General features: G+C 48.0%; 26 protein-coding genes and 2 pseudogenes. 11 read left to right on the forward strand and 17 right to left on the reverse strand.

The annotated features are described in order from the left end of the window. The first annotated feature begins 688 nt into the window (after positions 1–688). A complete protein-coding gene (locus IXB50_RS00970) occupies positions 689–7,825 on the forward strand; it encodes a SpvB/TcaC N-terminal domain-containing protein (protein ID WP_215607069.1) in 7,137 nt (2,378 codons plus the stop codon). A 170-nt stretch (positions 7,826–7,995) separates the two neighbouring features. Here the strand turns inward: IXB50_RS00970 and IXB50_RS00975 are convergent. Further along, positions 7,996–8,238 (reverse strand): annotated as a pseudogene (locus IXB50_RS00975) (transposase); the annotation flags it as partial. A gap of 51 nt (positions 8,239–8,289) precedes the next feature. Beyond that, a complete protein-coding gene (locus tag IXB50_RS00980) occupies positions 8,290–8,493 on the reverse strand; it encodes a hypothetical protein (RefSeq protein ID WP_215607071.1) in 204 nt (67 codons plus the stop codon). A gap of 122 nt (positions 8,494–8,615) precedes the next feature. Here IXB50_RS00980 and IXB50_RS00985 point away from each other — a divergent pair, with 122 nt between their 5' ends. Beyond that, on the forward strand, positions 8,616–9,119 hold the full coding sequence (locus IXB50_RS00985; protein ID WP_215607072.1) for a hypothetical protein: 504 nt from the start codon (positions 8,616–8,618) through the stop codon (positions 9,117–9,119). Positions 9,120–9,151: 32 nt separating this feature from the next. Here the strand turns inward: IXB50_RS00985 and IXB50_RS22930 are convergent. Then, positions 9,152–9,460, reverse strand: a pseudogene (locus tag IXB50_RS22930) (transposase); the annotation flags it as partial. 536 nt (positions 9,461–9,996) lie between these two features. Between IXB50_RS22930 and IXB50_RS00995 the strand changes: the two are divergent. Beyond that, on the forward strand, positions 9,997–18,921 hold the full coding sequence (locus IXB50_RS00995) for a Tc toxin subunit A-related protein (RefSeq protein ID WP_215607074.1): 8,925 nt from the start codon (positions 9,997–9,999) through the stop codon (positions 18,919–18,921). Here the strand turns inward: IXB50_RS00995 and IXB50_RS01000 are convergent. From IXB50_RS01000 to IXB50_RS01045, 10 genes are all read right to left on the reverse strand, one after another. Next, positions 18,918–24,689, reverse strand: coding sequence for an alpha-2-macroglobulin family protein (locus IXB50_RS01000; protein WP_215607165.1), 5,772 nt, complete (start codon positions 24,687–24,689; stop codon positions 18,918–18,920). The genes IXB50_RS00995 and IXB50_RS01000 overlap by 4 nt on opposite strands. A gap of 178 nt (positions 24,690–24,867) precedes the next feature. Next, entirely contained in the window at positions 24,868–25,221 is a 354-nt protein-coding gene (locus tag IXB50_RS01005; RefSeq protein WP_215607075.1) for a HepT-like ribonuclease domain-containing protein, read from the reverse strand. Continuing rightward, positions 25,218–25,517 carry a nucleotidyltransferase family protein gene (locus IXB50_RS01010; RefSeq protein ID WP_215607076.1) on the reverse strand — a complete coding sequence of 100 codons (300 nt, stop codon included), beginning with the start codon at positions 25,515–25,517 and terminating at the stop codon, positions 25,218–25,220. The genes IXB50_RS01005 and IXB50_RS01010 overlap by 4 nt, the downstream gene beginning before the upstream one ends. Beyond that, entirely contained in the window at positions 25,514–26,776 is a 1,263-nt protein-coding gene (locus IXB50_RS01015) for a restriction endonuclease subunit S (RefSeq protein WP_215607077.1), read from the reverse strand. Before IXB50_RS01015 ends, IXB50_RS01010 begins: the two co-directional genes overlap by 4 nt. After that, positions 26,757–27,152, reverse strand: a complete 396-nt coding sequence (locus tag IXB50_RS01020) for a type II toxin-antitoxin system VapC family toxin (protein WP_215607078.1) — start codon at positions 27,150–27,152, stop codon at positions 26,757–26,759. Before IXB50_RS01020 ends, IXB50_RS01015 begins: the two co-directional genes overlap by 20 nt. After that, positions 27,152–27,403, reverse strand: coding sequence for a hypothetical protein (locus IXB50_RS01025; protein WP_215607079.1), 252 nt, complete (start codon positions 27,401–27,403; stop codon positions 27,152–27,154). Before IXB50_RS01025 ends, IXB50_RS01020 begins: the two co-directional genes overlap by 1 nt. Before the next feature lie 26 nt (positions 27,404–27,429). Further along, positions 27,430–27,702, reverse strand: a complete 273-nt coding sequence (locus tag IXB50_RS01030) for a hypothetical protein (protein WP_215607080.1) — start codon at positions 27,700–27,702, stop codon at positions 27,430–27,432. A 195-nt stretch (positions 27,703–27,897) separates the two neighbouring features. After that, the gene (locus IXB50_RS01035; protein WP_215607081.1) at positions 27,898–28,035 is read right to left on the reverse strand and encodes a hypothetical protein; all 138 of its coding nucleotides are present in this window, start codon (positions 28,033–28,035) and stop codon (positions 27,898–27,900) included. A gap of 226 nt (positions 28,036–28,261) precedes the next feature. Further along, the gene (pbpC, locus tag IXB50_RS01040; protein WP_215607082.1) at positions 28,262–30,646 is read right to left on the reverse strand and encodes a penicillin-binding protein 1C; all 2,385 of its coding nucleotides are present in this window, start codon (positions 30,644–30,646) and stop codon (positions 28,262–28,264) included. Between the two features lie 119 nt (positions 30,647–30,765). Further along, on the reverse strand, positions 30,766–33,594 hold the full coding sequence (locus IXB50_RS01045; protein WP_215607083.1) for a CHASE2 domain-containing protein: 2,829 nt from the start codon (positions 33,592–33,594) through the stop codon (positions 30,766–30,768). A gap of 341 nt (positions 33,595–33,935) precedes the next feature. On the opposite strand from IXB50_RS01045, the gene IXB50_RS01050 reads away from it, so the two are divergent. Together IXB50_RS01050 and IXB50_RS01055 are read left to right on the forward strand one after the other, a co-directional pair. Then, a complete protein-coding gene (locus IXB50_RS01050) occupies positions 33,936–34,670 on the forward strand; it encodes a DUF928 domain-containing protein (RefSeq protein WP_215607084.1) in 735 nt (244 codons plus the stop codon). 225 nt (positions 34,671–34,895) lie between these two features. Continuing rightward, complete coding sequence (locus tag IXB50_RS01055) at positions 34,896–36,356, forward strand: AAA-like domain-containing protein (protein WP_215607085.1); 1,461 nt, start codon at positions 34,896–34,898, stop codon at positions 36,354–36,356. An 11-nt stretch (positions 36,357–36,367) separates the two neighbouring features. On the opposite strand, the gene IXB50_RS01060 is transcribed toward IXB50_RS01055, so the two are convergent. Further along, positions 36,368–37,219, reverse strand: a complete 852-nt coding sequence (locus IXB50_RS01060; RefSeq protein WP_215607086.1) for a diguanylate cyclase — start codon at positions 37,217–37,219, stop codon at positions 36,368–36,370. Between the two features lie 604 nt (positions 37,220–37,823). On the opposite strand from IXB50_RS01060, the gene IXB50_RS01065 reads away from it, so the two are divergent. Continuing rightward, positions 37,824–40,406 carry a beta strand repeat-containing protein gene (locus tag IXB50_RS01065; protein WP_215607087.1) on the forward strand — a complete coding sequence of 861 codons (2,583 nt, stop codon included), beginning with the start codon at positions 37,824–37,826 and terminating at the stop codon, positions 40,404–40,406. A gap of 72 nt (positions 40,407–40,478) precedes the next feature. After that, complete coding sequence (locus IXB50_RS22365) at positions 40,479–40,679, forward strand: DUF4915 domain-containing protein (RefSeq protein WP_215607088.1); 201 nt, start codon at positions 40,479–40,481, stop codon at positions 40,677–40,679. A 337-nt stretch (positions 40,680–41,016) separates the two neighbouring features. Here IXB50_RS22365 and IXB50_RS01075 read toward each other — a convergent pair whose 3' ends face one another. After that, on the reverse strand, positions 41,017–41,922 hold the full coding sequence (locus IXB50_RS01075) for a diguanylate cyclase (protein ID WP_215607089.1): 906 nt from the start codon (positions 41,920–41,922) through the stop codon (positions 41,017–41,019). 1,000 nt (positions 41,923–42,922) lie between these two features. Between IXB50_RS01075 and IXB50_RS01080 the strand changes: the two genes are divergently transcribed. From IXB50_RS01080 to IXB50_RS01095, 4 genes are all read left to right on the forward strand, one after another. Then, positions 42,923–47,287, forward strand: coding sequence for a two-partner secretion domain-containing protein (locus tag IXB50_RS01080; RefSeq protein WP_215607090.1), 4,365 nt, complete (start codon positions 42,923–42,925; stop codon positions 47,285–47,287). Positions 47,288–47,309: 22 nt separating this feature from the next. Beyond that, on the forward strand, positions 47,310–49,925 hold the full coding sequence (locus IXB50_RS22370; protein WP_215607091.1) for a CHAT domain-containing protein: 2,616 nt from the start codon (positions 47,310–47,312) through the stop codon (positions 49,923–49,925). A gap of 165 nt (positions 49,926–50,090) precedes the next feature. Next, positions 50,091–51,623, forward strand: coding sequence for a phytoene desaturase family protein (locus IXB50_RS01090; RefSeq protein ID WP_215607092.1), 1,533 nt, complete (start codon positions 50,091–50,093; stop codon positions 51,621–51,623). Positions 51,624–51,747: 124 nt separating this feature from the next. After that, positions 51,748–52,959: an FAD-dependent oxidoreductase gene (locus tag IXB50_RS01095; RefSeq protein ID WP_215607093.1), complete on the forward strand. Its 1,212-nt coding sequence runs from the start codon at positions 51,748–51,750 to the stop codon at positions 52,957–52,959. Positions 52,960–53,033: 74 nt separating this feature from the next. Here the strand turns inward: IXB50_RS01095 and IXB50_RS01100 are convergent, their stop codons facing one another. Next, positions 53,034–53,672 (reverse strand): cob(I)yrinic acid a,c-diamide adenosyltransferase, encoded by a 639-nt coding sequence (locus tag IXB50_RS01100; protein WP_215607094.1) that lies wholly within the window; start codon positions 53,670–53,672, stop codon positions 53,034–53,036. After that, entirely contained in the window at positions 53,669–57,604 is a 3,936-nt protein-coding gene (gene cobN / locus IXB50_RS01105) for a cobaltochelatase subunit CobN (RefSeq protein ID WP_215607095.1), read from the reverse strand. Before cobN ends, IXB50_RS01100 begins: the two co-directional genes overlap by 4 nt. Positions 57,605–57,671: the final 67 nt, after the last annotated feature.

Genomic DNA, 57,671 nt, shown 5'->3' on the forward strand with positions numbered 1-57,671 from the left:
CAACGCTTTGATGAGTTGTTTCCTTCAGTACCTAAAAGCTCTTTGAAACACCCATCCCACAACACTTAATTACGCCCAGATAGATTGACTCAGTATAATCGTCCCTCAAATTTCGGGCTCAAGCTGTTTAAGATCCTTATTGTCTTCTGAAAAACAACTACTACATTATCATTCATTCTTGGGGCAAAAAAACTCACCACAAAGCACAACCGTCTAAGGCTGAATCGCCATGGCTAACCAAACGTACCCAAAAGGAATGCCAAGCTGTCGATGGGTTTTGTAGATAACTTCAGCATTGGAAAAGACGATCCTTCTCTGATAGAGGCTGATAATACCCTTGCATCTGCTCATGGGCACGGGCTTGTTGGTGGCATAAGTAGTCTTACAGCTAAAGCGACTATCCATGGCTGACTGTATTTCCGCTTGGGATCCACTAATCGAGAAGGGTGATCAGGTCATGCTCTGACTATTTGCGGTTATACCCTGACTCATTGCTCGCAAAGAAAGTTAGTCTTGTCACCATTCGATCATTGAACCGGTGTAGAACAGGAACACGGTTTGCGAATTGATGCATCCGTTAATCAAGATTTATGATCACATTATTCCTCCTTTGCTGGAAGAGGCATAAAATCCAAAGATTACTCGAATACAAGTATTCTTACTTGTTATCTTCGTGGATGGAGTACTTATGAACAATGATCGTCGGATCGAGACTCCTCAACTGTCTTTACCTAAGGGTGGGGGAGCGATTCAGGGAATTGGAGAAACGTTCCAGTCCACGGAGTTTACAGGTGCGGCGACCCTGTCTATCCCTATTCCAACCACGCCCTGTCGGGGAAGTGAGCCCCAATTAAGTGTTGGCTATAGTTCTGGCTCGGGCAATGGCATATTTGGCTTGGGGTTTGATCTGACGATTCCTAATATTGCCCGTAAGACGTCAAAGGCCATTCCTAAATATAACGATACAGATCGTAATACAGATATCTTCTTGTTTTCTAATGCAGAGGACTTAGTGCCCGTTGTTGCTGGAAAACCTCCTGAAAGTGGCGATCCTGACTATACGGTAATAGCTTATCGGCCACGGGTAGAAGGATTATTTGCCAAAATTGAACGTTGGACACACAAGACGACAAAGGAGACTCACTGGCGGGTGGTGAGTGCAGAGAATGTTATCAGTTTGTTTGGCAAAACAAACCAGGCACGGATTTATAATCCCGAGCAGCCCAATCAGGTATTCCAATGGTTATTGGAAGAAGTCTTTGACGCTACAGGGAATTGTGTCGTTTATCAATATAAGGCAGAAGATACTACAAATGTTCCTGATGTTCTTTTTGAAAAGAACCGGGTGCAAACGGCTAATAAGTATATTGAGCGGATTAAATATGGCAATGACGCTCCTTTAGTAGAGGGACAAGATCTTCAAGCTACTAAGTGGTATTTTGAAGTGGTGTTTGACTACGGTGAGTATGAGATTAGTTCAGCCTCTCTAAAGGCTAAGCAGACCTATATTCCGGCTAATCCCTATACTCCAATTAATCCGTGGAAAAATCGTCAAGATCCTTTTTCGACCTACCATGCTGGGTTTGAGATGCGTACCCATCGGTTATGTCGAAATATCTTGATGTTTCATCGGTTTGAGGAGGAGTTAGGTGAAACTCCAATTCTTGTGCATGCCACCCGCTTTCACTATGATCAGCAACCAAACCTGACACAACTAAAGACTGCAGAATCCGTTGGCTATCGGTATCACCCCAAAAAGAATGGCCAAGCAGCTGAGTATGAAGCCAAGGGACTGCCGCCGATAGAATTTGGATATACGACGTTTACGCCTAAGAAGTATACGTTTGAAGCAATTACCCAGGATGCCGAGCAACCGCTGCCGGGTTTGAATTTACCGCCCAATTATCAGTCGATCGATCTCTATGGGGAGGGGATTCCAGGGGTGCTCTATAGTGATGGAGCAACGACGCTGTATTGGGAACCTCAGGGAACCAGTAATGGCGCTGATGTCGGTGTCCGATATGCCCAGCCTAAACAGCTTGAGAGTTTTCCCATCGAGCGTCAGGTGCAAGCGTCTAACCGGATGTTGATGGATCTAGCAGGGGATGGCCGTACTGCCTTGGTGGTTAGCGACCCTGGGGCCAGTGGTTATTATCACTATGATCCTGATCAGGATACCTGGCAGGGATTTCAGCCTTTTTCCCAGTTTCCCACTGACTTTAGCAATCTTCGCAACCAGATGGTGGATGTGACGGGGGACGGGTTGATGGATATTCTCCTGGTCGACCGTGATCGTCTACAGGTTTACCCGTCTGAGGGGGAGCGCGGATTTGCCTTGCCGCTACTACGGCAGCGGGAGCATGAACTGCCTATGGCTAAGTCTGGGGATGTGGAAGAGGTGCTGCAGTTTGCGGATCTGTTTGGCACCGGGAAGCAGCATCTGGTGAGGATTACCAATGGGGCAGTGGAATGCTGGCCCAATCTAGGCTATGGCAAGTTTGGGAACAAGGTGCAGTTGGGCGATGCCCCTCGATTTGAGGGGAGACTGGATGCGTCTCGACTATTTTTGGTGGATATTGATGGATCGGGAACGGCGGATATTGCCTATGTGAGTAGAGATCGCATCCAGATTTGGTTTAACCACAGCGGTAATGCCTTTAGTGACCCGTTGACGATTGCTTTGCCCAGTCGGTGGGATAACTTACAGCAAATTAACTTTGCCGACATTTTAGGCAATGGGACGACGGGGGTGGTATTTAGTGAAAACCATGTAGAGCCGCGCCATTGGTATTACGACTTTTGCGGTAAGAAAAAGCCTTATTTGTTGAATACAATCAACAACAATCTTGGAGCGATCACCAACATCACCTATGCCAGCTCAACTCGGTTTTATCTGCAAGATAAGCGACAGGGAACGCCCTGGGTGACCAAGCTGCCTTTCCCGGTGCAGGTGGTGGAAAAGGTGGAGGCGATTGATCAGATTTCCCAGACGCGATTGGTGAGTCTCTACAGCTATCACCATGGCTATTACGATCGGGCTGAGCATGAGTTTCGGGGCTTTGGTCGGGTGGAACGGCAGGACGCGGAGACCATTTCTGATCAGGCTAAATCTACCGATGTGTCACCCATTTTGACTAAGACCTGGTATCACACGGGGGCATGGCAGCAAGAGGCGTCTTTATTTGAGCAGTACGAGCAAGAGTATTTTAAGGGCGACGCACGGGCGGCTCAGGTGTTTAAGCCGGTATTTGAGTGGGGAGACCATACTCCTAACGATACAGAGGTGCGGCAGGCCCATATGGCGTTGAAGGCTACCGTGTTGCGATCGGAGGTATATGGGCTGGATAAGTCAGCGTTAAAGAAAAATCCCTATAGCGTCAGTGAAGCGGGGTTTAAGATTAAGTGCTTGCGATCGCAAGGCAACAATCAAGATGCGGTTTTCTACGTTTGGGAACGGGAAAACCTGGCCTATGCCTATGAGCGCAATCCTGAGGATCCACGCATTGCCCACACCATTACGGTCAAAATTGATGATTATGGCAATGTGGAACAGAGCTGCGCCATTGCCTATGGGCGGCGAGCAGCTGATGCCCTACCAGAACAAAAGAGTTTGAAGGTGACCTATACCGAAAATCGGTTTGTCCATCTGGATCAAAATAATGGGGTTAGGCTGTTGGGGGTGCCGGTAGAAAGTCAGACCTATGAGCTAACGGGATTAGGGTTAGATGCTGGCAAGGAGTATTTTGACTCTGAAAGAATTGCTGAAAAAATTAGTGCTGCCAAGCGGACTCGACTGAGCTGGGAACGTCACTTTTATTGGAATCAATCCTTAGATCAGATTTTGGGTTCAGGGCAGGTGGGGCCTCAGGGGTTATTGGCCCGCAGCGAAGGGGCTGTGGTGGAAAAACAGAAAATTGAGTCGGTGTTTTCTGAGGTGTTGAATACATCGGAGTTAGAGACCTATCTGAGGGATCAAGGGAAGTACCAGTTTGATCAGGGGTATTGGTGGAACCCTGGACTGACCCAGACCTATGGAGGGCAAGATCACTTTTATTTGCCGACTCACACCACCGATCCATTTGGGCATATCAGCCAGGTTGAATACGATAACCACAAGCTGTTGGTGAAAAAGGTTACCGATGCCATTGGCAACGAAATGACTGTAGAGACAATTGATTATCAAACCCTGCAGCCGCAAAAAATAACGGATCTAAACAACAATGTTTCAGCGGTCAGATTTGATCCGCTAGGGATGGTGATGCTGACGTCTCTCTATGGGACGGAAAATGGTAAACGAGTTGGGTTTTCTGAGGTAAGTGATGCTCCTCTACCTGCCTTTAAGATGGCAGATGCCATCAGCAATCCTCAAACTTATCTGCAGGGAACCGGCAGTTATTTTTACTACGATCTATTTGCCTGGAAGGATAACCAGCAGCCGGTTTATGCGGTTAATCTGATAGCTGAAAATTACAATGCTGATACCCGAGTGCAGACCCAGATTACCTACAGTGATGGGTTTGGGCGGGAAGTGCAAACGAAAATGCGGGTGGATGCGGGTAAGGTGTTTTCTGTTAAGGCGGATGGCAGTTTAGAAGAGAAAGAGACAAGCACTCGGTGGTTGAGTTCTGGCCATAAGCTATATAACAACAAGGGCAAGCCGATTCGTGAGTATGAGCCCTACTATATTGATACCCATGGGTATGTGGACCATCCGAGTCTGAATCGGTATGGGGTGTCGTCGGAGCTGCATTATGATCCGCTGGATCGCCCGATTCGGATGGATACGCCTAAGGGCTTTTTTACAAAGGTGGAGTTTACGCCCTGGGAAGAGCAGCACTATGACGAGAACGATACGGTAAAGGACTCCCCTTATTACAAAAAGAATCACAATAACAAGGATTTGCCAGCAGCGGAACGGCAGGCTCTGGAAAAAGCGGCACAGTTTTACGATACGCCTGAGATTAAGGTGTTGGATAATTTGGGGCAGACGGTGCGGGAGATCCAGCTGCGGTCGGATCAGCGACGGTTAGAAACTCGGTATGGGTTAGATATTGTGGGCAATCAGCTGTCCAGTGTTGATCCGCGTTTGGCAGCCCAGGGGTCGGACCTGAAAAATTTTCAGATGGAATATGACCTGATGCAGACGGAGCTGCGGACGGTGAGTGCGGATGGGGGTACCCAGTGGAGTCTGAACAATGTGATGGGGAATCCGATCTATGGTTGTGATGCTCGTGGGTTTGTGGTGACGACAGAGTATGATGCGCTGCACCGTCCGGTGGCTGTGGGGGTTAAGGGGGGTGATGGAGAGCAAGCCTTGGATAATTGGGTGGAGCGGATGGTTTATGGGGATAGTGTGGAGGATGCTGAGGCGAAGAATTTACGGGGGCAGCTTTATCAGCACTATGACTCGGCGGGTCGGGTGCAGGTGGATGCCTATAGTTTGGATGGACAGCCTCTGACAACTCAACGCCAACTGCGGGATGAGTATAAGCTGGAGGCGAATTGGAATGGAGAGACTCAATCCGATGAGGAGCTGCTGCAGGATGAGATTTACGTATCAACAGCTCGCTATGATGCGCTGGGACGAGTGATTGAAGAGAGGGATGCGGATGAGAATGTGCATCGTCCGGTGTATGACTTGACGGGGTCGCTGGTGCAGCTGCAGATAACCCACAGTGAAGAGACAGAGCCAACCAGCTATGTGAACCGTATTGAGTATGATGCGAAGGGGCAGCGGACGCAGATTGAGTATGGCAATGGGGTAACGACTACCTATGAGTATGAACGAGAAACGTTCTATCTGAAACGGATTTTGACCCAGCGACCGGATCAGTCTCTGTTGCAGGATTTGAATTATGTTTATGATCCGGTGGGCAATATTACTCAGATTGGGGATAAGGCTTGGGATACGGTGTTTAATAACAACCAGAAGGTGGATCCGGTTTCGACCTATAGCTATGATGCGCTGTATCGCTTGGAGGAGGCGACGGGGCGACAACATATGGCATTAGGGCAGAGACAGCGTAGTCCCTTGCCTGATGAGGACTTTGTGCCGTTGCAGAGTTTGAATAATGGGCAGGCGGTGGAGAATTATATTCGTCGTTATTCCTATGATGATGGAGGGAATTTATATCGGATCCGGCATGAGAGCAATCATGGGAATCATACCCAGCGTTTGACGGTTTCTGATCGGTCGAATCGGGCGGTGGAGAGTGATTTGTTGACGGCGACTCAGCCTCAACCGATGGCAGCGGCGGTGGAGATTGACCGCTTTTTTGACGCCAATGGGAATCAAACGCGGACGAAGGGGATGGGGCCGATCCGCTGGAATTATCGGGACAATATTGCCAGTGTGACCATCGTTGACCGGAAAGAGAATGGGCTGAATGATGTGGAGTTTTATGTGTATGACAGCAGCGGCGACCGGGTGCGGAAGGTGATGGAGCGCTATGGCAGTGGGGGGACGGTGGCCCACGTGGAAGAGGTGGTTTATTTAGGTGGGGTGGAGATTCGTCGAACGCGGCGAGATGAAACACTGACGGAGGAACGTCGGTGTTTGCGGGTGATGGATGATGAGCGGTGCATTGCGGTGCGCAACCGTTGGACGGAGGGTGAACCACCTGCGGGAGTGAAGCGGATCCAGGTGAGGTATCAGTTGGAGAATCATCTGGGGTCGGCGGCGATGGAAGTGGATGATGCGGGGCAGTTGATTAGTTATGAGGAGTATTTTCCCTATGGGGGGACGGCGTTTGTGGCGGGGCGGAATGCGGCTGAGGTGAAGTTAAAGCATTATCGTTATTCGGGGAAGGAGCGGGATGGGAGTACGGGGTTGTATTACTATGGGGCGCGGTATTATGCGCCGTGGTTGGGGCGGTGGATGAGTTGTGATCCGGCGGGGACGGTGGATGGGTTGAATTTGTATGGGTTTGTGGGAGGGAATCCAATTACCAACAATGATGCCGACGGACGGATGTTCAGTAAAATAGTCAAGAAAGTAGGAAAATACGCCAACAACGTCTTCAACTTCAACAACTTCAACACCCAAAAACGTTTCAAAACCTACAAAATATTAAGATACAATATCGAATTTAAGGGTCGTCAGATCCCAGGACACGAGCAGACCCTGTTTACCGGAAAGAGTTACCAATCAATTCTTGCGAATTTTAATCGAAAAGAAAAAAATGAATCGAATCCCAACGAAAAGAAGAAAATAATAGGAATAAAGGAGGCGTTCGAGAAAAACAAGGGATTGGTCGGAATCAGTCCAGTGGAAAAGCAGACAAAGGAGATGAAAAAATTACTACAACAAGGGCAAAGTCCAAATAACAACGACAACGGGAAGTTGTACAACTTCAGGACCTATAAAGGTGAGAAAGCAACAGTGGGTCGCTATACCAGCCTCGGGACCATGGACGACAGCAAGAGTAAGAACGGCAAACAAATCGGCAAGCGCACGGCGGACAGAAAACCGGTGGACGAGGTCCTCGTCCAGGACACGGAATTAACATACGAACAAGCGGCAAGAACAGTTAATTACTTCACTGATAGTTTTAATAGAGTGAAGATCGGCCCTAGTGGCGACTACGCGTTGCTCACCAAGGAGCCCTTTACTATAAGACCAGATAAGGAGAATCATTGCTGTACATTCAGTAAGGGAATAGACGAGATTCGAGCGGGCAAATCTATTCCGGGGGCTCAGCTGATGCCGAATGACAAGAAGAAAATTTTCGAAAACAACAATATAGAACACCGCACAGCAACCGATCAGGATATAAGAGACCTGTCAAAAAATGGAATAAACATTAATCTTAAGAAGAAAGTGTAAACGTGACAACTTGTTTTGAAGATTGATGAAGCCAGGTAGGGTGCGTGACTCTCTCTTGTTCAACTGAACAGGTATAGAGGTAGGGTGCGTGACAACGCACCACTTCCAAGAGCTAACGCACCACTCCAAAACCCTTTGATAAGGTGCGTTACGCTTCGCTACACAGCACCCTACATCTTATCCCAAATATCGTGAGGAATTATTGGACTCTCCTCTTGACACCAATTCGGTGGATAAATTCCCTCCGCAATAAACCGATGCAAACTCGGATACTTCCAATTCTGCGGTTTCTCACACAAACCATGACGTACCGGATTGTAATGAATATAATCACAATGCGTTGCAAAATCTCGCTCATCGCGAATCCAATGTTCCCAATACCGACGTTGCCAAAGATTACGTTCTCCTCGCTCCATGGCATCTCAGTACCCTAAGCTTTATTTCAAGCATCATGAGAAATTACCTTACATTAAGCTAGCCGCAATAATTGTCACCACACATCTATCATGTTTCTCAGAAGCCAATGATTCATAATCCTCAACTAGAGTGAGATAGTGCTCAGCAATGGGTTCATCTGAAAAGCAAGCAATAAAACCAACGCTATTATCTGTAATAGCTCCACCAAGACCGATAGCAACTTCTCTTGCTTCTTGTAGTTCAGTCATCATACTCTCTTGAAAATGAAAATAACATCATTCCTTTATGCTCTCATTGTCCTACGATTTAGACCAATATAAGGAACAAGGTTTATACTTGTTATTATCGTTGATGGTTAAGGCTGGAATTGCTTATGGCTGCATTGTCAGATAATCCCAAAGATTTACAACGATATATCTTGCAAGATCAGCAGCCTGTTGTCTGTAATGACGAAGCCACCTGGCGCACATTTATGAATGACGGCAATAATTTACTAGTTGCCAATGACCCAGCCGGTAACTTTCAAGTTATTACCGTATTTTTAGGCTTCAATTACGGCAACACCGAGAAACCCAAATTTTTCCAAACTACCTGCCTAGGAGCAGATAGCGAAAAACATCCCCATTACACAGCAACCTGGGAAAAAGCTACATTACGCCATCGATGCTCTATCAAATGCGGCGAAATCTTAACTGACTTTGAAGCAGAACGAGCAGCAGGGATTGATCGATCTTGGGAATTCATCGATTGCACTATCGTTCCAGGAGAGATGCAATTTATTCTTAAATCAGAAGCCGATGCGCTAAAAGCAATGCCTCAAGACAAAAAACACTGGAAGCGTCGAGGCAGAATGATCGTGTTTTGCTTTGATGTTTAACCCAGCAAGCGTACTGTTCTGAACTCTAGTTGTCAAGCGGCTGGCATAAGTTTATCAGGGTCAAAGGGTTTTCTAGATTTAAGTACCCCACATATGACTCTGATAAGCTTATGCATCAATGCTCCCACCACTTGCATCTTGCATTTGCCTGCGGCCAATAAGCGTTCACGAAAGGTCTGAGCCTGAGGACACCGTTGCAATAAAACCAAAGCCGGAAAGTAAAGCGCTTTTCTCAATCAGCGATTACCGATTTTACACAAGCGAGTTTTACCCTTGACGGACGTTCCCGATTCATGTTCTTGAGGTGTGAGTCCCGCAAACGCAGCCAGTTGACGAGTTGTAATCTCTTTGCTATTCAAGAATTTAGCAGACTTTAAAGAGTAATGTTACAAGCATTTAAGTAGGTTAGCCTAATCGTTTATAAGATAGAAGATCAGATGTTTGGCTTCCTCGTATAAGCCCCCAAACCCCCAATACTGGGGGCTTTGAGTCTAGTCTCCCCCAGTATTGGGGGACGGGAGGGGGCCTCGGTATCTGAAGCATAATTGGGACAACCTACTTACATTAACCTTCAGAGGAGATATCTAGAGGCTCTCAAGGGAAATAACAGATAGTAATTAAACACTATTGATCCCCTGATCACCCTTTACTCATTTCTTAACTCCTTACGCTAAAAAAATTAACACCTAAAGCGATTTCATATCCTCAAAAATCGCTAAACTTATACGTAATTTCAACCAAATACTACGTTTACAAAAACTGTTAGTTTGATTTTCGTAAATTAGCTTTATTAGCAACCATTTTACAGCATATAACTGTTGTCCCTTAATGTAGCTTCTTTGTTTGCTGCACCAGCAACACTCAGGATAATCTTCCCATGACAGATCTCACCGCCATCAAAAATGATAGCCTTTTGACCACATTCTTTGATGCAAGTCATAACCCAGATTTTGACTTAGTCAACTTTGACTTTTTCGATAAAGCCGCTGAGGACGCTTTAAAGTGGAGTGGGATAGAAGATAAGAAAAAGGTTCTGGAACGCCTCAAAGGCTACCATAGACTATTAAACCTTGGTCTTACTGGGCAAGAAGCAAAAACGTTATTAGATCCTGAACCACCACAAGCATCTGATGACGCTTCATCTCCCGACCCTGCCGCAGATGCCTTCATGGTACCATCAACTCCAGGTCCAGAACTAGATGCTGCTTTATCAGCAGAACGTCAACCAACAAAGGTTAAAAAACTTGATTCAGCCGTCGCCATCGCCTCACTCCCTGAAGAAAAATTTATCCAAGCATCTGGTCTCGACCCGGCAAAAGCCAAAGTAGTCCATCAGAATGCCAGCAAAACTGTTGCTGGCGAGATGGTGCTATTCGCTAATATTATGGAGGTTGCTTCCCCTCGGTATGAAACTGCTCAGTTTGATAATTCAGAGTCACTGCGCAACTCATTTAAATCGCTGCCCAGCTATCAAAACCTATTTGGCAGCCAAAACTTTCTCCAATGCGATCCGTGCCAGTCGATTTTTAGTCCCGCTGCCTATTTTGTCGATTTAATGCGGTTGTGCGATCAAAAGATCACACAAAAGAATCAAAAAAGTATTCCCGATGGGTTACGACTGGATCAGCGACGACCAGATTTATTCAACAAACTTCAGCTAACCTGTGACGAGACTAAAAATACTGTCCCGTACACCCAAATTATCAATGAAGTCTTAGAAGAAAAGCTTAAAAACGACCTTGGCCAAGATGTCTTTAAATATCTTGCTACGGCAGATTATCCGCGAAACTTGCCTTTTAACTTAAACCTCGAAACAATTCGGACTTACCTGGGACATTTAAACACTAATCTTGCTGAGATTTACCAAATATGCACTCCCCAAGACTCTCACAATATAGCTTGGGCACGAGAATTTTTGGGCCTTTCTCCAGAGCAATATACGTTAATAACAACGTCACAGACCAATCCTGATAGCTTAAAGAAGCGCTACGGCATAGAGACTAATAATGCTCCAGGGGATGATTTATGGGGATTAGTCGAAAAAGACACCTTCCTAAAGCAAATAAAGCTTTCATGGCAGGAATTAAATGATTTATTTTCTCAAAACCTATCGTCAGAAGAATCAAACGATGAAAACAAAAAAGGAGAAATTCAACGTGGTTTGGCTCACCGATTTTATATCAATCGGAAGCTTCTAGATAATCAGTATTTGCATATAGCCTATGATGACCAGAAAAAGACAACTGTACTTCAAAATCTACGTTTAGATGAACTTGATCGTATCGATCGCTTCGTGCGCCTCGCTCAAAAACTAAATTGGTCATTTGCTGATTTAGATTGGGTACTGACATCCATGGGGACTAATGGCAAAAATGCTCAAGGTGCCCAAAAGGATATCGATGAGGCGACTATTATCACCATTACCAAAATCAAACAACTGCAAGCTCAAACTAAGCTGCCTTTAGATGTACTGTGCAGTTTTTGGCATGACATTAAAACCATTGGTAAAGGGGATAATAAAAATAAACCACAAGATCTATTCAATCGTGTATTTAATAATCCCTTTATAAGTCCTGGTGCAGAGTCACTTAATTTAGAGGCTCCGCAATCATGGAAATGGGAAATCGATAAAATTACGGATGAGGAACAGCAACAGAAATCTAGACTAATTAGACAACGCCTCCTTGGAGCTTTAAAGCTAAGGGATGAAGACTTAACTAAACTTGCCAAGCAAGTTTGGGGCGACTCAGAAAGCCTATCTAGTCAGGAGCAAACAGAGCAAACTCCAGGACTCATATTAAACCTTTCTAACTTATCCAAACTTTTCCGATCTGCTCTTATACTTCAATTACTCCAAATTAATATCGATGAGTATCAACTGCTGTTGAAAAGCTTAAACAAGCTCCCTCAACGTCAAGATAAACTCAAAATTGATCAGTTGCAAATTGATCAATTAATTGAAGTTATTGATATTGTTACATGGCTCAAAGGTTCTGGCTTGAACATTTATGAGCTTGATTATATTCTTTATGGAACAGAGCATCCTTCTGTTGAAGCGCTTTTGCCAGAAGAGAAGCTGACTACCTCGATGCAGTCCTTGTGGCCAACAGCATGGCAACTTTCTCCAGAAGAGTATAAGTTGATCACAACAGAAGATCCTAAAAGAGAAAGTTTAAATAAGCGCTTCCAGGTTCAAATAGGCAATGAAGGTGATGACACCTTTGGTGGATTAACGAATAAGCAAGTATTTCTCGATAAAATCGCTCTTTCTGAATCGAAACTAAAAGAATTACTTTCCAATCAAAGATTTTATATTAACCAACCCTTACCGGATAAAACATTTGTCAGCCTAGACGAAGACGTAATCAACAACCTCAACTTAAGGACATTAGATCGCATTGACCGTTTTTTGCGTCTTGCCCGTGCAACAGGTTGGTCTTTTGCTGATTTAGATCGAGTGCTAACAATCCTCTCTGAGAAGTATAGCGACAGAGAGGCGATGGAAAAAGCCATCCAAATCAAGCAATCTCAGACACCACTTGATCAAAAATTGCAGGGAGATGTATTAATCAAACTCCTTGGAAAAATTAGCCAGGAATTCAATGTAAAACTCGCTCATCATTTTGGTATTGAGCCAGAACTATTTGCAATTTTGGCTCAGATAGGTGCAAACGCTATAGAGGAGAAGGACTACATTCAACTTCTCTTGACTCAAGTAGACACTGAAAAAGAAGACTGGCAGAAAATTACTGCCTGTTTGAAATCCATATCGAGATGGCATTTGCTAGTTAAAAAGCTGTCACTAACTGAAACAACGCTCAGGAGTATTTTTACTTGCCCCAAAGCCTACAATATTGATTCTTCGTACACGCTCAACATTCAAAATATCCAGACTATTTACAAATGCAAAAATAACTTGTTAAAAGTCTTCAGAGGTTCTGAAGAAAACCTCTTTAAGTTTTTTAATGAAGGCCCTTCTCCGTTCCGATACTGGCCCTTAGATGAGGGAGAAGGACATCAAGAAGTCCTCGAACAAACAAATAAAAGTAGCAATAGATTAGATGGAAATTTCACCTGGAAAAAATCTACAGATTTCCCTGGAAGTACCCTTAGAAACGTATTGATTTTTCATAACCAAAGTACTTCCATAAAGATTGGCTTGGCTTCATCTCTAAAGTTAATTGAGAGTGACTTTACTGTAGAAGCTTGGGTCAATCCACAATATATTAATCGATACTCTCATAGTAATCCACTATACACACAAAGTATTCTCGGTGTAATATCAACAGGCATGGGGGATGAATCAAACGCATTACTGTCTCTAGGAATTAGTGGCAACAAAGTTCAACTAACATTTAATGGTGGCCATCTTAATGGCATTGGGTTAATTGGAAAGAAAGAACTTGAAAATAATAAGTGGTACCACGTTGTATGGCGATATGATGCTTCTACTGAAGAGCAAGCCATATTTATTAATGGAGTTATAGATGCTGTAAGAACAGAAGCTAAACCTTTACAGGAGTATGGTCAAGAGGTTTACATTGGTTTTAGTCATGCTCAAGGATGGAATCATTTTGATGGTTATATCACTGATCTTCGTATTTGGAATAAGGCGCTTAGCAACAACCAAATCTCAGAACTTTTCAAATATCCAACAATCTCTAGCCGACTTGCACAAGCTACAGGTTGGCCATTAGATAAAATTGACCATGCAGTAGTCAAAAATAAAACTGATGCTCTCTACAAGTCCGTTGAAGGATTGTTGAAGATCGGGCGCTGTATCATACTTTCCGACACTCTCGGTTGTAGTGTAGATTTTCTAGGTGTCTTGTGCGATCTAGTAAAAAATAGCTCAGCAGCGGAGAATTGGGAAACCTATAAGCAGGTAGCTAATGCAGTTATTTCCCTCACAAAAGCCAAGCACAACGACGAAGAATGGACAAAAGTATTCAAAAAACTCAATGGTACTCTCGAAGAGCGCAAAACTAAAATTCTCACCGGTTTTGCATTGCATAAACTTGGCTTTGATAATCTTCGCAAACTGTCAGAGTACCTGTTGCTCGATGTAGAAATGACCAGCTGTGCCTTTAATTCACGCATTCAGCTTGGTATTCTATCACTACAAACCTACCTGCAGCGCTGTCGTATGGGCGTAGAAACAGGCATCATCGATGTCGATATTCCTGAGGTGTGGTGGGAGTGGATCCCCAACTATCGTAAGTGGGAAGCCAACCGTAAGGTATTTTTATATCCCGAAAACTATATCGATCCCAGCCTCCGGAAAGATGCCTCTCCTCAGTTTAAAGAACTACAAGACGAGCTATTACAATCAGATATTACAGCAGATACAGTCGAAACAGCCTATCGACATTACTTCGATAAGTTAACCGAGATATCTAACCTAAAAATAGTTGATGCTTGCCGTTCCTCAGTTAAAACACCTAAGAGCAAGGAGATGATCGACACTCTATTCCTTTTTGGAAAAACAGTTGCCCAACCCCATACCTATTACTATCGGCATTGTGAGCGTCCTACATCCAAGAAGCCTTCATGGAGCTATTGGGAGAAAATAGAGCTGCCAATTGACTCAGACTATATTTCATCAGTCTATGCTTTTAATCGCTTATTCATTTTTTGGGTAGAAATCGATGATTCTCGGCAAGAAACGAAAACAAAAAAAGGAAAGTCTTTTGAGAATAAAGAACAAGCAGCACAGAAGAGTAACTTCGCGACTCTATCTGTGAAGTATTCGTTTCTTAACGCTAGTCAAAATTGGGTTTCACCTCAAATCCTAGTTGAGGGTGTGCCATTCAGGTTCTTTAAATTCGATAAAATTGAGATACCTTATAGCTTTTGGCAAAAAATTCACCCTGCAGCGATGAAGAATGAAAATTCTGAGGTTATAGCATTACTATTTGGTGACTTAAAATCTGTACCAAAACATAAACTCCAATATCGTGAAATAGCTGAAAAGATTGTTGGGCCAATGTATGCACTCAAACAATTGACTAAGGGTGATTCTAAATCTGACTTGTACTACCCTGTGATCAATAAAAATCTAAAAATAGGTGAAGCTAAGATAAATGATGTTTTTAAGTTGAGGCCTGGTTTCGAGTACTTTTCTGGTTCGTTAACTAATTTTGCCAGATTTTACTTGGTGGCTATTACACCAGCTTTAACAGCCTTTGGCAATGAAAATATTCAAGAATATACACTCATTAATAGCAAATCCCTAGATTTGATTGTAAATAGCTCCCAACAAGACTTTTACCTTTTGCAAGATAATGAACACATTACAATTAAACGTTTATCCACTAGCTTGCCTCAATTATTTAGTCAAACTTTGTTAACTCATGGTATAGACGGTTTAATTTCTCTCGCTTCGCAGCAAATTTCCGAGCCGAATTTTCCGTTTGTGCCGGATCATCAAAGTCAAGATTTTGATGATGCTTACGGTGCTTACTTCTGGGAAATCTTCTTCCATATTCCTTTTTTAATTGCTTCCAACTTAAATTCTCACCAACGCTACAACGAAGCACGTCAGTGGTATCAATACATTTTCAATCCAACTCAACTTCAACTCCCTAAAGCAATCAGTTCTTGGTCATTGGATGAAAAAGAGAAAGAAGGAGCAACTATTTATGATAAGGAAAGAAAGCTCGATGGTACTTTGCATGGAGAAGCTCAGTGGGAAAATGTTGGAGACTTTCCAGGTGCTGCTTCCAAGTCGGTTTTAAAGTTCAATGGAGCCAATACCCGCATAGAGCTTGCCAATGCACGATCTTTGAGTCTGTATGATAGCGACTTCACCGTAGAAGTCTGGATAAAATTTACACAACCTATTACCGATAAAGATTATTCAATTCTCGGGATGGTTGGGACTCAATCTCTAAATAATAGAGTATTCCACTTGATTATCAGAAATAACAAACTATTTATGAGTTTTTATGGAAATGATTGTCAAGGAAATACCGCGATTCAAACAGATAAATGGTATCAAACAGTATGGCGCTATACAAAATTAACTCAAGAACAAGCCATTTTTATTGATGGTCGGTTAGATGCATCTTCTTCAGGACGACAACCCTTCAAAGGAACTGAAACAGTAAGTCTTGGTGCCTACGCATGGGGAACCGATGGAGCTACCTGGTTTGAAGGTCATATGACTAATGTTCGCATTTGGAATGTGCCTCTTAGCAACGAGCAGATCCTTCAAAGTTTTGAAGATGTGACAGTGACAACTCCATCAGATCGTTTCTGGCGATTCTTGCCATTCCGGGGTCAATCTACCCAAAAACTCAAGCAGCTTCTAACTAACGACGCAGCCATCCAAGCTTATAAAGAAAACCCCTTTGACCCCCATGCCATTGCAAGCCTGCGAATTGGCGCTTACCAAAAAGCCGTGGTAATGAAATATATCGACAACCTGCTCGACTGGGGAGATGCATTATTTACAAAAGATACATGGGAAGACATTTCCCAAGCTACAACGCTTTACCTTCTTGCCTACGAACTACTCGGTGCCAAGCCCAGAAATCTAGGCGATCCACCTGAACAAAAGACTAAAACCTTTGCAGATCTGCGGGATCGGGATCTTACAACACCTACTTCTGAATTTCTTCTCAATCTAGAGGACAGCCGCAAAGAGTACCAAGAATTTATCAAACAGTTTGGTACTGATGGACCTTTTAATGCTCTAGATACTTATTTCTGTATTAGTGAGAACCAAGAGTTTGCTCAATACTGGGATCGGGTTGAAGATCGCCTCTTTAAGATCCGTCACTGCCAAAATATCAAAGGCATCGAACGTCAATTGGCTCTATTCTCTCCACCCATTGATCCTAGACAGTTGGTACAACAATCTGCTGCGGGAGCTAATATACTCTCTCTCTCAATGGCAGATGTCATACCGCACTATCGCTTTTCCTACCTGCTAGAACGTTCTAAAAGCATGGCATCCACCGTCATTCAACTCGGCTCCACCCTATTAAGCACCCTAGAAAAAAAGGATGCAGAAAAACTTGCCTTACTGAGAGCCACTCAAGAGCATACATTGCTGCAATTAGTTACCAAAACTAAGGAAAAACAAATCGAAGAAGCTAAAGTTAATTTAGAGTCTCTGAACAAGAGCTTGTCATCAGCAAGCGATCGCCAACGTCACTACCAAACTTTAATCGATAACAAAATTAATATTTGGGAAGTTGCTTCTTTAGCGCTCTCGGCTGATGCCTTGCGGTATCAATTAGGGGCTAACGTGCTTCGAATCCCCGCAATTGCTGCATATGTGACACCTACTATATTTGGCGCTTCTACTGGGGGTATGCAACCTGGTAGTGCAATTAGCACATCAGCTAGTGTGATGGATAGTATTGCTGGCTCAATCAATCAAGGCTCTTCTATGGCTTCAATCCTTGCCCAATATCAACGCCGCCAAGAAGACTGGGAACTCCAACAAAAAATGGCAGACTGGGAACTTCAGCAGCTTGCAGAGCAAATCAAAGCTGCCCAAGTACGAATCGAGATCGCCAAAGCCGAACTCGACGTTCACCATAAGAGCATCCAACATTCCCAACAAGTCGAACAATTCCTCAAAGACAAATACACCAACAAAGAACTCTATCAATGGATGGTCGGTCGCTTATCCAGTCTCTATTTCCAAACCTACAAAGTCGCCCTGGAAATGGCCAATGCCGCCCAAAAAGCCTATCAGTACGAACTCCGCACAGACAACACCTACATTCAACCCACCCACTGGGACAGCCAGAAAAAAGGCCTCCTAGCCGGTGAAAGCCTGATGCTAGGCCTGAACCAATTAGAAAAAGCCTATTTAGACAGCAACGAACGCACGTTAGAAATCGAGAAAACCATTTCCCTACGTCAACTCAACCCACTCGCGTTCCTCAAACTGATCCAGGAAGGCAATTGCAACTTTAATTTTGACGAAAAACTCTTTGCCCTCGATTTCCCCAGCCACTACTGCCGCCAAATCAAAACCATCTCCGTGTCCATTCCTGCAGTGGTCGGCCCCTACCAAAACATTAACGCCACCCTCACCCAAACCGGTGACAAAGTATTGATCAAACCTGATCCTAAAGCACTACAGTGGTTGTTGACTGGGGATGGAGAAGAACCCGATACAGGAACAATACGCCAAAGCTGGCGACAACACCAACAAATTGCCATTTCCAAAGGAACCAACGATAGTGGTCTATTTGTCCTAAATTTTCAAGACGAACGTTACCTTCCCTTCGAGGGCACAGGCACCATTTCCAGTTGGAAACTTGACCTACCAAAAGCCAGTAATGCCATCGACTTTAACAGCATTACCGATGTTATCATCACCCTCAGCTATACCGCCCTGGAAGGTGGCTCCACAATTAAAGAAACTGTTTCCAAACACTTTGGACCATTTACTGGACAATTCGCCCTGGACTTGAAACAAGAGCTACATCAAGCTGCGAAGGACACTAACGAACTATCTTTTCCTGTATCGCCTAACCTATTCCGTCACGGACTGCAAAAACTCAAGGTTTCTCAGGTTCATTTACTATGGACCACCTCTGAAAATTCTTCTGCCCCTGTCACTCTGGAGATTCCTGGATATCAGAAAGCGGAGATAACTCCTCCAAACGAAGCTAAAGGTGTTTATATGCTCACGTTTGAGCCAAAACCAGCTCAGGGAGGAAGTACCGATAAGCTAACCCAGCCGTGGAAGCTTTCGTCATCAAATCTACAAGACACGATAGAGCTGGCAATGATAGTCACCTATGAAGGCACTATTAATTGGGGAAACCAGATCTAAGCTGCTGACTGTACCTCTAATGTTGCAGTTACCGCCCGACCAAATTCTTCGGGGGTGTACTCCAGCTGCACCTCTGAACCAGGCCAGAGGAATGTGCCAGGGGTGACAGAGCGGACCAAGTAGTGGAGGGTGTAGACGCCTGTATCTAGATAGTCTGCGTAGGCGAGGATGCGATCGCGACCCAGCTGCTGATAGCCAATCTCCCAACTATCCTGCTGTGGCTGGAAGTAGGCCGTACTCGTCTGAAATGACGTGTCAATCGGTTCTAATCCTGCAGGCAGAGGATCCGTAATCACCACATGGTTCACCGGATGATCACTAATGATTTCCAGACCCACATCAAACACTTGTCCCACGTCCAAGGAGAGATTCTTTTTCATAGGACTCAACCCCATCTGATAGAGCACCTCGGACTCATTGGCGGGACGCACGGTGCGGGTCACCCGCAGGCCCTGTAAACGACCAGGGGGATTCCCCTTGAGGCGATAGCGATAGGCCGTGAGGTAGTGCAGTTCTCCTTCACCAGTCTTGGTTAATATCAAATCAGACTTACCATTGGGCAGCTCTGCCATCGGCACAGACAACTCTGCACTCGGTTGCTGATACCCTTGAAACTGTTGTTGAATCAGGGACTCTCCAGCCAGCTGCACCGTAGCCTCAAAATTAGGCGGTTCCGGCAGCCGTTGGGCATAGGTTACCAAAGCGCTGAGGGCCTGGGCATTGTTGTAAGGAAATCCCCAGCTGTCATCTTGCCGTAGTGCCAACAACCCATCGACAATGCGGTCCAATAGCTCAGGACTGCCCTTGCGAGCAATAAACAGATTTAACACCTCCGCCTGGGCCGTCACCGGAGAATGACACCAGCCCCAACCACTAGGCAGGTTCACTGTGGCACTGCGGGCCGTTTCATACACAGATTCTTGAATCTGTTCTGCTAAGACATCAGCTTCATCCTGCCAATTCTCCAGGCGGGACAAATAGCGCGCCAACTTGATCTGTCCCACCCAGTCAAACTGTTGCCGCTGGTCATACAGGTACGACAGAAAATCCTGCCGCACATCACCCAGATCGGCCAGGGCCAACAATGTTTCTAACCGAATCTGGCTCTTGCACTGAGATGACGTACACCAGTCCACCTGTCCTGGATTTTTCAGTAGCTCCGAGAGATATTTCTGGAGCTGACTGGTCAAGGCTCCATCCACTGAGAATCCAGCCGCTTTAGCCTGAGCCAGGGATCTCGCCGCGTAGGGAGTGACAAAAGGATCCGAGGTATCTTTGCCGGGCCAACTGGCAAAGCCACCATCCGGACGCTGGAGTAGTTTGATGCGTTGCATTGCCTGATTAGCTTGTGCCTTAGCATCAAACCCATCCAGCACCTGGCCATAGGTCTGGCTGAGAATTTGTAGATTGGCAGCAATGCTCAATTGGCTAGCCACCGTGGAGAGATTGGGGAGCGACTCGATCCATTCCATCTGTTGAACCGGTGCTTTGATATCCGTCAGCAGGGTACTGGAAAGAGACACCTCTAAACCGCCCATATCTGGCACCACAGTTTTGTCAACATTGAGGGGAATCGTGACCGAGTCTGTCGTTACCCCAGCCTCCACCACCTGTTCTGTAATCGTCAGTGGTTTGACTGGCAGTGGCAGCTGGAAACCATCACTGTGATCCCCTAACTGAGTCTGAAACTGGATCTGGGCGTCCCCTGCCGTTGTCACCGCCATGGGGAAACGATAGGCTTGGGTGCCTTTTTTACCGCGTTCTTCCAGGGTGGTGCTAGACTCTCCATCTGCAAAGCTCAGACCGCTAGCCGCATCTCCTTGAATCTTGAGCTGGCCCTGTTGGTCGGTGGTGTTGGTCACCGATAAACCCGCCATCATGCGATCGCCAGGACGAGCAAACTGAGGCAAAATCGGCGCAGTAATCAGGGGCTGAGTGGCTACAAATGTAGCATCGCCATTACCAAAGTGCAGATTGCCATCAGTGGCCACCACCATCACTCGCCAGGTGGTGAGATTATCCGGCAGGGTAAAGCTCACCTGCGCCTGGCCCTGATCGTCTGTCAGTATCGAACCGTTGTAGTAAGCCAGCGCCTGAAAGTCTTTACGAATGCGGGTATTCTCCCCCCCGGCGGAGAAACCACCGCCGTAGCCCCAGCCTTTCTCCAGGGGAGAACTCAGTGGTCTGATCACCACATCCGAGCGATTATCGGCAAAGCGGGTGGAAATAGCCTGTTCAGCATAGACAGTCTCCACCAAATCCGGCGGGCGATGACCACTCAGCTGCAGCACCGCCTCGTCTACCACCATCACCGTAAACTGTCCGGCAACCGGCTGGCCTTTGTCATCTTTCAAGGTGAGATTTAGGGTTTGTTCAGCAGCAGGCAGAATCTCTGATTGGGTTGGTGAGATTTCTGGCTTGAGATAGCGATCTGCCAGATCTACCTGAAAGGGAGCAAACCCAATACTGGTTAGATCCTCAAGATTGTTCAATTCAACTGTTTCCAGCGACTCCCCCTGACGGACAAGAACGACTTCTACGGCGGCATTAGGCAGCATGGCTGGAGTAACGGTGAACTGTACCTGGGGAGCCCCGCCGCTGACGGGCACCACCTCTTCATAGAGAGTATTTTGACGAACGACGGCAAAGTACAACTCCCCTGATTCATAGGGAGATTGGATCATGGCCGTAGCGGTTTCTCCAGGGGTATAGCTGTCCTTGTCCAGCTGCACTGCCAATCGATTATTGTTATAGCGACTGCCCCAGTAGACGGGGTTAGCCCCTGCCACCCAAATGCGAGTATCCGTAGCAGAATTCTCATCACCATTGGTAAAAGTGGCTCGAATCCGGTAGGACCCCGCTTCCTGAGCCATCAGCTGAACTGTTGTGGCCGCGTCTCCAGAACGCACCGACACCTCATCTACCAGCTCATATTCCACCTGGTAATTGGGACTAATACTGCCCTCGATTAACTGAGTAACACTGCTATAGGTCATCCGCTCCAGCAACAGCTGCACCGACTGACCCGCCTGGGCTTGTCCCATGGCATCAGTCACAATTACGTCCACATCAAAGGCCTGGTCAGCATCAGCGATAAAATCAGTCTGCAGACCAATGAGATATTTCCCTGGCAGCACGGTCACGTCTTTGGTATCGGCCACCGATAGATTGGAGACATCCACCACCTCAGCATCTAATCGGTAGGTCATAGGATAGGGCAGGTCACCAGCAATATCTACTGATAGCTCACTTTGTCCCTGGTCATTCAAAGTTGCGCTCGTCTGTAACACATCACTGGAAACAATGGGACGTTCCTCTGGCCAGTACCACCGCCGACCAAAGGAGAAGTCTTCCCAACCCTCTGGCAGGAATGTTGTCGGCTGACGAGTCACATAGTAGTTGATCTCGCTACCCTGCACCGGAGCTCCAAACAGATAGTTACTATCTACGTTGGCAGAGACACTCTCCCCTGCTATTGCGGTTTCTTGATCAAGACTTAAATCCACCTGGAAGTTAGGTGGTTTAAATTCGGCTACTCGTAACTTGCCTAACAGCTCCACTCCATTTTTAGCCGTAGCCACCACCGAATAGTAGCCCAGGGGCTGATCGACACCGATATCCCATTTCACCGAAAAAGTACCAAAGTCATTGGTGGTCTGAGTACCCAGGTCAATTTCATCCCCCTCAGGTCCCCTTAACTTAATGCTGTAGGGACTGTTTTTATCCTGGCGCAGACTGCCCTGTTGCAAATAATAAGCATTGCCCGTCAGCCAGGCACTCTCTCCTGGTTGATAGAGAAAACGGTCTGAAAAGACCGTGCCGCGAGAGATGGGTTGACTCCCCTCCCAGCCTGCATAAATGCCATAGCGGGAACTGCCTGTGTAGGGGGTGGTCCGGGCAAAGGCCCAGTCTTTGTTTTCACGGGCAATGACCAGCAGTTCTGGGGGGTCGTCAAACGTCTCAGCCCCGTTCATACAGGTTTTGAGGGCCTGGGCATTTAATTTGAGGGTGCCACTGTTGTCAGTTTTGCCTGTGGCACAGGGCTGTGGATTGCCCGTAGGGGGATTACCGTCATAGGTATAGGAGCGATAGATAGTGATGGCAGACTGCTGGGCGGCTGAGCCATCGGCTAGATGATGGACCCGCACCTGGCCTGAATCAGGGAACCATTGGGCAAAGACACCCAGGTTAGTGAGCTGCACTAGGCCATAGTAACTGGGTTCATACCAGCTCTGGGTGCCATTGCTGTCGTAGGTGCTGGTGCGGGCGGTCACACCATAGGCCAACATACCGGTATTGCCACCCAGCTGTTCCCGCAAAGGTACCGGAATATCCGCAAACGTATTTTTCTCAGCTGCCACAGCAAACGAGGACCAGGTACCACGGTCTGGCAACAAATTCGTTTTGTTATCGCGGGGATAGGCAGAATCCGTTTTAACTAAATCCGTTGGCTGAACCACTTTGTAGGCGGCTTTATAGGCTCCGTCTGGCAGGTTCACCGCCGATAGGTTGAGCTGTAGATCCTGACTGGCAGGAAAAATGTTGAGCCCCGTAGGAGCCCAGAGATCACCGGTCAGATCGCTAGGGGTATAGTTCACCGTCACCGGGCTGCCCAGGGTTTGACCAAAACGGTCTTCTAAATCGGCTCCAATGGTGATGGTGTAATTGGTGTTGGGCTCCACCGACCAGGGATTGAGGCTCACCCAGTTATCATTGTCGTAGGCTCTAACTAAGCGAGTGTCTGCTTTAACAGGAGGATCGATCGTAATTTGTTCAGCAGCGGTTTCAGCCAATAATCCATTATTAAACTTGAGCTGGCCCAAACCATTGGTAAATCGACCCGTCGCTCCCCCTGCCTGGCCTGCTCCTGCCATCTCCAATGAGTCAAAGGAGAGGGGACTGTAGGTGGTAATCAGACTATCGACACTGTTGACCGTCGGCAGATTCCCACCAGCAGGCTGTAATCCAGGTGCGATGGCAAGAAAGTATTGAGTCGCTTTTTCAAGCGGACGCTTTGGGGTGACATGATATTGCCAGGGGCGGGCTGAGGCATCAAACTGCTCATGGGGATAGAGATGATCGTCTTCGTATGCAGCTTCCACCACCCGCACAGGGATGGAATTCTCTTGATCGTCAGTGGAGAGGTTTAGATGTTTGTTAAGAGAATCTAGATCTAGTCGAACATTGGAGTTAAATTCTAGGACGGGTTCTAGGTCAATCGGATTATCAGCTGAGCCGCGCCGGCCATCAACGCCAGGAAGATTAGTGATTTTAATCGGTTCTGTGGTGAAGGTCCAGGCAAAGTCTTGGTCTAGCCTATGACCAGAGAGATCTTTGAGACCGGCTTTGAGGGTAACCCGTACCCGAGTGGCTTTGGGAATGGCGCGATCGGCCTGGAAGCCGACCATGCGGGGGGTGAGAAAGCGAAATTGGCCGGGGATGGGGGGAAAGACTTCGAATTTTTCTAGAGTGGCTTTGCGATCTGGACTCTCCAAACTCTCCACCGCCACCAACGGCTCCGCAAACCGAATCCGGATCTGGGCCAGCGTTTCGGCCTGGCCTATAGGACTAAACTGCTCAATCCAGTCAGGCAGTTCCGGCTCGGTTACTTCTGCGACTGCTGGCAATGGCTCGGGGGCTGGGGGTAGTGTGTTTTGATCCTGTGTACGTAGGGTATTAGGACGATTACAGGTAGCCAGCACCAATGTTAGGACAAGGCCGATCAATCCATAGATGAACAGCTTTCGTAACTTTCGCATTTCCAACATTAAGCCCACCACTGGCCACACTTCCTTTGTGATATCCAATGGGATTAAGCAAATTGCGGAAATGCCTACAATTCTTAATTGGTTTAGAGATGATACTGGCAGTGCTGTTCATATAATGCGTTCGATGAAATCTATTGCAAACTCGAAAAAATAAGAAAGTATGAATGTCTGGGCTAGCCTAATCTTCATTTTCTAGCTGCGCTAGCATAGCTTGGATAACAGGTTGCAGCTGTGGTAAGTCTTGTTGGGCCGTATTCCATAGGATTTCAAGCTTGACGCCAAAGTATACATGGATAAGCTTGTCGCGCATTCCTGCAAAGCCTCGCCATGGGATATCTGGGTATTGCTCAGTCAGGGATGGCGGAATTTGTTTGATGGCTTCGCCAATGACTTCCAGAGCACGGATCAGGGCAAAGATGGTTTTCTCGTCAGATTGAAAATCATCAAAGGTCATACCGTTGATAAATCGTTCAGCGGCGGCAATATGATTCAAAATATCTTGTAAGTAATCGCGAATGTCCCGCTGAGTCATAGGTAAATTACCTCTTCTAAGATCTTTTTGCCAATATGTGGTTTCAATGCATCTTTCATGACCAGATCAACTTTTTGACCCAGGCTATCGCTTAGCTGATTTTCAAGGGTACAGAAGGTGACCAGGCCAAAGGACACCTCTGGAGCAAATTCGACCAGGATGTCGATGTCGCTATTTTCGGTTTGTTCGCCGCGCACGTAGGAACCAAAGAGACCAAGCTGGGTGACTTGGTAGTCTTGCTGGAGTTTGGGTTTGAGGTCTCGGAGTTTGATTTTCAGGGTTTCTAGGGTGTTCATGGTGGGGTGGGGGATGTATGTAAATTTGAGATTGAATTGAAAGTTCTATACTTGACAATTGCCTGATTAATGTTCCATTCAGAGAAGATGGCAGAGACTAAAGAGACTTTGCCTAAAGGAGGACCGACTATATTCATTAGAACATCACCAGGTAGCACCTGAGAGCGTTTCAGAAAGCCATGGTGTCTGCTGTCATTAACAAACGTAGGATTGATGAAGAAGTCCAGGCTGCCGACATGGGTTAAGTTATAGACTTTGATGAAAGGGATATCGCCAGTATCTTCAAATAACTCTCCTTTTTTGGGTGTTGTACCCTTTGTAATAAAATCTGAAATACCTTCTGCACGAATATAAGGCCAATCATTTGGAACAGTTGGTAGTTCGTTTAGCTCATCATCACTAATTGGCTTTAATTCCTTGAACTTTTTCTGCTTAGTGGGTTTATTTCCTACCTTCTCATTAGCCTCCCAAACATCAACTTCTACTTGCCAAACTTCCAATGCTTTCTGATAGTGCTGTTCTCGCTCGGCTTTAATTTGGGCCAACAGCGTTTCTGCCGATTCCAGCTTGCCCTGCTGTTCCTCGCGCCACTGGGCCGTGAGCTTGCCCTCAAACGCCCATTTCAGAACCGCCTGACGGTAGATCTTGAGCTGCTGCTGGGTAGTTTTGAGGCTTTTGATTCCCTCATCCAGCTCAGAAAAAAGCTCCTCGATTTTGTCTACGATACGTTGTTGTTCAGCAAGGGGAGGTAACAGGAAATTGAGATCTGAAAGTTGCTTCTTGGTAACCCCATTGATAGTAGTTCCACGACTTTTATATTTAAATTCTCTGACAGCTAATGACAAATAATACAAGGCATACTTGTTGTAGATTGCCTTCCCATTCGTTTTATCAACCAATCCTTGAGAATCTTGACTAAAACAAATTTTTTTATTGGTTAAAGTTAGCTTGCCTAGTCCAACGCGCGTAACAACAACAACAATAGTGCCAGAAGGAACTAGATTCGTGGTCGAGTTGTCGATTGCATCTGCTGTAATAAACTTTCTCGGTGCAATTCGATCTAAGTTCTGAATGTCTGCACTTGTAATCCATGGAAAACTACCATTCCAATATTCTTTTAGCTTTGTAGAAGGTGTTCCTCCACCAATAAGAGTATAAAGAGAGCCTACAGTCTCACAAGACCATCCTTCTGGAAGATTTCGATTTCTTTGGCTTATCTCGATGTTGGTTTTGGGATGTTTAGCAGTACCAATCTTCAATCGATAAACCTCCCACTCTGGAAAACTCCTTCACATTATGTGTGATAAGCGTCGCATCCTGAGCCATCGCCACCCCAGTAATTAAAGTATCGATAGGTCCAATAGGCTGCCCCATACTTTCTAACCGCGCCCGAATCTGACTAGCCACTTTAGCCGCTTTCTGATCAAATGGAAGAATTATAGATTGACTCGTCAAACTTTCGAGTAACTGTTTCCGACGAGTCGGATTTTGAGACTTTGCAATACCTACATACAGCTCATACAACACAAGCGTTGAAATGCCAACTTCACCCGACGAGACAGATTGCATCCGCTCGCCTATCCGTCCCATTCCTTTAAATAAATAGATCAGCGTGTTTGTATCTAAGACGTACATCAAAACTGTTCCCGTACAACATCCTGACCCATATTTGCCCTGAGTTCTTCAGCTGTAGGGAAATCTGGCCAAGCACCAGCGCATTCTTCTACAACAGCTTGCCATTCTGCTTGTGCATCTAGATGCTCTTGGGTTTTGCTTTTTTGAGTCGCCTGCCAATCTAGAAAATTGACAAATTCTAGAATTATCTGTAGCTGAGAAACTGACAGCCGTCTGAGCTTATCAACAATGGTTTCAATCAACGCATCCATAAACGTTTTACCTCCCTATAGAAAGCCTAACCGCCAACCTCGGTTATTGCATTTATTTTTGCTAGTTTCTTGCTAGCAAAGGCAGCACTCGAATTAGGCAAATGGGCAAATCGCCCCTTGGCAGACCGACTCAGTGTCAACCGCTGTTCACGAGCCAATCTATGCGCATCATCATTTGCGAGCTGCTCTGACCGTGCTTGCTGCCAATCTAGAAACGTGACAAATTCCAAAATCGTTTGCAATCTAGCACTAGATAACCGCTTAAGCTTGTCAAGAATAGTTTCAATCAACGCTTCCATAGACTGCTCTCTCCGTTATTACGCTGCCGTCGTTTCAAAAGCTACGTACATCCCCCTAATATTTCACATGGACATGGGGCGGAGCATGATCGTTATAGTTCATTAAAACAATCAGTAACCCTTTGCTAAACGGATGAAAACCTGGTCTTTGTGTCATCTTACGCAACCAATGCCTCATTCATCTCTACCAAGATCCTATCTATAATTTACCGTATCGATCACCTGCTCATGCACTTTCCGCACATTTTCCAGGTAGTCGATCACCTCCGTCGTAAACGCACTGGCTGCCTCCCGGATCCGCGACCGCTGGGCCGCCTGCATCTGCGAATCCAATACCTTATCACTCAGTTACCTTATCACTCAGTTCTAGACCCGTACGGGCTCTAGCCTCAATTTCATCCGAATCATAGGTGTTGTACAGCTCGTTCCTGAAAGGTTTCAGGGCGATGGAAGGAAAATACGGGGCGCGATCTCGGCTTCAGTGGGTTGGATGCTCGCCATCGACATTGGTGCAACATCTGAGTATTAGATGTCCTGCAGCCATAATGATAATTGTTGTTCACTGACTCTCTCGGAGAGAAAATCCGGATCGAACAGATTGTTCTTCTGCCAGGGTGACCTCAAACTGCACCTGGGCTTGCTGGTTACCGCTACGGGCATCTAAACGCCACTGCCCTGGCTGCATCGGCCAAAATAAAGAAGATTTATCGGCAGCCAGGGGCTGACCATTCAGCCGCCATTTAACCGATAGGGGTGGCTGGGAATCTCTTTCAGCCACCCGAAATTCCAGACGCTGGTCTTGATCATCTGGGTACAGCAAAAATCGACTTCCCGGCTTAGGAGAGACAATCGTTAACCCTGTGCTAGCTACTTGCATATCAGTCTGGCTTGCTGCTGTGGCATTCTGTTCATAAGCCGCCAAATCTTCCAAAGCAAAGTATTCTTGCACAACAGCGTCACAGTCAGAGGTGGGCCTTTGTCCCGTTAGGGCACAGATAGGTCGTTTTACCATGCCAGCGGGTGGAGTAAACCGATCTGGCTCCTGGGTCTCATGCAAATGCACCATAATCCGATGCCAGAGGGGAGCTGCCCCCGTAACGCCTGAAACATCCTGCATGGGGGTGCCATCAAAGTTACCGACCCAGGTGGCGACGGTGTAGTCAGAGGTGAACCCGACGGTCCAGGTATCGCGAAAATCTGAAGAAGTGCCGGTTTTAACAGCGGCAGGAAACGGCAGGTTGAGGACGGAGTCTACACCGAAGGCAGAGGCGCGGGCGTGGGGGTCGGCAAGGATGTCGGTGATCAGGGACCAGGTGGGTGAAGGGGAGAAAGGGAGTAGGGGAGTAGGGGAAAGGGAACTGTAGGGGCTGGCCTTGTGCCTGCCCTTTGCAGAGGCATTAGGCTCACCTGATAATGTCCAAGCAAAAGAAGTGTCTCCCAAGGAGCCTGATTTAACAGGAGACAAAGAAATCCTAGAATCACCCTGATGAGCTAGGGTTAAATATGCCTGCGCCAATTCCCATAAGGTGACTTCGCCACTGCCTAGAGCCAGACCTAAACCATAATGGTCAGGAGATTTATCCAAGTGACTAAAACCCAGCTGGTGTAAGTATTCTAGAAAGTCATCAACCCCCACTTTCTCCAAAATACGTACGGCAGGAACATTAAGAGAATTTCCCAAAGCTGTTCGCACCCGCACAGGTCCCTGAAAGGTCTCACTAAAGTCTGTGGGACTATAGAGCTGAGCCCCCGGAATCCCATAGTGGGTGGGTACATCTGCCAGGATGGTGTTGGGCTGAATCACATCCTGTTCTAATGCCAGCTGGTAGAGAAAGGGTTTGAGGGTGGAGCCTGGCTGGCGCAGGGCTTGAACGCCATCGTTCTGGCCGGTTTGTTGCGTAGAGAAATAACTGGGCGAGCCCACATAGGCCAACACCTCGCTGGTGGCATTATCAACCACAAGAGCAGCTGCATGACGAACATTTTTGGCAGCTAAGCCTTGAATAGCTTGTTGAACCTGGGCGGTGACAAAACGCTGAAGGGAGATATCGAGGCTGGTTTGAATCTGGGCAGCATGTTCTGGGGGGAGCTGGTCGGCTAGCCAAAAAAGAAAGTGGGGGGCTACCAGAACGTCTTGATCGATGGGTTGAAGTGCAATGGGTTGATCATAGATGCGCTCAGACTGATTCTGGGTGAGCGCCCCAGCTGCCACCATGCGATTGAGCACATACTGTTGTCGTTGTTTGAGGTCATCCCAATTGGTGTAGGGGTTGAGGGCACTGGGGGCATTGGGCAGAGCGGCTAGTAGACTAGCCTGGGCCACGGTAAGGTCAGCGGCAGGCACACCAAAGTAGACACGGGCAGCCGCTTCAACGCCGTAGATGTTGCCCCCCATGGGCAGTCGATTAACGTAGGCGGTCAGGATTTCATCCTTGGTCATGCCTGCGGCCAGTCGCCAGGCGGACCAGATTTGTTGTGCCTTACCGACAAATGTGCGGGGCACGGGATCGACCATGCGGGCCAACTGCATGGTCACGGTGGATGCGCCACTGACAATGCGACGGGTACGCATAGCCTGTAGACTGGCGCGAGCTAGGGCCTGTAAATCAACCGGACCGTGTTGATAAAACCGTCGGTCTTCAGCGGCGAGAATGGCCTGGCGAAAGTGAGGAGAGACCTGGGATAGGGGGACAACGGCGGTGTGTTCTTGGTCGCGGGAGAGGAGGGTGCCGAGGGGGAGGTGGTTGCGATCGCGAAATTCCACTGCCTGATCCACCTGAGCTAAATCTACCCCATGCACAGGGACCCAATCAGGTATGCCTCGCACAATCACTCCCAACAGCAGTCCAACCAGCAGCAGAAATAAGCCAGTTTTCACCCGCCAACCCCGTCGCCATAACCAACGATAGCCTTTTATCAATAAGCGCTGAAGAGATTTCAGCATAGCGATTTTCAGACAAGTCCCAGCAGCAACATGGATCCCTTTAGCTCGATACTGCGCCAAACTCCCCAAAATCCGCAGCGGTAATCCATGACTCTTAATAAATGGGCATTGAACAGCAGCTACGGTGAGGGGCAATTATCTCCAGCTAATGGGTGAGCCTGCTGCCCAAGTTTCACATTAGCCTGATCCAGACATTGTTCAATCAGGGCTAATCGGGCCGGTTCTTGTCCTTCGACCTGCTTTAAATAGGCAATGGCAATTTCTCCAACCAATGGGTTGTCTCGCACCGTATCCATCAGGATAGTTACGGTTTGACGGAGCTGTAACATTTCCATATGTTTAGCGGTGGCCACCGGCAGGATGATGGCAGCTCCGACTAGGGTGAATAAGGGGGGAACCAGGGGAATCCACCAACCATGGGCAAAGGCAACTATGGCAAGGCCTAACAAACTTCCAGTTGCGATCGCAACCCCAAAAATCTGACCAACCATCGAGCGAATTTTCCAGGTTATCGTTGCCCCGATACCGGCCCAAACGGCAATCCAGAGCCATTCTCCCGATTGGGGCCACACCTGCAATAACGGTCGCCCATCTAAGGTGGCACTGAGGAGCTGGCTGATCACATTGGCATGGACAACAATGCCAGGCATGGGGCGAGAACTACCGATGATGCGATTACTGTAGGGTGACGGAAACAAATCATTGACACTCTCTGCCGTAAAGCCAATTAGCACGATGCGATCGCGAATCACCTCAGGGTCAACCTGCCCTGCCAATACATCAGCCAACGACACCTGTTGAAAGCCTGTTATCGGCCCATGGTAGTTGAGCAACATCTGATACCCCCCGTCCTCTGCCCCCACATAAAAGCCACTGGTATTAGGCTCAAAGGGTTTGATGGTCGCTTGGCCCAATTGAGTCCAACCATGGGCCAAATCCTCTGGGGTAATGCCTTCAGTGGCCAGATAATTGAGCGCCAATTGCAACGCAAAACTAAGGTGGAGTGACGTACCATCGGTGGATTTAATCGACAGGGTGGCCCGACGAATCGTCCCATCGCCATCCACCACCTGATCGCCAAATCCCATTTGGCCTTGCTTTGCCAACACCGGTAACACTGCAATAGTAGGCTCAATCACCTGCTCAACACCGATCAGATGGGGGGAGCGTGACAATTCCTGTACCAATGCCCCATGGCCAGGTTCAACAGGAACATCGCGATAGATATCTAAACCGATGCCCCTCGGTTGATAGCGATTGAGCATTTGCAGACAATCGGCCAAGACTTGTCCCGAGAGGGGATAGCTCCCAGCCACCTGGATATCAGGTTCATCCACCGTGATAATCGTAATTCTAGAATCAAGTCCTGGGGATGGCAGCCGTTGGACAATCTGGTCAAAGGCCAGCCACTCCAAGCCCTGCAATATCCCCGTAAGCCGCAGCACCAGCACCCCACCCGTAACCCCAGCCGCAATCCCACCAATCCACCTTCGCCCCAATTTGACATGGCGCACCTGCTTCCTAGCCGTTTGACGAGCTTCCGCAAAGACCTGGGTAGCCGTTTGCAGCGAACTTACCATCCGTTCGGCAAATGCTCGCTCTTGTCTCTCTGTCGCTAATTCCTGGGCAGTCGATTGATTGTCTAAGGCTTGACTCGCCCCCAAAAAGCGATAATCTAAGTCGCTTAACTGTTTATCCTGAGCCCAAGCCAGGGCTTCCTTTAAAGCGAATCCTGTTAGCAAGTGGTCAGACTGTTGTTGTGAAACACACCAGACATTCAACTGTTGAGCATAGGGACGGAGCTGTTCTAAATGATCATTCACCCACTGGACATTAAACACAGCTCGATAGATCCGATTCTTGCTTTGGAGAACCTCATCTTGATTGATCACTAAACCTGACAGTAACAACTCAATATGCTCAGGGCTATAGTCTAATTTGATCACATCATTGGCTAAAATCCTCTGATAAATTCCCAATAACCGACCTGTCATTTGAGCATTAGACAAAATTCGCTTTGAAATTGTCAGCAAATGTTCTGGAGTATCTTTAGATTCCCAATTTCCAATAATATCAGCATAGATTAATCCTTCTATAAAATCAGCAATAGGCTGGGTTAAAGAAACTTTTTGTGTAGGTGCAGAGTCTTCTAATAAAAGATTTTGCGGCAAACGCTCCCCCACAATTTTGCAAAGTTTTTGGGTTAAAAGAGGTTGTCCCCCCGTCCAACTTAAAATCTCTTTAAGAATATCAAAGGCCAGCGCATAGGGTAGCTTTAACCCCCGCATCAATGGTTCTGTCTGATGAATAGTAAACCCCTGAAGTGGAATAGCCTGCCCAATATTAAAAGGGGTACGTTGAGGATCTTGAATTAGATTAGCCGGGTTAGCGACACCAAATAGGGCAAAGGCAATCCGATGATAATTAGGATCGATCGATCGCTGGTTATAACAAAACCGAATTAACGCAAAAAAGTCATCACTAGAGAAGCTCAGACTAAGAACCGTATCAATCTCATCCACCAAAATAACAATGGAACGATCTGGAATATAGACCCGTAAAATATCTCGAATAAAGAGCGTAATTCTCTGCGCTAGCGGCAAATCAGCATGGTCTTTCCACCATAATTTGAAATTAACTTTTCCTAAAAGATTAAGATCCAGGCAAATCTGCACAAAGATGCCTTTATACCATTGTTCAGGCGTTGATGCGATCCCACCAATCCCGGTGAGATCAAGGGCCACACATTGAGTACCCTGTTGCTCCAAACGATATTTGGTCCGGACCAACAACGATGACTTACCCATCTGCCGAGAATTCAGGACATAGCAAAAATCTCCAACGGTTAATGCCTCGTAGAGCAATGCATCGGCTGGCCGCTCAACATAATAAGGCGAATCAACCGATAAACTACCGCCAACTGGATATCGATGGGAGGCTGGGAGCATGGGTAGGTACGTTGCAAACGTCAGACCGTATCAATGTAGATAGTGTAGATGACAACATGTTGATAGGAGGTTTAGCCCCCTTCTCCATGAAGATCGAATAAAAATATCAGCTTTTATCACTTTTTATCAGTTTTTATCTATCGTCAGATGTGGTTTATTTGCCTATGATGGGATGACCTGAGGACATCAAGCTATCTATGCTGCCCGCTGATTTAATGCTCTATTGAACCGGGGACTGGTATGAGATAACGGTATTGGTTGTGTAATTGCCCGTATTAGCAACGGTTGATCTAGTGTTATTTTCTAAACATAGTATTTTTATCATCACTCTACTCGCATCAATGGGGGGCATCCAAACCATTGTCATGGACACAGCCCATGCCAGTAAAGCAGTGAGTCCATCAATAGCACAGACTCCCCCTAGCCCTAGCTTTAACTTTTCTCAAAATTTTGACCCCCCAGGCGATGGGCGGCCTGATACTAGCCGGGGCTCAGGGGCACGGACTGGATCATGCACGACAACAGTAGCAGAGTCGACTGCAGAGCTAACGTCGGATCCGGACACCCCAGCTTCAAATCACCGCAGAATTCGGCCTGTAATGCCATCTGGGAACTTCGGATTAACATGGCAAGACCATCCAACAGTCTTTATCAATTTTGATGGGATAGTCGCCCCTTTCGTAGTGCTGCGATTTGAAGATCAAGCTGGAGATTATAGTGAACGGGTGACAGTGTCGATTGATCCAGAACATTCCATTCAAGGATTTTCACTACCCAACGATCGGCCGCCTTTAGCCATCGGTAAAAATTATAAGTGGACTCTATTAGTCGCCTGTGATGGCCAGGTAAATCCCAACCACCCTATTTTTAGCGGTTGGGTGCAACGGGTGGCCACAACCGAAACAACAACATTAATACAGCAACAATCTGTCCCTGAACAGATTTCCTGGTACACCAGCCAAGGATATTGGTACGAAGCAGTTGTCACACTCCATCAAGCGTTACAGACTAACCCGACAGATAGAGCATCAAAGACGCTATGGACCCAACTATTAGAGTTTGTAGATCAAGAGTAGCCTTATAAAAATTGATACCGTTGCAAACTTAAGAGATCTACTCGTAATTTAAGAAATTCGGGTGGCTCATACCAAAGCGTCCTGAGCCATTAGTAACCCCCAATGGATACTCACCTAATCCAGGGTAGACACAGTAGTGGTTAATAAATTATTACTGTCCTACTATGGGCTTAATTTAAGGCGTATTGTGATCTATTTTTAGGTTACACCCATGTCAGCGTAACTATGTTTGAGGAGACAGATGCACAATCCATCGATTTGGGCCAAGCTCTAAAGCTGACGGATGATGTGATCAAACACCACACTGGTCAGCACTTGAGTTCAGTTCAGGTACTGGTGTTCCAAGAAGCATGGACAGGCAGTCGTAAAACCTATAAACAATTAGCCCAGGAAACTCAGTATTCCCTCAGCTATTTACAACAGGGGGTAGGGCCAAAGCTATGGCGAATCTTATCGCAGATTACTGGGGAAAAAGTGACCAAAGGGACGGTCAAAACAATCCTATGTCGATATTTTGCTGATCAAGCCCAACAGCTTGCGGCCAGATCCCTCGCCAGCCCAACATCAAACCAGCCCAGGGGCTTAGTCCATGTAGCTGCCAATGAGCCTGGGTTTACTAACATTGATGTTGCCAGTGGTGAGTCTCCAGCTACTGACAATAATTTGGCCTTTCCAGAAGGCAGTGTTCCCCTGGGTTCCCCCCTGTATATCGAGCGCGGGCAAAACGATCGTCGTTGCCAGCAGGAAATCACAATCCCGAGCGCTTTGATTCGGATTAAAGCGCCCCGGCAAATGGGCAAATCATCTCTGCTGACCCGGATTTTGAGCCATGCTCAAACATCCAATTACAAAACGGTGGTGTTGAATTTTCAGCAGGCTGAAGCCGCCGTTTTATCTGATATTAATCGATTGTTGCGTTGGATCTGTGCCAATCTAGCAACGCAATTGGGATTATCCCCTCAGCTTGATCACTATTGGGACGAAGACTTAGGTAGTAAAATGAGCTGCAACCTGTTTCTCCAGTCCCATATTATTAATCAATGTGAGACTCCTCTAGTCATTGCGTTTGAAGAAGTCAATGAATTATTGGAATATCCCCAGGTTGCTCAAGAATTTTTGACGTTGTTGCGATTTTGGCATGAGCGCAGCAAATTGGATCAACAGTGGCGATTGCTCAGATTAATTATGGTCCATTCTACCGAGATTTATGTCTCTTTAGATGTTAACCAATCACCGTTGAATGTGGGCTTAAGCATTGATTTACAACCCTTTAATCCTGAGCAAGTAAGCCTGCTAGCTCAGCACCATGGCCTCACATTATCCAGCACTGAAATTGATGAGCTGAGACAGCTGGTGGGCGGACATCCTTACCTGACGCGGCTCACCCTGTACCATTTGGTTAAGCAAAATGTCTCATTCAGTGAAATTCTAGCGACGGCGGCCACCGATACTGGCATTTATCATCAGCACCTCCATCGGCATCTTGGTTATTTGCAACAGTCACCCAATCTAGTCAACACATTTAGCCAAATATTGGTCGCGTCTACGCCCATCAGTGTCAATCAAATTGATGGCTTTAAATTACAAAGTTTGGGGCTGGTACATTTGCATCGGAATGAAGCGATAGTTACCTGCGAATTGTACCAAAACTACTTTGGCGAACGGCTTCAAGATTTCACGCCATAGTTTATGTCAGGTCAGATCAACACTGTTGAATTGGCAATATGGCGATCGCGACCCTGACGTTTTGCCTCATAGAGGGCTTGGTCGGCTAAGGTTACTAGCGTCTTGCAGGAGGTATCTATAGTAGGGACCATACTGGCAATGCCCAGGCTAATGGAGACGATGGCACCAACGTTAGATCGACGGTGGGGAATGGCGAGCTTTTGCAGGGCCTGTTGGATCCGTTTGGCGGTTGCGATCGCACTTTGCTGACTCATATTCGGCAACACCACAGCAAATTCTTCGCCACCATATCGGGCCACAAAATCCACTGGCCTAGGAAGACTCGTTCGCGCCACCTGGGCAATTTGCTGTAAACAGACATCGCCAGCTTGATGGCCATAGTAATCGTTGTACTGTTTGAAATAGTCCACATCAAACAGAATCATAGAGATAGGACAGCCATCCTGGCCTAATCTTTGCCATGCAGCATGAAGCTGTTGATCAAAGAAATGACGATTATATATCTGAGTCAAGCCATCGGTGATAGCTAGTCGCTGCAAGATTTGATTAGATGCTGCGAGCCGTTGTTCAGTCATTGTCTGGACATGGAGAGTTTGACGTAGCTGCTGGTTGACTTTGAGCAGTTGAGCATTCTGAATACTCAGGTTCTGAGTAAAGCAGCTGTAGAGGTATGGACGTGGGAAAACAGACTTAAGCTCAAAATACAGACTTAAGACGATTAGTAACAGCCAATAGATCTGCTGTCCCACAATAGTGTACTCAACCTTAATAGCAGGAACGACTTCCAACAACATGTAGGCAATGCCTAATCCTGTGGTAACAGAGCCGCAGTGCAACTCTAGTTTTGGCCATTGCTGTGACATGAAAGAGTGGAAAATGTGCCCTAATGTGCACAGAAAACTAACTGAAGTTTGTTCGGTTTTTCCACTCATTCCTGTGTTCTCCAACGGTCATGATATAGCCATGGAATATAAATAAAAAAAAGACACAAGCGTTATGTTTAAAGTGTATGTATCCAGGCTTCCCTGTTATGGCACAGGCCTGGCTCATGAAAAGTTATAAAAAGTGGGCATTTACCACAGGCAGTTTTTCTACATGTGGCAAAAAGTGTTGTCATTACTTATCTCTCTAGTCCTTGACAACAAAAGCTGTTAGGGTTGAAAGGTTTATTGAATAGGAAATCAACGCCATCTTTAAATCATGGGAACCCTGGTGACAGAATGGTTCGAACTTAATATTATTGTTGTTAATTCCGGATCTTAAACACAACAACTGAAACAGTACCTACTAAGCGTAGAGGACGTTCAATGTGTTTTTACCATGCTTTGACTCTACAATGCACCACAAGTTGCCAGCCATCGATGGTTACATAGGCCTGGAACGACAAGAATAACAAAAGTGTCCAAGGGCCTATCGAGCCATTGATGAAATCATCTCTATTCATTCTATTTTGAAGGTCAAGCTATTGTGAAAACATTTATTCCTGACGCTCTGCTCCGCAACACTGTTCTCAGCACCACCGCTTCGTTCGTTACTTTTATTGGGATTTCCGCCTCCAGTGCCTGGGCACAAAATCAGCCTGAATTAAAGTCTCGTCCAGAGGATCGCCCCCTAGCACAAAATATTGATGGATCCGATGATCAGCCCCTAAAGGTAGAGCCACGGGTTGGGGTCAATTTTCAATCAGGTCCCGGCGTTGGCTATGATGCATCATTTGGCGGTCTTCATTTTTTTGTACCCTTTGGACAAATCCCTGAACAAAGTACATTTTACACGGCAGGGCAGGTTAATCTTTTTACAAATGACGATAACTTCAACGGTAATTTGCGTTTAGGCTATCGCACTCAATTACCTAACAACGAGTTGGTTTTAGGGGGCTATGTTGGGTGGGATGTGAACCAAACTTCCTCGGATGAGACATTTCATCAAATGGGTCTGGGGGCCGACTTGCAGGGCAATAAGTGGATAGTTAGTACAAACGCTTATCTGCCGGTGGGCTCTACCCGGAGGGAAGTTGCCAGTAGTGTGGCAGACAACGGTACCACCTTTTCAGATTTCAGATTTTCAGGAAATAATTTACTTTACTCAAGCCTGAATCAACAAACGACTACCCGTCTCTACGAAGCCGCAATGACTGGGGTGGACCTGGAAGCCGGGTATGAGCTCTTGAGCTGGGATCAGGGCAATCTGTATGGCTATGGCGGTGTCTATTTTCTAGATGCCTCGGGGACGTCATCGGTAGTCGGGGGACGGGGGCGATTGCAAGTGGCGGTTGATAATTTTCAAGGGGGTCTTTCTGTCCAGTCAGACGACAACTTTGGGACAACGGTCGCTGTTAACCTGGGAGTAACATTTGGTGGAAATTCTCATCGTAAGCGGGGGGAAACCTCGGCAGGCTCGTTAGTGGCTCGACTCGGAAATGAGGTGCAGCGACGACATGTTATTGCCATTGATCAACAGACCGCTACAACATTCTCCTTGACTCAGGCTAATAATCTGATCGCCAGGAATCCTGCAACGGGGCAGACATGGCGGTTTCTCCATGTAACTGATGGGGTAATGGGTGGAGATGGTACCTTTGAGACCCCGTTAGGTGCGGTAACCGATGGGACTGCGATCGCAGCCACTGCAGGCAATGATGTGATCTACGTAGAGGCTGGTGACCGCACAGGTCTGGCCGGCTTTACGATTCCAGATAATGTGCAGGTCCTCTCCACCGGCGTGATCCAGGCATTAGATGTCCAGGATGTGGGGATTACCCCATTACCGGGCTCAGGGTCAGGAACATTACCCTTAGTCAATAGCACCGTTACCATGGGCAATGGCACAACGCTATCTGGGTTCGATGTGAAAACAGTAGAAACTAGTGGTATCTATGCTCGAAATGTGAGTGACTTTACCATTGATCGCAATCAAGTGACCACCACTGCTGCCAGTGGTATTCAGTCTAATGCCCTGGCTGGTGAGGTCGTTAATAACGCTAGGATTTCAGATAATTCTGTTACTACTATCGGCGAGGGGGCCAGGGCCATTGACACCTCTGCCTCTAATGGCGGCACCATCAGCAATACAACCATTTCAGGTAACTCTATTGCAACAACAGGCATCAGGGCCAGTGGCATTGATAACTATGCCGACAATGGTGGCACCATCAGTAACAGCATGATTACGGGTAACTCAATTACAACAACTGAGCTGTTTTCCTACGGCATTATTGACGATGCCTATAATGGTGGCACCATCAGCGATACAACCATCACAGGTAATACAATTTCTACATCCGGCTTCTTTACGGATGGTATTTTAGAACTGGCCAGTGACGGTACCATTAGCCGTGCGACCATCTCAGGCAACACCATTGAGACAACGGGCATCGGATCTCAAGGTATATATGTATATGCGAACACGGGTGGCACCATTAGGGATACAACCATATCGGGCAATACCCTGACTACAACAAGAGCTATTTCCAATGGGATTGCCGCCAATAGTTATAATGGCGAAATTAGCAACACCACCATATCGGGGAATACCATTACAACGGCAGGAAATAACGCCAATGGCATCGACTTGGAAACCTATGAGGGGACGCTAAACAATACCACGATATCGGGCAATACCATTACCACCACTGGCTCCTATGGTGATGGTATTTATGCCTATGTCTATAGCGGCACACTAAACAATCCAACCATATCGGGCAACACAGTCTCGACAATCGGAGAGGGGGCACAGGGCATTGAATTTGCCATCGAGGATGCTGGCACAATGAACAACGCCACGATTACCAATAATCAAATTCAACAGGCAGGAGAGCACAGTGTGATCCTCCAGACTAACGAAACCACTAGCAACATCTGTGTTACACAATTTAGTGGTAACACCAGTGGTGGACCCAATACATTTAGCGCAGGTGGTAATGATCTGAATATCATCGTTGAGCCAGGGTCGACGGTAGACTTTGTGAACTTTGACAATGTTGCTGCCAATAATACCGGATTTGATGATGTCGTCGGGACACCCTCAGGTCAGCCCAGTACATGTCCATAAATGATTACCCATAGATCTTGTTCGTAAATACTATGACATCTGTACCAACCCTAGAACAAGAGCCCCTCACCTGTGTACATATGTGGGGTTTGGGTATTGAACATCCATACGGGTGAAACAGTCGCCTTTCTAAGATTTGACAGCGGTGTCCAAGAGATTTTTGCAGTAGAGATAATGGCTCACGCAAGATTTCCTGAGGTGTTTGAAGGTACTGAGGATGAACTGAATACAGCCTATGCTTTACCAGATGAAGCGCTTCAACATATTGTTTAGATTGACTGTTAATTTAGTGGTCTGTCAACCCTGAATTTTCAGGTTGAGACTAGGGGAAAGAGCAAGGGAGCAAGGGGGATTTCATCTGATGATGTAGTTGGCACTCCCCCAGATCAGCCTAGTAACTGTCCATAGCGCATGAAAAGATAACACTTTTTATCAGACAAGATAAGAGTTTTAGAGCTGCCAACACTTGAATAAAATGGCTATGCTGATCCTATAGGGTGACTGGTGTTGCTAATACAGGTTTAGCCCTGTTAGTAACACCTTATACGCTTGTCGCTCCTCACTAACCTAGCTAGAATTCTACCATCTAGCTAGGTATTCCTATCCTGGTTCAAGCGAGTACATAGCGATCGCGACCTTGGCGTTTGGCTGCGTACAGAGCCTGGTCCGCCAAGTCTACTAGTCGATTGGACGAGGTGTCTAGCGTCGGGACCATACTGGCAATGCCGAGACTAATGGAAACCATCGAACTGGCGTCAGATTGGGCGTGAGAGATCGCTAAGGCTTGGATGGCTTGTTGGATATTTTGTGCGATCGCAACTGCCTCTTGCTCATTGGTATTTGGCAACACCACAGCAAACTCTTCTCCACCATATCGAGCTACAAAATCAGTCGAATCCTGAAGACTATCGTTAGCTGCCTGGGCAATTTTTTGCAGACAGTCATCTCCGGCAAGATGCCCATAGCAATCGTTATAACGTTTGAAATAATCCACATCGAATAGAATCACCGATAGGGGACGACCTTTTTGCTGGAGCTGTTGCCACTCATGGTGTAGCTGTTGACTAAAGAAACGGCGATTCTGGACCTGGGTTAACTCGTCAGTGTTTGCCAGTTTGTAGAGCATTTGATTCTCTTCCTTGAGAGACTGCTCTAACATTGTCTGTTCTTGAAGGAGCTGGCACAGTCGTTGATTAGTTCTCTTTAGTTGAATGTTCTGGGTGCCGATACTTTGATGCAGCATACCATAGGAGAACTGACCTGGAAAAAGCTGTTTAAGCCCCAGATATAGGCTCAATGTTAGCGTTAGCAACCAATAAATCTGTTGCCCACAAGCCATATACTCATAACTGACAGCAGGGAACCATTCCAATAAAATGTAGCCAATTGCCAGTCCCGCGATAATTGCACTGATACGAGACTCCAGTTGTATCCATCGTTGTGAAACGACAGCATAGAATACGCACTGTAGTGTGAACATAAACCCAACTGGAAGTTGTTCAGTTTTACCCATCATTATCGTGTTCCTTGGTGTTTGAATTTGCTACAACTTTAAAGAGAAGATTCCATAAAGACTTACGAAAAGACCTCGCAGTTAGCTCGATCTAATTAATCTCGAATAGACTATGGGCGTGAGACTTTGAAGTGACTCTCATGTCAGAGAGAATAGAGGGTCTCAACAACTTTTATGAATGAATTAGCTTTAAGCTAAAAAGCCTCAACAAACAATCTATGGCTTACTTAGTTCAACTATGACCCGGTAAAACCTGCAGTCTTTTCTATGCAAAAACTCTGATGCTAGACAGAGATAATCTTTAAGGGTTAAGTATGAAAAAATGGAATGTCATTGGCATAATGTATGATTTCCTTCATCTAAACTTAGTAAAAACCATTTCTTATGCGCCTTGTGTGATCAGCATCAATGATCGATTGGTTTAATTTTTGTTGTTATTTAACCAACCAAAAATCAAGCCTCAAAAGCCATAATCCCTTTAATTTCAGTGGAAATACATCGAGCAAAACAGATGTAAGGTGATGCGGGTCAACAGGGTGTGATGAGACTCACAAGGAGAAATACATCGAGCAAAACAGATGTAAAGTGATGCAAGTCAACAGGATGTGATGAGACTCACAAAATGATCCACCTCAGATAACAAGCAAGGTGACTTGTCCTAAAAGTAACAAAAAGTAGCTAGTGCAGCGTCGTGGCATTAAACTGGGTGCGATCGCACCCAGTTCTACCCCGGTTCGTTTTCAACCTCATAAAAAGTGTTCTTTCCACCTACCAAAAGTCACTTCTCATCAGTATCAAATGCATGAAATCGATAAAACCTGATAAAAACTCTTATTTCCTCTTAGCTATTGTTACCATCGGTCGAAATACTCTAGACAAAAATGCTAACCTTAAATAGCCGGTTAGACTGCTTAATTAATATGGTTACGGGCAACAGGCTACGGCAACAGTACATGGGTGCAGGGAAAATGTAGTCGGGTGTGCTATGGCTAGCATGGGATTTATGTCTACTGCACCCGCTTGCAGCTCTCGGTGCGTTTCTGTTGGCAAGTTTTTGAGGATGGCGGTGGGGTTGGTAATGCTGGGAGCGTTTCCAGCCTCTGCCCAAATCACCAGTGATGCCAGCCTAGGTTCCAGGCCCTCTCAAATCACCACCGATGGTACCCGAGAGCTGATTCAGGGAGGGTCAACTCAAGGGACCAATTTATTTCATAGTTTTTCTGAATTTAATGTAGCAGAGGGACAACAGGTTTATTTCGTTAACCCTAATGGTATTGCTAATATTCTGAGTCGAGTAACGGGGACACAACGCTCTGATATTCTTGGTACCCTGGGCGTCGATGGTGATGCCAATCTTTTTCTGCTCAATCCGAACGGTATCCTGTTTGGCCCCAATGCCCAATTGGAGATGGGTGGGTCATTTTTAGCCAGCACGGCTGATCAGCTGACGTTTGAGGATGGGGCTACGTTTAGTGCAGTCCAGCCACAGCAGCCCCTGTTAACGGTCAGTGCTCCCATCGGCTTGCACCATGGCGATCGCCCCAACGGCAACATTATCAATCAAGGTCAATTAGCGCTGTCCCCTGAACAACAACTCACCCTCTTTGGTCACCAGGTTGAGCACAGCGGCGAGTTGAGGGTGCCAGGGGGACGAGTCGAACTGCTAGGCCACCAGATTGATGTGGTGGGTCAGGCGGTGATTGATGTGTCGAGTCCTGGCCAGGGGGGCGTGATCTTGGTGGGCGGGGATTACCAGGGACAGCCGACTCGCCCCACATCGGCTATGACTACGGTGGGTGCCCAGACGAAGCTAACGGCGGATGGCATTGGTACAGGGAATGGCGGACAGGTAATCCTATGGTCCGATGGTATCACTCGCTTTGAGGGCAGTATTTTGGCCAGGGGTGGGGCTCCAGATGGGACTCCAGATGGGACTCCAGATGGGGCTCCAGATGGGACTCCAGATGGGGCTCCAGATGGGACTCCAGATGGGGCTCCAGATGGGACTCCAGTCATAGGTGGCACTGCCGGAGCAGGCAACGGTGGCTTTGTGGAAGTGTCAGGCAAGACGGGCCTGGTCTATGCTGGCCAGGTTGATGCCACAGCCACCCATGGATTGTCGGGGACGTTACTGTTGGACCCAACCAATGTGACCATTGCCAATGGGACTGGGGTCAACAGTCTGAATGTTTTATTTGAAACCGTATTAGAGGGGCTATCAGGGGATACCAATCTGTTGATTACGGCGACGAATGACATTGTGCTCCAGGACCTGGCGGATAATGCCCTGGAGTTGCAACCGGGTCGGGGGGAAGTACGGTTCACAGCCGACTCGGACGGGGATGGCGTGGGTGCCTTCATCATGGAGGATGTAACGGCGGATCGGATTGATACGTTTGGCCGGGATATTGCGATCGCAGGCGCAAATCTCCAAGTCGGCCATCTCAACACCAACGCCACCCCCAACCAGGATGCCGGTCAACTATTAAATTCTGCCCAGGCAATCGGACAGGTGACTGGCCCTGCCCTCACAACAATTTCAGGACAGCTATCCCATCCAACCGATGTAGATCTCTACGAAATTTACCTATCAGGAACAGAACCATTTTCCGCCAGTACAGTAACGACCAATACCGCCAGCCCCAACACCCAACTCTTTCTGTTTGATGCCACTGGCCGAGGTCTCTATGGCAATGACAATGATGCCACCTGTGGTTGCCGCCAATCCACCCTCCAACCTGGTACCCAGCTCCCTGAGGGTATCTACTATTTGGGCATCGCCTCCTATGCCGCCGAACCCGCTAGTTCCACAGGAGCCATATTTTCCGACGGGTTTGCCACATTGAACTTTAATGCCCTCGAAGTAGCCACCGGACCAGGACAGAATGAACCCTTAAGCACCTGGATCAATCAGCCAGGAATAGAAGTGGGCGGTTATGACATCACCCTGGCCGGAGTGACTGGGGTGGCCAATCAAATCTCCGAAATGCCCCTGTCCAATAGTGGAGCAATTTCCTTAATCGCCACCCATGGAGACATTCGTACGGGTCAGCTCACCACAACTGCCACCAATACTGGCGGTGATATTACCGTAGCAGCGACTGGAGGCGGACTGAAGATCACCGACACCCTCAATACCCTGGGCAGTCAGGGCAACGGCGGACGGGTATCCCTAACTGCCACGGGAGATATTCGCTTTCAGCCCGGTGCATCGGTGTTAACCCGAGGACAATTAGCCGGGGATTTATCGATCCAAAGTGACGGTGAAATTGTGGTGCAGGGGGGACTCTTCTCCATGCAAAGCACAACCACTGATCTCACTGGGGTGAGGGGGGCCAGCTTTGAGCTTCAGGGACAATCTCTACGGCTACAGAATGGGGCCCAAATTATTTCAGAAACCTTGGGCACAGTCACCCTCAAAGATTCACGGGTTGAGGTGCAAGAGGGGGTGACCCTCAGCGGGTTGGGCTCGGTCAATCGCTTTAATCCCTTTAGCGTCTTAGGTACCCAGGTGGGCTCAGAAGCCACCGGCAATGGGGGCATGTTGACCTTGGACATCGGCACCCTCAGCGTGACGGATGCGGCAGTGGTGACCACCCGTTCCTTTGGTCGGGGCAATGCCGGAGACTTAACCATAATGGGTGATGAAGTCTTGGTGTCAGGGGCGGTGCAAATAGACGAGACTCTCTTGTTGGACAATGGCGAATCCATCTTTGAAAGTGAACTCAGTACAGAGGCAGAACGAGAAGAGGAAGAATTGTTATTTCGAGGTGGGATTGATAATCCCTTTACCTTCTCAGCCAATGAGGCCAATGCCGGAGATTTACGGCTAGACGTCGGAAAATTACGGGTGGAGAATGGGGGAGAAGTGTCAGCTGGCACCCATTCCCTGGGCAACGGAGGAAATTTTACGATTGTTGCCAATGAGGTGATTGTCACCGGCCAGATGTTGGGAGAACGTAGCGAGTTGGGGACTGAAACCGTCCCGGAGTTTTTAGCAGCCCGACCACCCGAGGGCAATGCTGGCAATTTATTGATTGAGAGCGATCTCATCAGCGTTACCAATGGAGGCCAAATTGCCACTGGCACCTTGGCCTTAGGGGGCGATGCTGGACGCCTAGAGATTAAGGCTCGCGATGTGGAGGTGTCCGGGGGCTTTGTTTACCAGGGAAACGTCAACACCAGTGCCATTATCTCCGAAGTACTGGATCCGTCCAATGAATCAGTACAGGGGGATACGGACCGCTCTTTTGGCGGCAGGGGCGGGGCGATTGACATCAATGCGGAGACATTGAGCCTTCGGAACGGTGGGCAGATTTCTGCCAGTACGGCAGGCAACGGTACCGCCGGGGACGTGACCATTACGGTTCCCGCCATCGAATTAACTGGGGCCTTTACGCCAGCTATCGATTTGGCCACCATGGCCCAGCCCAGGGACACCACCCCCATCCCTAGCGGTGTCTTTGCATCTAGTGAGACCGAGGGTCAAGCAGCGGGCAATATTCAAATTGCCACAACTACCCTCAAGCTGAATAATTCTGCCACCCTTGAGGCATCGACCCAGGGAGACCGGGGCAATATCACCCTCACGGGAGGCACGGTGCTGATGAACAACGGGGGTCAAATCACCACCAATGCCGTAGGCACCGCTACGGGGGGCAATATTACCCTCGATCTCGATCTGTTAATTGCCACTCCCCTATTGGGCAACAACGACATTACGGCTAACGCTGAAGACGGCTCCGGCGGACAAATTCGCATCAATAGCCGCTCTCCGATTCTAGGATTTCAGGTGGGTGATCGGGACAGTTTTCGCGCGGCTAATCTGACGCCTGCCGATCGGGCCACCAATGACATTACCGCGTTCTCTCAATTTAACCCGGCGATCGATGTCGGCAGCGTCACCATTGAGCCCCCTGAGATCGATCCCACCTCAGGCACGGTTGAACTGCCGACGCTGGTGGATCCGAGCGATCGCATTGCCACTGGATGTCCGGCTCAACGGGGCAATAGCTTTGCGGTGACTGGGCAAGGGGGACTGCCTCCTGATCCGCGCCGAGGACTGAGGGGGGCTGCCATTAGCCATGATTTTCGGCTGGCTCCGGATGGTGGAACAGATGGTGGGGTAAATCATGGGGTAGATGAGATGCTGGCAAATGGGCCAGGGGATCAGGGGGCAGGCACAAGGCACAGCCCCTACGGGGGGATTTCTGGAGATGTCTCTGCGGTGCCAGGCAATGCACCGATCGAGGCACCGATCGCCGAGGCTCAAACTTGGGTAAAAGCGGCTAACGGTAGCATTCGGCTGATTAACTCATCTGCCGATCTCTATGCCCTCACCTTTGTATCTAGCACCTGCCAACTATAGTGGCGTATTGGAGGATCTAAGGATGAATAATTGGCGCTATGGAGTTTTAGCCGCTCTGGCATGGTTGCTGGTTACCTTGACCGTTCCAGCCATGGCAGACTTGCCGCCGCAATCGTCCGCCACCGCTCACCGCCTGGGTCAGCAAGCCTATGATCGAGGCCAGCTGACCCAGGCGGTGGACCATTGGCAGGCGGCGATCCAGGACTTTGCTCAGCAGGGAGATGTGCGATCGCAAACCCTGACCACCGCTCATTTAGCCATTGCCCTGCAAGACCTGGGCGATTGGTCCGCCGCCACCGGCACCCTAGACCAGGCCCAACAGCTGGCCCAACGCTTAAATGACGACTTTGTCTCAGCCCAACTACGGATGGTGCAAGGGAGCCTTGCCCTGCATCAAGGCCAGGTCACCCATGCCCTAGCCATGTGGCAACAGGCCGAGAGTCTGTATCGAGAGATCGACGATGACACCGGGCTCCTCCAAAGTCAACTTAATCAGGCCCAGGCGCTACAACTCTTGGGCCATCATCGACAAGCCTTCCAACGACTGCAACAGCTGACGGATAGGATGGAGACTCTCCCCGCCTCCGCACTCAAAGTAACCGGGTTACAAAATCTTGGCATCACCCTCCAGGCCATTGGCGAATGGCAACAGGCAACAGCACTCCTGAATGAGAGTTTAGCCCTGGCCCAGCAACAACAGTTGACGGGGTTAGTAGGGGATATCCATCTGAGTTTGGGAAATGTCTTTCGAGCCCAAACTGATTGGCCCCGTGCCATCCAACACTACCAACAAGCGATCTCATTGACAGGAGATCGGTCTATCCAACTCACTGCCCAACTAAACCGCTTCAGTCTCCTGGTCAATACAGGAGAACAAGTACAGATGGAGGATGCGATCGCACTCCTACCCCAGATTCCCCCTCTGTTAAAACAACTTCCCCCCAGCCGCACCACCGTCTATGCCCACGTCAACCTGGCCGAAAGCCTGATCACCCTCTCCCAGGCTATCTCCTTATCCCCCCATCCCCCCTCTCTCTCCCACACCCTCTCCCCCGCTCTTTCTCAAACACTTTCCCCCCAATCCATCGCCCAACTCCTATCCACTGCCGTCAACCAAGCCCGCTCCCTCCATGATGCCAAAGCAGAAGCCTATGCCCTGGGAGAATTGGGACATTTGTATGAAACCAACCAGCAATGGTCAGAGGCCTTAGACCTAACCCGCACGGCGGTTCAACTAGCCCAGGACGTTCAAGCGAAAGAAATTGCCATGCCGTGGCAGTGGCAGCAAGGGCGTATTCTCAAAGCAACAGGAGATATGGACGGGGCCATTGAGGCCTATGACCAAGCCGTCCATACCCTGCAAGACCTGCGGCAGGATCTGGTGTCCCTCTCCCCCGACATTCAGTTTTCCTTTCGAGAACAGGTAGAGCCCGTGTATCGACAACTGGCGCAATTATTACTGGCGGAGGTGGATACCTTACCCAGGGTGGAGAGACAACGGCGCTTGGTGCGATCTCGCCAACTAATCGAAGACCTGCAGTTAGCCACCCTAGATGATTTCTTCCGACAAGCCTGTATAGCCGGAACCCCTCGCACCATTGACACCATCGACACCACTGCCGCTGTTATCTACCCCATTCTTCTCGACCAGGACCTCGATAGCCAACGTCTGGAGGTGATTGTTTCCATACCCGGATCTAGCCCTGGCACCCGTGAATTAATGCACTATGGCCGAGCCATTCCCCCAGCCATGTCTCAACAGGTATTTGATCACCTGCAAGCGGCCCTCACCCTGCTCTACAACGCCGACGAAATTCTCCCCACCGCCCACACACTCCATCAATGGTTAATCGAGCCAGCGGAATCACTGCTAGCCCAGCATTCAATTCACACCCTGGTCTTTGTCCCCGATGGCTTTTTGCGTAATGTGCCCATGGCCGTCCTCCATGACGGGAACCAATTTCTAATAGAAAAATACACCATTGCCCTCTCTCCAGGGTTACAACTGCTCCCCTCATCCTCCCAGCCGCTAGACATTTCCAACCAACCCCTAACCCTGGCCAGTGGGCTATCAGAACAGCGTTCAGGCTTTGTCGCCCTTCCCAATGTGGTCACTGAACTAGAACAGGTGCAACAGCTCACCCCTACCGAGACTTTTTTGAATCAAACGTTTATTACCCCTAATCTCCAGGCACAACTTGACGTCAATGATTTTCCCATTATTCACCTGGCCACCCACGGTCAATTTAGTTCCAAGTTAGAAGACACATTCCTACTGACCTGGAACGACCGTCTCACCATTCAAGATCTGGAAAACTTGCTATCCCACCAAGAATATCGCCAACCCATTGAGCTGTTAATTTTGAGTGCCTGCCAAACAGCGCGGGGGGACGACCGGGCAGCCTTAGGGTTAGCAGGCATAGCCGTTCGAGCTGGAGCCAGAAGCATTCTCTCCACCCTTTGGTCCGTGGCCGATGACTCCACGGCCCAGCTGATCACTAGTTTCTATCAAAACCTCACCCAACAAACTACAAAAGCAGAAGCCCTGCGCCAGGCGCAACTGAGCCTATTACACTCCAACGACTTTAACCATCCTTATTTTTGGGGTCCCTTTGTTCTGGTGGGTAATTGGCAGTGATCGTCATAAGCCACGCCCAAGTTGAAACCTGTAGTTTCTCCCACGGTAAAACGACCGTTCTGGACATGGACAAGGTTTAAATCAAGAAAAACCATGGCCTCATAAGTTCCTCAAACTTGGACATTACCGTTACGGATATGCGGCTTTACATAAAGGGGAGGATCTATGACAGTAGATTACTTAATCGTGGGTAGCGGTCTCTCTGCCCTTGTATTTGGTGCACTCATGGCCAACTCTGGTAAACGGGTGCAAATCCTAGAATCCCACGAGTACCCCGGCGGCTTTGGCCACACATTTACCATGGCCAAGAAATACACCTTTAATGCTCAGCTCCATTACGTCTGGGACTGTGGCGAAGGTAATACGGTCAACCGAGTCTTGAAACAACTCGGTCTGGATCAAGAGATTACCTTTGAACGATATGATCCCGATGGGTTTGACCATATGAATATGCCTGGTTATACCCTCAACATTCCGTCAGATGCGGCAACGCTGATCCAACGCCTCTCTAAACGGTTTCCTGACCATCAGGCATCCATTCAAAAATTTATCGATGAAGTCCAGACCGTACGAGCTGGGCTTAAAGTCTTATCTCCTCCTGTGCAGCCCTTAGAGCTATTACAACACCTTGGCAAGGTAACAAAAACGATTCAATATGTGCGCAGTACCCTCCAGGACGTCTTCAACAAATTTAAGCTGCCCTTAGAGGCCCAAACTCTCCTGGCGCTACAATGGCCAGATTTTTTGCTACCCCCCAACCAGCTATCCTTCTATGCCTGGGTGATTTTATTTACTGCCTATCAAGAGGGAGCTTTTTATCCTACTCAACATTTTGAGGCGGTGATCAATGCCCTGGTCAAGGTCATTCATGATAACGGTGGGAAAGTCTTATGCAACCAAGAGGTGGTGAACTTTTTGGTGACTAACAAAACAGTTAATGGGGTGCAGGCCATTGATCGCCATACCCACGTTACCCATGACTTTACAGCCGATACCGTCATCTGCAACATGGACCCCAAAAAAGCGGCCAAGATGATCGGTATAGATAAGTTTTCAAAAACAGTCCAGAAAAAGCTGGATTATGACTACTCGCCTTCAAATTTTATGGCCTACTGCGTGGTCAAAGATATCGACTTACGAGACTACGACTTTGGCAAGTGGAATACATTCCACACAGAGGAGTCTGACCTGAATGAAGCTTTTGAACGCATGTATGTACACCACGATTTCTCAAAGCCCAGCTTTGCCATTACTACCCCGACGTTGTTAACAGATGCGGCGCGAGATTGCCCTAAGGACTGCCAAATCATTGAGTTTCTGACTGTGGCCAATTATGACTATTTTCAGACGTTGCTACAGCAGGATCGCAAACTCTATACCCAGAAAAAAGAAGAAATTCTCAACCAAATTCTTGATATTGTCGAAGCACAGTATGTTCCCGATATCAGAGAGCACCTGGTCTTTAAGATTACCGGTAGCCCTACCACCAACGAACGCTTCTGTAATTGTCCTAGTGGTAATTCTTATGGTTCCAGTTTGACCCCTAAAAATATGGGGCCTGGACGGCTAAATCACCAGAGTTCCTTGAAAAATTTCTACTTCTGCAACGCGTCTTCTGGCTATCCGGGGTTTGCACCTACGTTTTGGACAGGGGCACTGTTGTACCAACGCCTGTCAGGCGATGTCATTTTAGGGTAGACAAGGGACTAAGGCAAAATCCTGGCTGATAGCGCCCGGTATCGAAGGGCATCCACAAGGGAGTGCCCCTACAGGATTGTCGATTTCTAATCGGGCCTAATGAATTCAAATTTGATATAAGACTATGAAAATTGCAATTATTGGCGGCGGTGCCAGTGGGATGGTAACGGCCTATCTCCTCGATCAACAAGGTCATCATGTCACGGTTTTTGAACGACAGCCTATGTTAGGGGGACATATCCGCACCCTTAACAAAAATGTAAATCCCAATCATTCAGATTGTGATCAAGTTTTAGAAAATGGAGTGCTGGAATTCCCGTCAGCTTTCCATAATTTCTTGGCTCTTATGAATAGGCTAAAGGTTGACCTAGAACCGGTTGATATTGGCTCTGGTTTGTTTTTTCCGGATGGCCATCATATTCTCTCAGGGACTATGATTCGTAGAAATTTCACTGGTCTACAGCGTTTTTTGGAATATTTGCGGTTGGATACTCTGTATGCACGCTCTGCTGGCTTTTGGATACGGATGCAGTTTCCTAAAATGAAAGACTTTTATGATCAGTCCATGGGACAGCATTTGAGGCGAACATGTGCCCGCAACGCCTGGCTTAAACTCTTGACCATGTACAGCTATTCCATACCCTATGAACTCATTGACAATTTCCCAGCAGAACTAGCCATTCCAGCCCTGCGTCAATATATATTTGTCAAATGGTTCAGAATTCAAGGGGGTGTCTATTCCTACATTGAGAAAATCTTAGAACAGTTTAGGGGAAAGATTATTCTCAACGCCATTGTGAAAACTATTACCAGAACATCCGATGGCATTATCCTGGAGTTGCCAGAACAACAACAAGTCTTTGACAAGGTCGTATTTGCCACTCCCCCCGATCAGGTGATGTCGCTATTGGCCGATCCCACCCTAGCTGAAACGAGGCGTTTCAAGCATTGGCAGCCAAATTATGCCCGGACATTTCTCCACACTGATACCTCTATATACAACCGTTATGGCATTACCCAGCCCTCAGAATTTGACTTCTTTAAAACCGACCATGGTTGGGGGTACAATGCATTTCTCAATCAGCTCTGCGATATTCAATCAGGTCAATGTTATAACCTGGCCTTTAATCTATCTAGCCTGATCGATAAGAACAAAATCCTGCATATCCAAGAACATCACACCCCGCTTTATACCACCGAGTCTTTTCACTATCGCGATCAGATCGTCGAAACCAACGGTGAGAACAATACCTATTATGCAGGAGCTTATCTGGGCGACGGCTTACACGAAGGAGCCATTACGTCAGCAATGCGGGTCGCTGAGTTGATTCAGTAAGGAGCCATTACGTCAGTAATGCGGTCGCTCAATTGATTCAGTAGCCATAGTCAAACCGCTCTCAGGGACGGCGTCTAATACTCAATCCCCATTTGAGCTGGCACCCCTGCACTGATGGGATGTTTGATGCGGGTCATTTCTGTCACCAAGTCTGCGACATCAATCAATTCCTGGGGAGCGTAGCGTCCAGTACTGGCCACATGACAATGGACCGGGCGGGCCTGAATGCCTGCAAGCACAGGGGCCAGGTCTAAACGAGCTTTTTTCAGGGCAATGTGCAATTCATCCAGAACAACTAAGGAAATGTCGGGAGCTGCAATCAGTTTAGTCGCTGTCTGCCAGGCTTGTTCTGCCATGCGTTGGTCTCGATCCGGATCCTGGGTTTCCCAGGTGAAGCCCCCACCCAGGGTGTCGATACTCACTGGAAATCCTTGGGCTTTGAGCTTTTCTAACATAATGCGATCGCCATCGGGAAAGGCACTGTCATTTTTAATAAACTGAACCACAGCCACCCTCATATCATGGGCCAAATGGCGATAAACCAGGTTCATGGCACCGCTGGTCTTGCCCTTGCCTAAGCCTGTAAACAGCAGATATAAGCCCTTTTCATTACCCTGACGTTGAGCGCGGGACTGATCTTTAGCAGCTTTGATCTTTTGTAGTCGAGCGTGGTCTTCTGGCGTGTTTTGTGGGGTGTTTTCTGGGTTAGTCATAGTGTTTCCTCAATGTGGGCTTCAGCATCTAACAGGGTGGCCCTCAGTTGTTCTAGCATATCGGGTGAAACCTGTTGCCATAATCCCCGCTGGTGGGCTTCTAACAAACGTTCTGACATATCCCGTAACGCCCAGGGATTATGGGTCTGGATAAAGCGTTGAACATTGTCGTCTAGAATGTAAGCCTCGGCAACGCCAGCATACATAAAATCAGCCACCGCATGGGTTGTGGCATCATAGGCAAAGAGATAATCCACGGTTGCAGCTAGCTCAAACGCCCCTTTATAGCCATGGCGCATCACCCCAGCAATCCACTTTGGATTGACGACACGGGAACGGTAAACCCGGCTGATCTCTTCTGGCAAGGAACGAATGCGAGGCTGTTGGGGCCGGGAGTGATCGCCAAAGTAAGCGGTGGGATTCTGACCCTGGGCCGTGCGCACGGCAGCCACCAATCCCCCTTGAAACTGGTAGTAGTCATCAGAGTCCAGCAGATCGTGTTCGCGATTATCCTGGTTATGCAACACAATTTGCAGCTGCCCTAGACGTTGTTGAAATACATCAGGGACTGAGGTGGACCGCAGTTTACGGGTACCCGATGGGGCTGGATCTGAGGACTCTCCCACGCGTCCATAGGCATAGCAGCTCCAGTTGATATAGGCCTGAGCCAGGTCGCGATCGCTAGTCCAATTTTGTGCCTCAATCAATCCCTGCAGCCCCGCACCATAGGCCCCTGGCTTCGAGCCAAACACCCGATACTGAGCCCGGATAGCTGCATCCTCGGGACTAAACCCAAGGGACTGCCAATGGTCCGATTCTTGTTTCACCTGAAGGGCCAAAGGATTCATATCCATGGGCTCATCCAGGGCAGCCACTGCGGCCACCGCTGAATTAAACAGATCGATCAGATTGGGAAAGGCATCCCGAAAGAATCCTGAAATACGCAGGGTGACATCAACGCGGGGACGCTGTAACACGGACAGAGGCAGGATTTCAAAATCCACCACCCGACGGCCCACCCCATCCCAAACGGGCCGCACCCCCAGCAGGGCCAGGGCCTCAGCCATGTCATCCCCGCCCGTACGCATGGTAGCGGTGCCCCACATGGAGAGGCCCAGGGTTTTGGGGTATTCTCCCTGGTCCTGGGTGTAGCGTTCTACCAGATTTTCAGCGGCACGACGGCCCACATCCCAGGCACTCTCCGTAGGCAGCCCCCGAATATCAACACTGTAGAAATTCCGCCCAGTGGGCAGCACATCTGCCCGTCCCCGCGTCGGCGCACCGGAGGAGCCGCTGGGGACATAGCCTCCGTCTAAGCCATGGAGCAGGTGGGTGATTTCCTCGGAGGTTTGGGTGAGTCTGGGCCAGAGCCACTGGCGTATCCAGGTGAGTTCTGCGGTTGTTTTTTGACCAGCATGACCAGCGTCCTTATCTGATTGAGTCAACAAGTGTTCTACCAGGGAAGCCGCCTGGTGTTCTAGCACCTCGACGGCATCCCCCATGGTATGGAGAGTTTGCTTATCTAATTTTTCTGGCTGTAACAGAGTTGTCGGTATCTCCAGATCTTTGACAACGGTACCTAGATCCGCTGTGAGGGGATCAAAGTACGAATCCCAGCCCCAGTCGTCTGAGATCGCACGGGTCAATCCCTGACGACCGGGACCGGGCTGCCGAGCAATGGCCACCATCAAATCCCGTAGCTGTCTGCCATCGGGACATTGACCTAGAATATGCAACCCATCACGGATTTGAGCTTCCTTGAGATCGCACAGATAACCGTCTGTTTGGGTAATAAAGTCGCTAAAGGCGTTTGCATCCAGCGACTGATCGTCTCGACGTGAGCTGAGTTGATTTTCCTGACCCATTGGCAACTTTGGCAGGATGGGGGCGAGGCCTGGCAACAGACTTAGATCCTGTTGTAGATTCTCTTGGGTGATCAGGGTGAAGATGAGATCGCGAATCACCGGCAGTCTCTTTGGATCTAACGACTCCGCATCATAATACTCATCAATCAGTGCTTCCAATCGATGGAGCGAGCCGTAGAGTTCGGCCCGAGTCAAAGGAGGCGTCAGGTGATCCAAAATCACCGCCTGCGCCCGACGTTTCGCCTGGGTACCTTCCCCCGGATCATTCACAATAAACGGATACAAATGGGGCATCGGCCCCAGAGCTACTTCTGGATAACAATTTTCAGAAAGAGCCAAACTCTTACCCGGCAGCCATTCCAAATTGCCATGTTTGCCCACATGCACCACTGCCTGGGCTCCCCACTGATGACGCAGCCAGCCATAGAACGCCAGATACCGATGGGTGGGCTCTAAATCAGGGGCATGGTAGTTTAACGAAGGATCGTCATCATAGCCCCGAGAGGGCTGAATCCCCACAAAAATGTTACCCAGTTGAATCCCGGCAATGGGAATATCCACATCTGGGTTCACCTCTCCCCAACGGTCAATGACACCCTGGCGAACAGACTCAGGCAGCGTTTGGAAATATTCTTGATAATCCTTAGCCGAGAGAGTTTGATGCACAGGCCGCATGCCCTGGCCTTCGGGATCATTGGTAATGCCCTGGGTGAGCCAGTCAATCAGCTCCGCACTGGTGGCCGACAAAATCTCTTCTGGGGGAACAACGCCAGGGCTAACGGTATAGCCTGCCGATTTTAGCGATCGCAAAATCTCCAAACAGCTAGCGGGCGTATCCAGACCCACCCCGTTAGCCAAACGACCATCTTTATTAGGATAGTTAGCCAGAATTAATGCTACCTTACACCGTTGAGAAGGCGTGCGCCGTAGCTTTACCCAATTAGCCGCCAGGTCGGCAACAAACTCAATCCGGTCAGACTTCGGTTCATAGGCCATCACCGTTGTTTCCAGCTGGGGATGATCCGTCTGCACCGCCTTAAACGACACCGCCCGACTGATGATGCGACCATCCACCTCCGGCAACGCCACATTCATCGCAATATCTCGGGGCGACAATCCGCGCCACTGTTGTTGCCACTGGTCCTCACTACCACCGCTGAGCATTACCTGAATCACCGGCACATCTAGCCGCTGCCAAAAGTCCACTTGAGGAGACTCAGCATTTAACTTAGCAAGAGAGAATCCAGTGGTATTAAGAATCAGATCAAGGCTCTGATTTTCAGTCAGTTCTGCCAGCAGCTGAGCCTGAATCGCTGGATTGCGTAAAGAAGGAAGAAAAAGAGGAAGTGGATTTAAACCACGGCATTGCAATGCTTCACACAGGGCATCAATAACGCGGGTATTACCCGAAAGATAATGAGCCCGATAGAAAAAAATCGCCACCGTGGGCCGGGTTTCAGGAACAACAGAATTTTCTCCCCTTCCTCCTTTCTCCCCTTCCCCCTTTCTCCCCCCCTCCCATTGATACTCCCCCCACTGCGGCACCGCCTTAGGTGCAGGTGGCTCATAGGGATATTCCAAACAAATTTTCGCTAGATATTGCAACCCATAGGTCAGGTTTTCCGCCCCACCTTCCACAAAGTAGGACCAGAGCCGATCCGCTACCATCAGGGGTACCGTCCCCAGGCTGCTAAGGGCCGGATCCGGGCGATCATCCCCAGGCAGCACCACCAGGCTAATGCCCTGAAAATCTGCAATTTCCCGCAGACGCTCTAGACCATAGCTCCAGTAGCTGCGTCCCCCCAACAGCCGCACCAAGATCACCTGGGCTTTGCTCAATACCTCATCCACATAGGTGTCGATGCTCAGTTCTTGCTGTAGCTGTAGCAGGCTAGCCACACGAAATTGTGGAAAATCTTTGGGCAGTTGCGGCAGACAGGCCGCCAGGGTTTGAATTTCCGTATCAGCGGCGGTCAGGATAACAATGGGTGCAGGAGTTTGCTCCAGAATGATGACTCCGTCTGTATCTGGGTTCCATCCCCCTGGTGTTGCGGCAATGCGATGCATGCGGTCGTTGATGTGTCTAGGGTAGGAATTCTATCACATGGTTAAAGTTTTCCAGATAACGCCTATG

The organism is Leptothoe spongobia TAU-MAC 1115 (genome assembly GCF_018739885.1).
Taxonomy (GTDB): domain Bacteria; phylum Cyanobacteriota; class Cyanobacteriia; order Phormidesmidales; family Phormidesmidaceae; genus Leptothoe; species Leptothoe spongobia.

Excerpts from the sequence above, each read along its gene's own strand:
- IXB50_RS01100 (WP_215607094.1), bottom strand. The coding sequence starts at position 53,672 with ATGACTAACCCAGAAAACACCCCACAAAACACGCCAGAAGACCACGCT.
- IXB50_RS01000 (WP_215607165.1), bottom strand. The coding sequence starts at position 24,689 with ATGTTGGAAATGCGAAAGTTACGAAAGCTGTTCATCTATGGATTGATC.
- IXB50_RS01055 (WP_215607085.1), top strand. The coding sequence starts at position 34,896 with ATGTTTGAGGAGACAGATGCACAATCCATCGATTTGGGCCAAGCTCTA.
- IXB50_RS01095 (WP_215607093.1), top strand. The coding sequence starts at position 51,748 with ATGAAAATTGCAATTATTGGCGGCGGTGCCAGTGGGATGGTAACGGCC.
- IXB50_RS01020 (WP_215607078.1), bottom strand. The coding sequence starts at position 27,152 with ATGTACGTCTTAGATACAAACACGCTGATCTATTTATTTAAAGGAATG.
- IXB50_RS01010 (WP_215607076.1), bottom strand. The coding sequence starts at position 25,517 with ATGAACACCCTAGAAACCCTGAAAATCAAACTCCGAGACCTCAAACCC.
- IXB50_RS00980 (WP_215607071.1), bottom strand. The coding sequence starts at position 8,493 with ATGATGACTGAACTACAAGAAGCAAGAGAAGTTGCTATCGGTCTTGGT.
- IXB50_RS00970 (WP_215607069.1), top strand. The coding sequence starts at position 689 with ATGAACAATGATCGTCGGATCGAGACTCCTCAACTGTCTTTACCTAAG.
- IXB50_RS01045 (WP_215607083.1), bottom strand. The coding sequence starts at position 33,594 with ATGCTCCCAGCCTCCCATCGATATCCAGTTGGCGGTAGTTTATCGGTT.
- pbpC (WP_215607082.1), bottom strand. The coding sequence starts at position 30,646 with ATGCTGAAATCTCTTCAGCGCTTATTGATAAAAGGCTATCGTTGGTTA.
- cobN (WP_215607095.1), bottom strand. The coding sequence starts at position 57,604 with ATGCATCGCATTGCCGCAACACCAGGGGGATGGAACCCAGATACAGAC.
- IXB50_RS01005 (WP_215607075.1), bottom strand. The coding sequence starts at position 25,221 with ATGACTCAGCGGGACATTCGCGATTACTTACAAGATATTTTGAATCAT.
- IXB50_RS01050 (WP_215607084.1), top strand. The coding sequence starts at position 33,936 with ATGGGGGGCATCCAAACCATTGTCATGGACACAGCCCATGCCAGTAAA.
- IXB50_RS00995 (WP_215607074.1), top strand. The coding sequence starts at position 9,997 with ATGACAGATCTCACCGCCATCAAAAATGATAGCCTTTTGACCACATTC.
- IXB50_RS01030 (WP_215607080.1), bottom strand. The coding sequence starts at position 27,702 with ATGGAAGCGTTGATTGAAACTATTCTTGACAAGCTTAAGCGGTTATCT.
- IXB50_RS22370 (WP_215607091.1), top strand. The coding sequence starts at position 47,310 with ATGAATAATTGGCGCTATGGAGTTTTAGCCGCTCTGGCATGGTTGCTG.
- IXB50_RS01075 (WP_215607089.1), bottom strand. The coding sequence starts at position 41,922 with ATGATGGGTAAAACTGAACAACTTCCAGTTGGGTTTATGTTCACACTA.
- IXB50_RS01025 (WP_215607079.1), bottom strand. The coding sequence starts at position 27,403 with ATGGATGCGTTGATTGAAACCATTGTTGATAAGCTCAGACGGCTGTCA.
- IXB50_RS01060 (WP_215607086.1), bottom strand. The coding sequence starts at position 37,219 with ATGTCACAGCAATGGCCAAAACTAGAGTTGCACTGCGGCTCTGTTACC.
- IXB50_RS01080 (WP_215607090.1), top strand. The coding sequence starts at position 42,923 with ATGTCTACTGCACCCGCTTGCAGCTCTCGGTGCGTTTCTGTTGGCAAG.
- IXB50_RS00985 (WP_215607072.1), top strand. The coding sequence starts at position 8,616 with ATGGCTGCATTGTCAGATAATCCCAAAGATTTACAACGATATATCTTG.
- IXB50_RS01090 (WP_215607092.1), top strand. The coding sequence starts at position 50,091 with ATGACAGTAGATTACTTAATCGTGGGTAGCGGTCTCTCTGCCCTTGTA.